Below are 57,671 nucleotides of genomic sequence, written 5' to 3'. Positions count from 1 at the left end.
GCTCAACCTCCCGCTGGTCAAGGGCGCATCGATCGTGGGCGTCTTCTGGGGCGATTTTGTCGCCCGCACGCCCGATCTCCATCGGGCGAATATGGACGAACTCTATCACTGGCATTCAGAGGGCAAACTCGCCCCCCTCATCAGCGCCCGCTTCCCGCTCGAGCGTGGAGGCGAGGCGATACGCTGGATGATGGAGCGCAAGGCAGTGGGCAAGGTCGTGGTTACCGTCGGCGGTGCGGGCTGAAGCTGGTAGGCGGGACAAGTGCAAGGAACAAATATGGCATATGAGTTCATCACCTTCGACATTCGGGCCAATGTCGCGGAGATCGTCTTGAATCGGCCGAATCGGCTTAACGCCATCACGCCGAGGATGCTGGCGGAGATCGGTGCGGCACTGGACGGCGCGGTGGCACAGGGCGCGCGCGCGATCCTGATGACCGGGGCCGGCCGCGCTTTCTGCTCCGGGGCGGACATCATCGGCGGCGACGAAAGCCTGCCGGAGGATCTGGGCGACCTGCTCGCCACCCATTATAATCCGTTGGTGCGCAAATTCGCCGCGCTGCCGGTGCCGGTCGTGACGGCGGTGAACGGCCTGGCGGCGGGCGCGGGCTGTTCGCTGGCACTGCTGGGGGATTTCGTGCTGGCCGCGCGTCCCGCTTATTTCCTGCTCGCCTTCGTCAATATCGGCCTGGTGCCTGACGTCGGCGCTACATGGCTGGTGGCAAAGGCGGTCGGCCGCGCCCGCGCGCTCGAAATGATGCTGCTAGGAGAGCGTATTCCAGCTCACCAGGCGGAAAGCTGGGGCCTGATTCACAAGGCGCTGGACGAGGCGGTGTTGCTGGACGAGGCGCGCGCATTGGCTGTGCGACTTGCAAACGGGCCAACGCAGGCGATCGCGATGATGCGTCAGGCGGTGACCGCCGCCCTGTCGAGCGATCTGGATGCGGCGCTCGATCTCGAAGCCCAACACCAGCGAAAGGCTGGGCGGACCGCCGACTTCGCGGAAGGCGTGTGTGCATTTCAGGAGAAGCGCCAGGCGCGTTTTACAGGAGGCTGAGCCAAAGCGAGGCCGCGTTCAGCCCAATGTCGCCGTTTCCGAATGGAGGCGGCCTTCGCGAATAGCGAGTTCGAGCAGCCTGGCCTGGGCGAACAGCACATCTTCCAGATAATCTTTGGGCATTTCCGCTGTCGGCGTGACACCTGCCGAATGAATCGTCATGACACGATCCACGCCGGTGATGAGCACCGCCGCCATGGCGCGATGATTGAACGGCAACCGATCCTGCGCGCCTCCCATCTGACCGACGGTCAGCGCGATCAGTGGCGTCGATGCAGCGATCCGGTTCTCCTTCATGCGCTCGTCACCGGCATCGGCCAACTGGTTGCGCAGCAGCAGCAGGCCCGCATGAGCCTCCCAATAGCGATGATAGGCCTGGATGAAGCGGTGGCAGCGCCCCGTCAGTTGATCATCGCTCCAATGTTCGCGCATGTCGGCGATATGCGACTCTTCGGCTTCTTCGGCCACTGGCACCAGCAAGGCGAGCAGCAGTTCGGTAAGGTCCGCGAAATAAAGGTAGATGGCGGTCATGCTGAGCGACGCTTCGCGCGCAACAGCGCTCAATGATATGGGCGTGTCCCGATTATCGAGCAGATGACGCGCAGCAGTGAGGATGCGCTGGCGCGTAACCAAACCTTTTCGGCCCAGACGTTGGCCCAGAAGATTGTGACTGACCGGCGCCTCTTCGCTAAGGGCCGCAGAGGATTTTCGGTTCAAAGATCGTCCTTTCTGCTGTGCGACCCGATTGGGTCGTGACCCCCGACGTGACGAAGCATTTGCATCAAATTCCATAGACGGACAAGTCGCCAGCATAAGCGATCCCGCCGGGCCAGGCTGTATCACCGCTGATCCGGGTGAAATAATGGACCGTTCGTGCCGTGGATGCCGCCCTGGAACGCGGCTGGAAAGCAATGCCGCTCGGACTGGCGCCGCGCGCACGCGCGCTGAAGTCGCGGACGGTGAACCACAGGTCGTCAGTCTGCTGCGCGCAAAGCACCACTTCGCCACCGGGGCAGTGGCGTTGTGGCGCCAGTTGGAGCGCCGACAACTTGCCGCGCTTCATTGCAACCTTGCCCGGCACATTCGACACTTCGGGGCCATGCACCTCATCATACCATCTCTGATATTCCGCCTCGCGGCCTGGAATGTAATTGGCCAATATGATGCTGACGCCTGAAAAGGGGTGTTCCTTTTGATGGTTGGGGCTGGAAATCCAGTCCGAAAACATCTCATAGCTGTAGAGCCGCTCGCTTTGAGCCGCGTCATCGATCAGCCCAGCGTCGCGCGCCTCGGCAATAAGCGGTCCGAGCGCCGGCAGGTCGATCGCGACGTCAGGCAGGTCGAAATCATAGATGCTGAGATAGCGCCAGGGTTGCACGATATCCGGCATGATCTGTGCGGTCGCGACCTCGAACCGGTCGGCCGATTGGAAGCCCCGAAGCGCGCCAAGCGCCTTGCGGTGCGGCCCGTCGAACCAGCGCGCATAATCGACCACCCGATCGTCGGGAACATTGTGCAGGTGGATTGTCGTGTAGAGCGCCATAACGCTTATGTCTCCCCAATGCCGGGTCAAGCCGGCGCCGGCGCGGCTGTCAGATGAGCGGCGCGACGGTGACTTTCAGTCCGTCCAGCGCTTCGGTAAGAAAAATCTGGCAGGACAGGCGACTATTATCCTTCTGCACCTCGCCCGTCATGTCGAGCATGTCGGTCTCGATCTCGTCTGCGGCGCCCACGGCATCAACCCAGTCGGGATCAATATAGACGTGGCAGGTCGCGCAGGCACAGGCGCCGCCGCAATCGGCGAGAATGCCCGCGACGCTATTGGATCGTCCGACCTCCATCAGTGACTGACCGGTCTGCGCGTTATCGACAACCCGCTCCGTCCCATCATCCTCGATGAACGTCACCTTGATCTGCGACACGTCGTTGCTCCTTCCCGTTCGGCCTGCTTGGGCCTCGTTTCAGCTGCCAGATATACGGTGCAGGCGGACGAAGTCATCCCGCACACGACCGGTTGAGCCTCGGGCGCCATGCTTATCGGGCCGGCGATACCGCGCGGATATCCCTGAACGGTCCCGCGCGGCGCGCTTCGGGCGCTGCTATGGCTGTCTTTGGAGAGAAAACGGGAGCCAAAGCATGTCAATCGATCCGAAACTGGAAGAAAAGCTGCGGGCCATGGTGGATCGCGACGACATCCGGCAGGTCATCCTGCGCTATTGCCGCGGCATGGACCGGCTCGATCTCGATCTGATCCGATCCTGCTATTTCGATGATGCGATCGACGATCATGGCCGCTTTGTCGGCAAGGCCGAGGATTTTATCCAGTGGGCTACGACAGCGACCGCGCATTTTCCCATGCAGCAACATGCCGTCCTCAATCATATTTGCGATCTGGACGGCGACGATGCTTATACCGAAACCTATTATATATGTAGCAACATCAACAGCGCTCCACCGCATATCCTGTCGCTCGGCCGTTACATCGACCATTTTCAGCGTCGGGAAGGCGAATGGCGCATCGCCAACCGGGTCGCCCTGATCGAGCGCAATCTGGAAATGTCCGACAGTCCGGTCGCCCCTGCGGCAGTCAGCGGCTATTCCGTGGCGCGGGACAGGACCGACATCAGCTATCAGAAACCCGTCCGTCCGCGCACGCCTGGCCAGTAGGACGCTGCCCTGCCGGCGGACCGCTAAGATCCGCCGGCAGGGCGCCACGTCACCCCCCGATGCCGATGAGCTTGGTTTCGAGAAATTCCTCCATGCCTTCCATGCCCCATTCGCGACCGATGCCGCTTGCCTTATAGCCGCCAAAGGGAATGTCGCCGGCAATGCACATGCCGTTGTTGATGCCGATCGTGCCGGTGCGGACCCGACGGGCGACCTTCAGCGCGCGATCGACATCGGCGCTGTAGACGCCGCCCGACAGGCCATATTCGCTGTCATTGGCGATACGGATGGCATCCTCATCGTCCTCGAAGGGGATGACGACCAACACGGGGCCGAAAATCTCCTCACGCGCGATGCGCATGTCGTTCGTGACATCGACGAAGCAGGTCGGCTCGACGAAAAAGCCCGCGCCTTTATAGGGGGCGGCATTGCCGCCCGCGATCAGGCGTGCGCCTTCCTGTTTGCCGATCTCGACATAGCTCAGCACACGCTCCTGCTGGCGCTTGGAGATAAGCGGACCCATCATATGATCGGGGGCGTCGGGGTCGCCCCAGGCATCGAATGCGGCATAGGCCTTTGTCAGGATCGCGACCGCTTCGTCATAGCGGCTGCGCGGCACCAACAGGCGCGACATCACTGCGCAGCCCTGGCCGGCATGGAAGATGAGCATGGAATGCGCAACTTCCTGGGCGAAATTGGCGGCATCGTCGAGGATGATCTTGGCCGACTTGCCGCCAAGTTCCAGGAACACGCGTTTCAGCGTGGGTGCGCCGTTCGCCATGATGCGCTTGCCGACCGCGGTCGAGCCGGTAAAGCTGATGAGATCGACGCGCGGATCAGTCGTCAGCATCTCGCCGGCCATGGCGGGGTCACTGCTGGTGATGACATTCAGGACGCCGGCCGGGAAACCGGCTGCGTCTGCCAGTTCGCCGAAAACGGCGGCGAGGCCCGGCGTATCCGGCGCAGCCTTCAAAACGACGGTGCAGCCGGTCAGCAGCGCTGACACGACCTTCGCGACGTTGATATAGAGTGGCACATTCCAGGGCGTGATCGCGCCAACGACGCCGATCGGCTCCTTGACGGCGATGCGTTTATGAGTCGTCGGGCCATAGACGCGGTCTTCATAAGGCTGTTCCCATGCCATCTTGGGGAACAGGCCCATCAAATCGTCCCAGGCGCCCAGCGCCATGCCCACATGCGCGCGGTTGACAGCGCCCTGCGCCGCACCTGCCTCATTCAGCGCGATCAGGCCCAATCGCGCCCGGTTCTCCTCGAACAGCGTCCGCAGTTTCTGGACCAGAGCGAAGCGCCGATCCTTGTCCAGCGACCAGTCGGTCCCGTCGAATGCGCGGCGTGCGGCCGCGATCGCGGCTTCGACATCCTCGGCGCTTGCGTCGGCGGCATAACCTACAACCTCGCCCGTCCAGGGACTGATGTTCGGATAGGTCTTGCCGCCCATAGCCGGCCGCAATTCGCCGTCGATATAAAGCTTGGTCTCTCCCAGCACCAACTTGGTATCCGCGCCCGCCATGGTCGCCATCTGACACTCTCCCGAATATTGCAGGCCGCGTGCGTGATGCCGGCGGTGCCGCAGAAAATTAAACCGTCTCACATATAGGCTCAGGCGGGCGGGGCGCTCCAGTGCCACCCCTTGCTATTTCGTGCAGGCGATATGTGGCCTGTCCATGGCTTGCCAGTCGGTCCGCACCCGTCCACGCCGCTGTCATGAATGCTGACCAATCCGATCAACGTGATTCTGCCTGGCCCGTCGGAGAGATTACCGGCAGGCCGATCGCTTCACATGCGGCGGCGCTGTTAGAGGGCGGCCCGTCCTACCTCACCCGGGCCTTCCATGCCGCCGGGACATTGCCCGCTGACAACGCGGTGAGCAGCATCACCGATGCCAGGGAATGGGCCGTGGGAGGAACGGGCAGCAAACTCATTCTGTCGGTCGCCTATGCCAAGCCCACCACGCTGCCCACCGACCTGTTCGTCAAATTTTCCCGCAATCCGCACGATGCGGGGCGTGATTCGCTACGCTTCCACATGGGGCCGGAAATCCGCTTTGCCGCCATTTCCAATCAGCCGGGTTTTCCGATCGCGGTGCCGCTTTGTCTGTTCGCCGATTTTGACAGCGAAAGCGGCACCGGCATCCTGATCACAGACCGGATCGGTTATGGCGAGGGGGACGTAGAGCCGCATCACCATAAATGCATGGACTATGATCTGGACGCGCCGCTCGACCATTATCGGGCGCTGGTCAGGGCGCTTGCCCGGCTGGCTGGCGCACATAAGGCCGGCACGCTGCCCGATGCTGCTTACGCATACTTCCCCTTCGACCTGGAGCGAGCGATCGCTGGTGATCCGATGCCGCAACCACGGGCAAAGCTGGTGCGCAAATTGGAGAAGCTGGAAGAATTTACGCGCAGCTTTCCGCAACTCTTCCCTCGACCGCTCATCGCGCCTCCGTTTCTCCAACGAGTGGCGCGCGAGGCGTTGCGGATGGCGGATCAGGAACGGGCAATCCGGGAATTTCTGCACGCCGACCCGGACATGATCGCGCTATGTCACTGGAACGGAAATATCGACAATGCGTGGTTCTGGCCCGATGCCGACGGCACGCTTCAGTGCGGCCTCATGGATTGGGGCAGCGTTGGTCAGATGCACCTTGCCATGACGTTGCTGGGTTCGTTGAGCGGGATGGAGCATCATCTTTGGGCCGCGCATATCGAGGAACTGGTCGCCTTATTTACCGCTGAATATCGGGCGGCGGGCGGACCGGACGTTAGTCCCGGCCGGCTGATGCTGCATCTGCGGGTCTATACGGCGTTGATGGGGCTGGCCTATCTGCTCGACGCGCCTGCTCGCATCGCGGCGGAATTTGACGATCTGACGATGATCGAAGGCCGGCGTGATCCACGCTTTGCGGAAAAGGAAAATCCGCGAATCATGCTGCACATCCTGACCAGCCTTTTGACCATGTGGCACGGCACCGATTTTGACGAAATTCTGGATCGGCTGCCCATCGCCGATGCGTAGGAGAAACCAATATGCAATATTCGACCCTTGGCAGCAGCGGCCTCATCGTGTCGCGCCTCGCCTTCGGCGCTTTTACCTTCACCCAGGGTAATACCTCTCTCAAGTCGGTCTACAAGGTCGGCGCCGAACTGGCCGATGAACTGGTGGGCCATGCTGTGGACGCCGGCGTCAATCTGTTCGACACCTCGGATGTCTATGCCGACGGCGAATCCGAGACATTGCTTGGCGCCGCCCTCAAACCTTATCGCGACAAGGTCATCGTCACGACCAAGGTCGGCAATCGCGGCGGCGCGCGCGATCCGCTGCATAGCGGCCTCTCGCGCCGGCATATCCTGTGGTCGGTCGACCAAAGTCTGGCGCGGCTGGGCACCGACTGGATCGACCTCTATGTCGCGCATCGCGACGATCATCTCACCCCGCTGGAAGAGACGTTGGAAGCCTTCGATACGGTCGTGCGCTCTGGCAAGGTGCGCTATATCGGCTTTTCCAACTGGTCGCCCTGGATGGCTGCCGCCGCGATCGCGTTCCAGAAGGCCAATGGTCTCGCCCGCTTCACGCACGGCCAATATTATTATTCGCTGCTGGGCCGCGATGTGGAGCGCGACGTCCTGCCGATGATGCAGCATTTCGACCTGGGCATGACCGCGTGGAGCCCGCTCGCCTATGGCTTTCTCAGTGGCGCCTACAGCCGGGAAGACCTGTCAAAGCCGGGGAACCGCTTTTCCGATTTTGATCTGCTGGGTTTCGACAAGGACAAGGGGTTCGCGCTGCTCGATATCATGCGCGACATCGCGGCAGCACATGATATCACCGTCGCGAAGGTCGCGGTGGCGTGGCTGCTCGCCCGGCGCGGGGTCAGCAGCGTGTTGCTGGGCGCGACGAAGCTTTATCAACTGGAGGATACGCTCGGCGCGGCAGACGTAAAACTGGGTGACGACGATATTGCCCGGCTGGACGCGGCCACGGAAAACCGGCCGTTATATCCAAGCTCCAACTGGATTCAGCCTGATCGCCGGGTCAGCAAGCTGCTTGCAGCGCGGCCCTGAATCAGGCGGTCAGCGTCGTTTTGTCGACCGCCGTCACGTTGATCGGGACGGCGGAGAAGCGCGGCATATAGTTGATAGGCTGTAGATCCTGCGTCAGCGATGTCAGTTCGCCGACATTCGCGCCCCCATCGGCGACGGGATCGCCCGAACCCACCAATCGGCCGAACATATGCGTCATAGACACAACGCCGGGCCGCAGCCGGCTCTCGGCCCTGGCCAGGGTGCGGATCACACCATAAGGCGACGCGATCTCCACCAGATCCCCGTCACCGATGCCGGCCGCCGCCATGTCGTCCGGGTTCATATGGGCATAGTTGACCGGAAAGCGGCGGCGCACCTCGCGCGTTTCCACAAACGCGCCGTTGAGGGCGTGGAGGATGCGTCGACAGATGAGGCGGTAGCCATAGCCGACCTCCTCCGGCTCGGCTGCCAGATCCGCCAGTTCGCGAGCGACGTCGGGCGGACAAAGATGCAGCCGCCCGGTCGAACCTGGCGGTGCCGGCAATATGCTGCGCGGCGGCAGGTCGGGGCGGACGCCGGACGGACTGGCCTTGATTGTCTCGAAGGGCACGAGGCTTTCGCTCGCCAGAAAGCGGCAAAGCGCCTCCGGGTCTGGGCGCTGCTCGGGGTCGAGCGGCAGGCCCAGGGCGATATCCTCGAACCGCGCGCCATAGGTCCAATATTTGAACGTCAGCGACAGGTTCATCCGCGCTGCCACGGCCCAGAAAAACGCCCAGTCGTCGATTACGCCCTTCGGTCGCTCCACCACCGGAGTCGTATATTGAACGAAGGGTTCGGGAAAAAGCGCGTCGCCAGGAACGCTGATCTCATGCCGCTCGAAGGGCTGGGACGTCGCGATCACATAGTCCGCCCGCTCGCCCGTGGCATTCATCCGGCTGTCGAGGCAGACAAGCAGATCAAGCTTGTCGAAACCCGCGGTGGCAAAGCCGGGATCGCCCATGCCCTTGAGCGGATCACCGCCGAAGCAGATCAGCGCGCGAATGCGGTCCGGCGAATCTGCTGCAATCTCGCGCGGCAGCAGCGCCGTTGGCAATTCGCCCAGCAGCGGTCCCACATCCGCGCTGACGCATTTGGGGGCGTGCTCGAAACTGCGGGAAGGCGACACCGCCATTTCCACCCCATCCTTGGGCTTGAGCGTGCCAGGATTGCGGATGATGTCACCAGCGCGGCGATAGCCGCCCGCCAGCGCGTTCACCACCTCGATCATATGATCGGCCAGGTTGGAATGAGTAGCCATGGACGGGCCCGTGCCACTCCCGGCATAGGGTCGTTTCGCCTCGCCCAGCCAACGCGCTGCCTGCTCGATCTGCTCGACCGGCACCTGCGCGCGCGAAGCGGCCATTTCAGGGGTGAACGGCGCCAGTGCGATGCGCAGCGCGTCCAATTGAATGGCCCAACGTAACAAGAAATCCCCATCATGGCGGCCGTCGCGCAGCAGGATGTGGGCGATGGCGGCGAACAACGCCGCGTCATGGCCGGGCAGGGGCTGGATCAGCAAATCAGCAAAGCGCGCCGTTTCGGTACGACGCGGATCGACGATGATGATCTTGCATCCGCGGTCCCGCGCCGCCTGAAAGCTTTTTGCGGGCGCGCCGCTTTCGGCCAGCGCAAAAGGTGCGCCCTGATGCGTCACGACCGGATTTCCACCGGCCAGCAAGGCGACATCGGTATCGCGCAAGCTGTGCTTGCCGCTGGCCATGACGCCCATCCGCGCCATCGTTACCATCTTTGCCGACTGGTCTATGGTCATGGAGGAGAAGAAATTGGGCGTGCCCACCGCCGCCAGAAAAGCTCGCTCCATCTGCGCGCCGAGCACGGATCTGTAGGCGCCGGTGCCATGATAGACGGCGATCGCGCGCGGGCCATGTGCGGCGAGCAGGTGAGCGAGTTTCGCGCCTATCTCGTCGAGTGCCTGCGTGGCGTCGATCGGTAGGAAAGCCCCGTCGGGCCGCTTTTTCAGGCTTTGGAGCAGCCGGTTTTCCGCCCCATTATGAAAATCGATGCTCGCCAGGCCCTTGGGGCATAGATAAGCGCCATAGGGCGACTGGCTGCCGTCCGGACGGACGCGGACCATCCGGCCGTCTTCGACATCGATTTCCATCGAGCAAAGCGCGCTACAGTTGCGGCAAAAGGATTTTCTGGTTTCAATCATGCCGGGACGCAGGAGGAGCCGGGGCGGAATCCACCCCGGCCGCGCCTGCCTCAGGCGGGGCTGAGTTCGTAATCGCCCGCATCGTCCATCACGGCCTTCCAGCCGGGATAAACCACAATGGTGGTAAAGCTTTCCTCGATGATTGCCGGTGCGGCGATCTCACAACCGGGCGTCAGGTCGGCGCCGCGATAGATGCTGACATCCTGAAAGCCCTTGCCCAGATTGGCGCGGCGCTGGCTGGCCGCTTCCGGCTTGGACCGCGCGGCGGTGAAGCCGCTCCCCGCCATGGGCGAGGGCGTTTCGACATAGGACACCAGGCGCACGCCAGTCATTTCAGGCATTTCGCCTTCGCGGATATGACCATATTCGTGCATGTGGCGCGCGTTGAAAAGCTCGAGCGCCTTGTCACGGATCGATCCGTCCAGGAAGGACGTATCGAACGCCCCTTCGACCAGGTTTACCTCAAAAGTCAGGGGCCAATTCTGTCCCGGATAGCGGATATTCACCTGATATTTGGCGGTGACCTGCGCCGCCGGGAAATTGCCGCGTGTGAAATAATCGCGTGCCCGCTCTTCGAGCGCTTGCCACAATGTCTTGAGGCGATCTTCGTCGATCTGGTCGACCGGAACGATATAGGACCGCTCCTCCTCGATCGTCGGGTTGGCCACCAGGGTGCCGAGCGCGGAAAAGGTCGGCGAAGCCTTTGGCACCAGCACGCGGCGGATGCCCAGATCTTCGGCCTGGATCGCCGCGAACACCGGGCCGTTGCCGCCATAGGCGAGCATCACCAGTTCGTTGGGATCGACGCCCTTGCCGGCAGTGATACGACGCACGCCCTGCGACATCGTCGCGTTGACTACGCGCCAGCTGTCGAACGCCACTTCCTCCGGGCTGGCGCCAAGCTCATCGCCAATCTCCTTGAACGCCTCCGGCACGCCCTTCGAAGACAGCGAGAAGCTGCCGCCAGCAAATTCGGCATCGGCGGACAGGATGCCCAGCATCACCAGCGCATCGGTGATGGTCGGCTTCGTGCCGCCCCGGCCATAGCAGATCGGGCCGGGTTCGGAGCCGGCCGAAGAAGGACCGACCTGCAACATGCCGTTGTGGACGTGGCAGATGGACCCGCCGCCTGCGCCCAGGGTCTCGACCTTCACCATCGGAATGCCGACGACATAGCGGTGATGCAGGTTCCAGCGTGACTCGGCCGGCGCGACGCCGTCCAGCACGAGCGAGATGTCGTAGGAGGTGCCGCCCATGTCGATGCAGAGCAAGTTGGGATAGCCCTTTGCGCTGCCGACATGCGCGGAGCCGATGACGCCACCGGCGGGACCGGAGGCAAGTACGCGGATCGGAGCGTTTTCGATATATTCCTTGGTCATGACGCCGCCACTGGCCTGCATCACCATCAGCGAGTTGGCGTAGCCGCCATCCTTCAGCCGTTCGACCAGCTTTTCCAGATAGGAAAATACGCGCGGCGCGACATAGGCGTTCACGACGGTCGTGCTGGTGCGATCATATTCCGGCGCGCGCGGCAGCACTTCGTGCGACATGGAAATCTCGACGCCCGGCAGCTCCTCCGCCACGATTTCGGCAACACGCTTTTCGTGGGCGGGATTGACGAAGGAAAAGAGGAGCGAGATTGCGACCGATTCAACGCCCTGCTTGGCGAAGCGGTGACAGGCAGCGCGCACCGCCTCCTCGTCAAGCTCCTGATAGATGGAACCGTCGAACAGGATGCGTTCGGGCACCGTGAGGCGGCGGCGGCGCGGTGTTATTTCCGGCGGCGGGGGCGTGCGCACGTCCCAGATGCTCTCCTTGAACCCGCGGCGGATCGCGATTTCGTCGCGAAAGCCTTCGGTGGTGAGCAGCCCGGTCACCGCGCCGTTCATTTCGATCAGCGTGTTGTCGGCGACGGTGGTGCCATGGACGATCGCTTCACAGCGCGCGAGGAAATCGCCCGATGAAAGTCCTTCCATTTCGGCAAGCTTGGCAAGGCCATTCATGACCCCGATCGAACGATCCTGCGGCGTACTTAAATTCTTGAAGAGAATAACCTCATCATTTTTCAGAAGTGCGAAATCGGTGAATGTACCGCCGATGTCGATGCCGACGCGATAGCTCAAACTAACATCCCCCCTTCAAGCATTCTCTAATTGGCGCGCCATATCCTTGCGGAGCGCTTCAGTCGCTGCGACATCGACCGCAAGGTCATAGTCTTCCACCGTGCCGGTGAAGACCACGCCATAATGGTCACGCGCGGCTTCGATGCTGACGAGCTCGTCGAGCACGTCCTCGCGAACCGCCTGCGGATCGCGCTGGGTGGCAGGGCCGAACCCTGAGCCACCGCCATTCTGATAGGCCATGACCGCCCCTGCGGGCAGTTGCACCAGTGCGGAGCGTTCCACTTCGAACTCGTCTTCGGTGCCGACGAGGTAGCGGTTCTCGTAGCGGCAGGCATCCTCACCGCCGCGCAGGCCGGTCAGCGGATGCTCGCGCGACACCATCCAGGTCATGGCGGTGCAGGGCTTGAGCACTTTCTTGACGTTCAGCGTGCCGGGCATACCGCGCCATTGACCAGCGCCACCCTTGTCCGTCACCATCTGGCGTTGCAGGTTGATGACCGGGAAGCGGCTTTCCGCGTCCTCCGCCTGGCTCAGCAACAGGTTGCCCAGCGCGGCGCACATGCCGCCCCAGCCATCGATATCCTGAACGGCGGATGCATCCATGACCCGCACATCGACGCCCTGGTCCATCCACATCTGGCCATTTTCGAAGCCGATGACGGCGTTGGGCATCCCCATCTTATAACCCTGGAAGGTCGAGCGTTCCGGCACGACCTGCGACAACGCGACGCAGACCGCCTCGGTGACTTCGCAGGCCGGATGGAAGGAACCGAGGGCCGCCGGCTTGTTCGGCGGCGGCTGCACGATGGAGCCTTCGGGAATGATCATCTCGACCGCGTTGAACAGGCCTTCATTCTTGTCGATGACCGGATCGATCGACGAGGCGACCTGCGTCATGATGTAGCTGCGCGTATTGCCGAAAGTGTTCCAGACGCCGATCAACTCGGGTCGATCGTCAGTGCCGGTCAGGTCGACCGTCAACTGGTCGCCCTTGATCGTGCAGGTGACGTGAACCAGGATGTCCTTGGTGCCTTGCGTGTCATGGTCGATATAGACGTCGGCTTCGTAGCTGCCATCTTTCCAACGGCTGACTTCCTGGCGGAACAGGCGCTCGGTCTGGTCGATATTGGTGTTGATCGCAGCCTTGACCTTGTCCGGTCCCCATTTCTTGAGCAGATCGCCCATCAGGCGCTGTGCCAGTTGCACGCCGCCGATCATCGCGGCCAGATCGCCGTGGAAGCTGGGGAAACGGTTGTTGCGCTCCAGCAGGCGGATGCTGTCCATCCGCTTTTGGCCGCGATGGACGAGCTTGAGGCAGGGGATGGCGAGGCCTTCGGTGAAGATATCCGTCGCCTCCAGGGTAAAGCCGCCCGGGTCCTTGCCACCCGTATCCCCCTGGTGCGCCTGAAGCGCGGAAATGTAGATCAGCTCGCCGGACTCATCGAACACCGGGCCGTAAACGACATAGTCGGGCAGATGTCCGCCACCATGATCGGGGTCGTTGCCGACGAACACGTCGCCCGGTCCCCATTCGAACTCCTTGTACATCTCCAGCCCATATCGAACCGGCATCTGCGATACGAAGGTCAGATGCGGGGTGCCGATGGAACAGGCGGCGAGGCGGCCATGCGCGTCGACGATGCTGGCATTGCGCTCGTTCGACTGGTTGATGATCGCAGAGGAAGCAGCGCGGGCCAGATATTCGCACGATTCGAAGCAAATCGTCTCCATGGCGCCGCGGATGATGCCGGCAGTCACCGGATCGACATTGGCGGACGTGGGGAGCGGCGCGCGCTTGGCGGCAAGCTTCCGGTTCATCTCATAGGACATAATGCGGGTCCTCTCTCATCTCTGATCTGCCGGCTGGTTGTGCCGAAGGGCAGATCGCTCACGCATCGACAGTGCCCCGGCGATATCCGCATCTGGCATTCGCCAAACCGGCATCGGGAGTGTCACGATCTGGGGAGAGCCTATATAGCCATATCCTCCAAGGGCATATGGCAGAGCGGCCAACGCCGCCGCAGAGCCCGCCATATCGGGGGAGCGATCATGTTGAAAGTCGGCATTGTCAGTGCAAATTGGGGCGTCGTCGCGCATCTTCCTGCGTGGCGGTCAATCCATGGCGTGGAGGTCGTGGCCATCTGCACTTCGCGGCGGGAAACCGCCGAGGCAGCGGCAGAACGGCATGGAATTGCCCGGGCATATTGGAATGTCGGGGATATGATTGCCGAACCGGACATCGACATCATCGATTGCGGCGCGCGGCCCAGTATCCGGCAGACCATGGTCGTGGACGCGCTGCACGCGGGCAAGCATGTCTATAACGGCATCCCTTTCGCCGCCGACATCGGCCATGCGCGCGCCATTCACGCCGCCTGGTGCGCCAGCGGTCGGATCGGCGTGACCGATGCCTTCTCGCAATGGGTGCCCGCGCTTACCGAGGCGAAAGCCATGATCGAGCAGGGCTATCTCGGCGCGCCGCTGGGCGGCCATGCGCTGTTCAACCTCTCTCTTTTCAACCGGCCCCATCCCAATTTTCCTTATAACTGGTTCGCCGATGGCAGCGCCGGTGTTTCGGCCATGCGCAATCTGGGCAGCCATATGCTGAACGTTCTGGTGAATTTCTTCGGAGATGCGGTCGAGGTCGTGGCGGATGACCGGCAATTGCTGGCCGAATGGCGCTATCCAGACGGCAGCGTCACGCGGCCCGAAACCAATGATTATGCCAATCTGATCCTGCGTTTCGCCAACGGCATGACATTGCCGGTCCAGCTGTCCTGGAGCGCGTCGGTGGGGCTGGGCTTCAGGCTCGACATGTTCGGCACGGATGGCCGCATCCTGGTTACCGATCCCAGTTTTCCCACCACGCTGAACGCCCGGATCGAAGCCGGCAAGGTGGGTGGCAGGACGCTCGAGCCGGTCGAAATTCACGCCGATCGACTTCGCCCCCACGGCATCAATGTCGATCCGGCGGTGCAACCCCAGGCTGTGCACGGCATGGCAATTGGTATGCAGCGCATGGTTCGGGCGATCCGGGGCGACGGCCAAGCCGCGCCGGATTTCGCACAGGCGTGGCATGTCGAACAGATTTTGGAGGCAGCGCGCCGATCTTCGCTCGAACGACGCCCGGTCGCGATCGCGGAGATCGCTTGAATCCAAGCTGCGCTACCGTGCAGGGGCGGCGGTTCGCGCCGTTCCTGCCCTATTTCACGGCTTGTCCTTGCTCCCGACCGTCTCAAGGTGACGCCTGAACAGCGTCTCATGATCCGGGTTCATTATCAGCGCGCTGTTGGCCAGTCGCTCGACATTGCGCGCCTGGGCGAGGTTGACGTCGCGGGCCAATTCGATGGCGAGCTTGGCGGTGCCCATCTGTTCGCCATTTTGCGCAGTGAGATGGCGGCAGAACGCCATGACTTCCTCTTCGAAGCTTTCGTCCGGGAAGACTTCATGGACCAGCCCCATCACATAGGCGCGGTCGGCATCGACCAGCTTGTTCGCCATGATGAAATAGCGCGCCCAATGCGTCCCCACGATGCGCGTGAGCCTGCTGACGCCATTGGAAGCGGGGATCACGCCCTGCTTGCCCTCCGGGAAGGAGTAATGCGCGCTCTTCGCTGCGAGCCTGAAATCGCAGGAAAGCGAAAGCTCCAGGCCGCCGCCGACACACGGCGCATGGTGGGCGACGACGATCGGCTTCTCGATCGCTTCCATTTCGTCATACATGCGATGCATGCCATTGAGGCCGGTGCGATGGCGTTCGCGCACCTGGCTGGCGGTCTTGGGCGGCGCGGGCCTCGTGCCCGATTTAAGATCGACCCCGGCGCAGAAATAGCGGCCGGTCGCGCGCACCAGCATCACCTTGAGATCCGGGTCGTCGCGAAAGCGCAGCAGGGCCTCGTTGAACAGCCTGAGGGCTTCCCCGCTGAGCGCGTTGAGCTTGGCGGGCCGGTTGAGCGTGGCGATCAGAATCGCATCGTCCACATGCGTCAGCAGATGAGGCTCTTCGGCGACGGGTGCTTGTGTCATGCTACTCTCCTTGGCCCGCATTTTAGGGCTATGCAGTCGCTTTCCGCCAAGCCATGGGGCGGCGTCAAGCGGGCGGGGGTGCAGGTATCGCCCCACCGACGCTTGGCGCGCGCCTTCATGAAAAGAAGGAGCGGTCGTTGCCGACCGCTCCTTCTTGCCAGCCCACCTGGTCAGGCGCTTTGGGCATTCCTGTTTTAGAAGCGCACCCGCACGCGACCGCCATACATGCGCGGCTGGCCCGGACCGACCGATTCAAAGCCTGCGCTGTTATAGCTGCCGCCCACGATCGCCAGATATTTCTCGTTGGTCACGTTTGTCGCGAACAGTGCGAAATCGAGCGGCCCCCCGGCGACGGAGTTCCAGTTCAGGTTGAGGTTGAGCAGGTCGGTAGCAGGCAATACGCCGATTGGCGTTGCCGCAGGCGCGGCTGCAATCTGGCTGTCCGTATGGGTGAAGGTCGCACCGAAGGAGATCTTTCCGATCGAGCTATCGATTGGCAGCGTATAAGTGCCGGTCACGGTGACGCGATTCTTTGGCGACAGAGTGAGCGGACCGCCAACGGTCGCGGTCGGGATCAGCGCCGTGAACCGGGTCGGGTCGAATGCCGGCGGGTTGAAGGACTGCAGCTTGGTGTCGAGATAGGCGTAACCTACGTCGAACGTCAGGCCCTGCACCGGGGTTAGCGAAGCCTCGACTTCGACCCCGCGGATGCGCGACTTGCCCGCGTTGATCAGCGCGGTTGCGGGCGAATTGCCGGGCGTTGGCACGCCGTTGGCCTGCAGGATCTGGTTGCTGAAGTCGTTATAGAAAGCGGCAATGTTGAAATAGCCGCGCACAGCGCCACTGAAGCTGGCCTTGGCACCCAGTTCGTAGGTGTCCACCTTCTCTGGCTGCCAAGTTGAGCCCAGGCCCACGTTTGAGGCGTTCACGCCGCCCTGGCGGTATCCGCGCGCATATTTGGCATAGAGCAGAACGTCATCGACGGGCTTATAGTCGATATCGATCAGCCACGTCGGCTTGCTCGATTTCTGGACTGTCGTCACCGCACATGCGCTCGCGTCGACAGCGCTGATTGTCGGATTGTTGGCGCATACGAATACAGGCACATTGGGGGTCGGGAAGAGGATGCGACGCACCTGGCCCAGACCTTCGACCCGGTCCTTGGAATAGCGGATACCGCCGGTGACGCTGAACTGATCGGTCAGCTTGTAAGTGGCCTGTGCATACAGACCAAGACTCTCGAACTTGTAGGCGCTCTGCGAATTCTGGATATTACCCGTTGCTCGACCGATCGAGGCACCGACCGGGTCGGAACATTGAAAGGCATAGATGTCGGTGCAGGCCAGAAGAATGGGCGAAAGCGTACTCTGAATGCCGAGCGTATCGCTGTTCTCATAGAAGAAACCGGCCTGCCAGATCAGCGCGTCGTTGGCGCTGCGCCCTTGAAGCTGCACTTCTTCCGAGAAAGTATATTGCGCGGCATTATAGCTGTCCTTGTCGGCATAAACGCCGACATAGGTAAACGGTGCCCCCGCAAAGGTGAAATTGTCGCCGAACAGGTTGGTGTTGTTCCTCGTTCTGAATTCACCATAGCTGGCGATATTCTTGACAGTGAAGGTGTCGCTGGCCAGCCAAGTGGTGGTGTTGATCGCCTGCCACTGTTCGATCTTCTGCATGGCAAGGGGGTTGCCATTCTCGATCTGGTAGAAGCCGGGCGTGCGGTCAAGCTGGGCACATGCGCGCGGCGCCAGGATGCCGGTGCTGAAGCCGGTCGGGGCGGTATTGCAGGTTGCGATTTTCGGGATGTAGCCGTTCGTGTCCGACTTGCTGTAGCTGGCAATCGTGTAATTTTCGAGGTCCGGCGTCAGGTCGAGCACCAGGCTGGCGCGCAGCGCGATGTAATCGACATTGTTAAAGTCCTTGGGGCCGATGCCGGACGTGTTCTCCAAAAAGCCGTCGCGGGTCTGTCGGTCCATGCCCAGACGCAAGCGCGCAGTGTCGGCGAGCGGCACGTTGATGACGGCCTGCAGGCGGCGGAGCGCATAATTGCCGACTGACCCTTCGACATAACCTTCCAGTTCGCTGGTCGGCTTCTGCGGCACCAGCAGGATTGCGCCGCCCGTCGTGTTGCGCCCGAACAGCGTGCCCTGCGGCCCTTTCAGCACCTGAATATTCTGTAGGTCGAACAACGAACCTGGACCGGCGCCATTGCCCGACTGGGTGCCGCCTTGCGAACGTAGCGCGCTGACGTCAGCGAAATAGACAGCCACGGAAGGCGCCGTCTGCGCTTCCTGCGTGAAGCCGCGGATCGCGAAGCTGGTATTTTCAGGGCCGAAGCGGCTGTTGCTGGTCAGTGAGGGCACATAGGTGCCGATGTCGCCGGCATTGACGATGTTCCGGTTCGCGATCTGCTGCGAACTCAGCACGGTAATGGAGATTGGCACGTCTTGCAGGCGTTCTTCAACGCGGCGGGCAGTGACGACGATGTCGTCGTTGGTGGCCTGCGCGAAGGCCGGTGTGCTGACGATCGTTGCTAGGGCGGCGGATGCGAGCAGCTCCACTTTCAAGATACTTCCCTTCGGCATTGTCTTCTCCCTCACTCGGGCTTCCTCTTGTGAGGCGCCCATGATTATTTGCGTGTCTAGAATTTAGCGCGTTTCGCTCGATTTATTGCTACTATGTTCTTTATATTATCTTCCAACCAGGCCTGCGCTCTGTCGCCCGGAAGATGAACGCCGTCCGCGCATGGGGTTACTGATCCTCTTCGATGAAAATGATTCGCTCCGGGCAGGCCCGCGCGCCGCGACGGGCCAGACTTGCCGATTCGGCCGGCACATCGAATCCATCGGTTGCGATATAACCATCGTCATCAAGGGGATAGAGCGCTTCCGCTACGGCATTGCACCGGGCGTTTCCGACGCATTGCGCTCTTTCGATCCTTATCCGCATCCCCCACCTATCTCTGCATTTTGCAGGCCAACTGCATTGGAGCAGCCAAGACCGGCGAAAACCTGTACCCCCTCTATTACTGGGTAAAGGAGCTCAACAGAACTACCGATAACGCAGCATCGCGGGGGCGTTATCGCGCGCTTTAGGAAGGCTGATCTTGTGTCCGGCCAGTAGCGCGATGAGTTTATATGATGAATACTAACCATGCTTAGTCACGGGACAGAAGACGCTGAATGGACGGAGATGGATATTCCATCCCAAGCGACCTCTTCCGGTAACGTTCGGAGGTTTGCCATGATCGACACTATCCTCGCGCGCCCGGTTGCCGCGTTGCAAACAGCGCGGGATGGACCGTCCGATCGTCTGATGGAGCGGCAAGTGTTTACAGGGGGAAACCGACCCCCATGCCGAGTTGCGTCTTGAGGAGGGACGACCCACTTTACACGGCGACCATGTGACCGGACCTGAAATTCTCTATCTGCTGGAAGGCCTGACCGATGCCCCGACCTTTGCCCCAACTGGACGAACTCAATCGCGCTTTCTGGACCGGCGGCAGCGCAGGCCGCCTGATGATCATGCGATGCCAGTCCTGCGCCGCCTACATCCATCCGCCGCGCCCGGTGTGCCGGACCTGCCTGTCGGAAGATGTCTCGCCCGAAGCGGTGTCGGGCACTGGCGTGATCGACACTTTCACCATCAATCACCAGTCCTGGTATCCCGGCCTGGAAGCGCCCTATGTCATCGCCAGGGTCGCGCTTGACGACGCGCCGGGGGTCATTCTCACCAGCAATATCGTCAATGCCCCGGTCGAGGCGGTCGAGTTTGGCGACAAGGTCAAGGTGACGTTCGAACAGCAGGACCATATTTTCATTCCGTTGTTCGAGAAAATCGCGGATTGAGCAGGCGGTCAGCGCATTTGCAGGAGAACTGACGGCGATGGATGTCAGGATCGAGGATCAGCCCGGTTTCCGCCGCCGCATCGTCATAACGCCCAACTCTGATCGCTCCACCTGCGAGGTTGAGGATGACTATCACCACATGAAGGTGAGCCTGATCCACGATGGCGAACGAGCGACGCAGGTCGAGGCGTTGATGATCCGGGTGCCGTGGACGACCTGCCCGGGCGCGCGAGCGGTGGCGGAAGCGACATTTACCGATATACGGCTCGATGCCTTTGCCCGGCGCGGCGAGAAAAAGGCCAATTGCACCCATCTCCATGACCTGGCCATCTGGGCAGCTGCGCACGCGCTCGATGCAGCGTCGACCTGCTACGATGTATTCGTCTCCGACCCCGTCGATGGCCTGTCGGCAGCGGAACTGCGGCGCAACGGCACAGCTCTGTTGCGCTGGAACGTGAGCGGGTTCACCATTGTCGATCCACCGGTCCTTGCCGGACTGCCGCTGACCGGCATTAACGAGTGGATCGCGACACGCGACCCGGCGGGGCAGGAAGCGGCGCGCATCCTGCGTTGGGCGTGCCTGCTTGCCCATGGGCGGCAGCGTGCGCGCAGGAAACTGTCCTATGAACAGGCGGACCTGCCGGCCGGGCAGTGCTTCACCTTCCAGCCCGAGCGAATGGCGACGGCGGCCCGCACCTTCGACACTTTTGTCGATTTCAGCGAGACTGGCACGATGCCGCTCAGCCATTGATTCGTTCTTCCATATAAGAAGGGGCGCCTGTTGGCGCCCCTTCTTATTCACCTGTTTACCGCAACGGAGATCAGGCTGCGTGAAGCAGCGGCTCGCAAGGTTCGGACGCATCCCGCAGGGGCGTTTCGGCATTCCGGCTCATGGCGGACCGCAGCGAGGCGATCAGCATCGAAGGATCGATATCCTCGCTCGGTTCGTAGACGAAACCAAGCGCGATAGGCCGGCTGCTGTCGTCGCTGGGCAGAAGAATGGCGGCGACATGCGCACTGCTGTCGAAGGCGACGGGGCCTGTGACAAAGCCGCGCATGGCCGCTTCCTGAACCTGCTGGTTCATCTGCGACGGCACGAACTTCTTTTCCTCGGGCGCCTCTGCATTCAGCCGGCGAAGCATCCCCGCACGGCGGTTCTGCTCGATCGTGGAAAGCAGCAGCAGGCCGACCGTGCTGTCGCACAGGCGTTCCTGCGCTCCGTTGCACAATTGCCCGGCATCGCGCGGTTCCTGCCTGGAGCCGAGCGACCAGCGGAAAATCTGGGTATTGAGGCCCACGAGACCGAACAGGGCCATGCTGAGGCCATGCTGCGCAATCAGCGAATCGACGACGACCGACAAGGTGCCGTGCCGCACGAAGGCTGGCTGCGCTATCGAGCCCAAAATGGCGGCACGCGGGGTCAGCGTGTAAAGGCGCGATCGGTTGTCCTTGTAGAGCATCCCCAACTCGACCAACGTCGCGAGAAGTTCGGACGTGCTCGACTGAGGGCGGTTATAGCGGCGGACGATGTCCATCACCGTCGCTTCACGATGTTGCTCATCAAAATATTCTAGGACTTCAATGATGCGCCGAGCCGTCTTGGCCTTGTTCCCATCACAATGCGCTGCCAGCATACACCTCTCTCCTTTCATTTTCTCAATGCTGCACTTGGAAAGTTCCCAAGTCAAGAAAAATTAGAGCATGTCGGTTCTTCTAGAATATCAGTTAAGGTTATAATGGCCCACATCGGCCCAAACTGGGGGAAAAATGACGATCCAAGCATGTGAGATCGGCTATGAGGCGCTGCAAAACCGGGATTGGGGCGATCAGGCGATTGCGCTGGTCGATCTGGCTACCCTGCCGGAAAATGCTGCGCCGCCGCCGCTGCCGCCTTTCCCGGTGGTCGCCCGGGGCGATCCCGCGCATCCGGCCGCGACCTGGTTCGACGCCGTACTGGAACCGCCGTTTTCCGCGGAAATGCTGCTTACAGGTGCGTCTCGTCACCCGCAGGCGGCGGCCGCCCTGGTGCAGTTGCTGCGCGCGATCGAACCGCTGCCGACCGCACTTGCGCTACCGACCGAGTCGATGGCCTATGGTCTATTGCTGGGCGGTGGGGAGTGCGCCCGATGGCTTGCGGATCGAATTCCGGCATCCATGCCTGCAGCACCGGGCTGCGTCCATGTCCAACGCGAGGATGCGTGCCTGACACTGACGCTGGACCGACCCTTAGCGCAGAATGCGATCGATGTCGGTATGCGGGACAGGCTCTACGAAGCGCTCATGGTTGCGCTGCTCGACCCGAGCATCACGCGAGTCGCTCTGCGCGGCAAGGGGCGGGCCTTTTCCGTGGGGGCCGATCTGGATGAGTTCGGCACGACGCGCGACCCGGCGCTCGGCCACTGGATCCGCAGTCGCACGCTTCCCGCGCTGTTGCTCGCCCAATGCAGCGACCGCCTTGACGTGCACATTCAGGGAGCCTGCGTCGGATCGGGCCTGGAAATGGCCGCTTTCGCGCGCATCGTCACCGCCGCCCCACAAGCCTGGTTTCAATTGCCCGAGGTGGGCATGGGCCTGCTGCCCGGCGCCGGCGGCTGCGTTTCCGTGTCGCGTCGGATCGGGCGGGGCCGGGCCTTGCTGCTGATGCTTTCAGGCCGACGCATTAACGCGCAAACGGCGCTCCGTTGGGGCCTGGTCGATCGCATCGAAAATCATGACGCCCTGCACGAAGGTGGCAAGGGCATTGACCCCGGCTAGGTTGCGCCGTGCCGCCGCCCAGTCCCGGTCGATCAGGCACAGGTCGGCGACCGCACCGGGCGATACGCATCGTCGCGCCCGCAGATCGACCGGATCGCGCAGATACAGGTCGAGCGCTTCTTCGGCGCTCAGTGCTTCTTCCGCGCCGATGATTTGGCCATCCCTGGTCCGTCGCGACACGGCGGCCGCCATCGATGCCCAGGGATCGGGTCGTCCAAAAGGCGCATCGCTGCCCGCTGCCAGCGCGACGCCCGCAGCGCGAAAGGCGCGCAGGCGATAGAGAAGGGGGTGTTGGCGCGGTTCGGTATCGGCCAGATAGGCGTCGCCCCGTTCGCTGATGAAGTGCGGCTGGCTGACGACCGCCAGGCCGAGCCGCGCGATTTCGTCGACCGACTCGTCCGGCGCTACGCCGGCATGTTCAATCCGGTCGCCCGGATGCGCGCCCGCCGTCCCGATGGCGGCCAGGGTGAAAACCAGTTCCACCTCCGTCACGCAATGCACCGCAACCCCGCGTCCCTCCTCGTGCGCGGCCCCGATCTGGGCGACGAGATCATCAAAGGTCGGCAGGGCCGCTTCATGCAAATGCAGCTTCACCGGCCCGCGGCGCATGTGCACGCCCATGTCCGATTCACGCAGACTCGGTCGACCCGCCACCAGCAGCCCTTGCGGCAGCGCCCCGCGCGCCTGCTCCGCGGCATAAAAGGCCGCCATCGCACCATCATTGCGGGGCGTCATTTCGGTCAGGCCGGTGACGCCGCGCCTTGCCAGCAGCGCCCCGACCGCAGCGAGCGAGGGCGGCGCAGAGGCCAATGCCTCGGTCAGCCAGGCGTCATCGTCGAACAGCCGGCCGGTGAAACGCCCCCCCACTTGCTCCAGTCCCGGCGGCGCTGCCCTGCGCGCCAGCAGATGGTCGAGCGCCATCGAGTTCAGAAACCACATACGCCCGCCACGATGCTGGATGCGGACGGGCCGGTCGGGCGCCATCCGGTCGAGCATCGCCGCGTCGAGCATTCCGGCCACGCTTTCATGATAGCCGATGCCCCGCACCCAGCCGTCCCCCGCGATCGCGAGCGCGCTGACAAGATCCACATCATTCGTCACTATGGGCGGGCCGCAGGGTATGGAGGCATGGGACGCGGCCAGCGCGGGCAGATGAATATGATGATCGTGCAGGCCGGGCAGCAGCAGCCGGCCGCCCGCAGCGATGCAGCACTCTCCCGGCTCCGGCCTCAACTGCCCTATCGCCGATATCCGCGCCCCGGCGATCCGGACATCAGCCCGCTGTCCGCCCTCCAATTCGGCGTTGCGGATCAGCATGGCATGGGTTCGGCAGCCAGGAGGGGCGCTGTCGAAGCGTCGCGCGCCGGCACGGCGGGAAACGGACTGCCCGCCGCCGCGCGCCAGCAACGCAACTGCGCCTTGAAATCCGACGCGTCACGCGCCTGTGCCTGTGCGATCGCCCGTGCCACAACGCCGCGCATCGACAATATGAACGCCCCGCCGCGTCCCTCGCGCCATGCGGCGCTGAGCGCACGCGCGGCATATAAGCCTGAAAGGGGGTCGCCCAATGCATCGCCGATGAAGCCTGGTTCGCCGGTCGCCCCGCGCATCGCCGCGCTCGCCCCGCCGGCCACTGCGCTATCGTCGCCATAACCGATCCATGTCGCACGGTCGCCGTCCGCGCCATGGCCGGTGATGGTCAGCCAGAGCCGGCCTGGCTTCCCGGCAACGAAACCCATTGGGTCAAGGCCCAGTTGCGCCAGTGCGCGGGGCCGGGCGGCCGCGACCACCATGTCCGCCGCATCGATCAGATCGAACAGGGCACTGCGCCCCTGTGCCGAGCGCAAGTCCAGCTGCCGCTCGACCTTGCCTTGGTTCAGCAGGGAGAACAGCCGCGAATCGCGGCCATCCCGCATCCGGTCCGGACGCGTCACGCTTTCGATCCTGGTGACCTGCGCGTCGGCAAGATGCAGCAGATGGGTGCAGAGCGGCCCGGCCCACAGCGCGGACAAGTCGACTATGCGGGGCATGTCGCCCGGCGGCGCGGCGCGCGGCGCGTCGCCAAGCTGGACCAGAGCCGGCGAAGCGGACTCGATCTCATCCTCGGCAGCGATTGCGAGGCCCAAGGCGCGGCCTTGTGCGACCAGCGCCTGCGCATCCTGACGGGCAAAGGCGGTGGCGAGCGCCTCATCGTCCGCGTCGGCAACATCCTGTGTGCGGAGCAGGGCGGGGAGGAGCGTCCGGTCGTCATCGCGGGCCAGCGTGAGCGCAATCCATCCGCTGGCGGTAGGATAGAGCCGGCACCCACCGCCGGCCGAGCGCAGGCCGGGGACGGGGAGGTCGGCAAACAAGGCGCGTTCGCCCAGCAATGTGGCGCCGGCAATCTGCGCCAGCGCCTGGATTTCGGTCGCGCGGGCCAAATCGCCGATCCATGCATCGGCAACGTCGGCGAGCGGGATCGACAAGGACATGTCAGCCCTGGAAATGCGCTTTGACCTGCCGCCGCAACAGCTTACCCATTTCATTATAGGGCAGCACTTCCAGGTAGCTGATCCGTTCCGGCACGCGCGACGAACGCAGGCGACTGCGGATCAACTCGCACAATTCCGCTTCGCTCGCGGGGTTGTGACCGGGTCGGACGACGATGGCCACGCCAACCGCTTCGCCCCATTCCAGCGAGGGCACGGCCACGGCGCAGGCATCGGCGACGCACGGATGCGTCATCAGCACATCCTCAATCTCTCCGGGCGAGATATTCTCACCGCCGCGCACAATCACATCGTCGGCGCGACCGGCCAGGAACAGATAGCCTTCCGCGTCCAGCCAGCCCGCGTCACGGGTGGGGAACCATCCCTCTGCATCCAGTGCGCTGCGTTCCCGATATTCTCCCGACACCTGATCGCCGCGAACATAGATTTCGCCGCGCTCGCCGACCGGCAGTTTGCGGCCTTCCTCGTCGCGAATCTCCAGTTCGATGGTGGGCAGCGGCCGACCAACGGAACCCAGCCGCGCCCGCACCGTCGGGTCGTCCGACCGGTGGGCAGCGCGATGCTCCTCGGGGCCGAGCAGCGCTATGGTGGAGCTGGTCTCGGTAAGCCCATAGGCGTTGGTGAAGGCCGCTTCCGGAAACAGATCGAGTGCGCGATCGATCAGCTCCGTCGGCATACGTCCGCCGCCATAGGCGATGGCGCGGAGCGAGGTGAGTTCATGTCCACCGCGCGCTTCCATCGCGGCGATGACGCGCGCCAACATTGTCGGCACGACGAAGGCGTGCGTCGCCCCTTCGTCCGATGCGAGGTCAAGCCAGGCGTCCGGCTCGAACGCCGGCAACAGCAACAGGCGGCGCATCGCATAGGTGGAGCTGAGCAACGCGGCGATGCCGGCAATATGATAGGGCGGCACACTGACCAGTGCGGCCTCGCCCTCTTCCGCGCTCATGAACTCGACCGTGCCCAGAATATAGGACAGCAGGTTCGCGTGGCGCAGTACCGCAGCCTTCGGCACGCCGGTCGTGCCGCTGGTGAACAACTGGACCGCGACCGGCTCATCGCTCTCTTCCAGCTCCGGGCCATCGGCCCGCGCTTCGGCCTGTTCGATCAGGGTCTGGCGGGTCCAAAACAGATGTCCACCATCGGGGTTCAACCGCTCTGCGCGCGCCGTATCGCCCACCAGTGCGGCCGGCGCGATGCGTGCGAGCAACGCGCTCAAGTCGACATCGGCCAAACGATAGTTCAGCGGCACATAGGGTATGCCGGCGATCGCCGCACCGAACAGGGTGATCGCGGCAGCGGCGCTGTTTTCATCGAGCAGCGCGACATGGCTCGCGCCGCTCTCCCGGAACAGCCGCGCGGCGCCTGTGGCGGCGCGGTGCAACTCCCCATAGGACCAGCGGCGGCCTTCGCACACGATCGCGATACGGTCAGGGTCGGCGTCGGCCGCCATCTGGAGAATGAGCGAGATGTTCATGCTGGTGCGATCAGTCCGAAGAAGGGAGAGGCTTGGCGTCTTTGGCGCGCAGCGCCGTGCCGCTGAGCGCCAGCGAGCCGGTCCCGGCCTTCACGCACAGCAATTCGATCGTGCCCGCTTCGTCGACATAGCGCTTTCCGATCTTGGTGCCTTCCGCAAAGGCGGCGTCCACGGTGCCGCGCTCGGCGGGTCGTTCCTCCGCCATCGGCGCACCGCCACATTCGATGTCGCCTTCGCCCACGCGGATCACCATGACTTCGGTGTCGCAGACAGAACTTTTGAGTTTCGTACCAGGTTTCATCATCTCTCTCTGTTCAATTAGGCGATAGCCGCCGCAGCTTTCAGCGCTTCGATCCGGTCCCAGTCCAGGCCCGCTTCCATCAGAACGATCTCGGTATGCTCGGATGCGGTCGGGGCGCGGGTCGTTTCGACCGGTTGATGGTTGAACTGGATCGGGCCGCGGACCAGCTTGAGTGGCGCGCCGCCTTCCGCCGCCTCCACTTCGAACAGCATGTCGTTGGCCAGCGCCTGTTCGTCGGTCGCCATATGGAGCAGGCTCTGCACCGGCGCCCACTGGCCGCGATAGGTTTTGAGATGCTGGCGCCAATAATCGAACGGCTTGCTGCCGATGGCCTTGACGATGATTGCGCTGGCGTCGGCCCAATTCTGCATCAGCGCATGGACATCGGCAAAGCGCGGATCGTCCGCCGCCTCGGGATGTCCCAAATGGGTGAAGAGGTCGCGGATATAGGGGCCTGGCGTCAGGGTGCACAGGTTGATCGTCTCGCCATCGGACGTGGTGTAATTGCCCATGAAGGGGTTAACGCCCGAAGCGCCGGACCGGGGCATGTGCTGACGCGGCGCGATGCCGGTTTCGATCGCCTGATCGATCGCCGCCCCCGACGCCCACCATGCGGTGCTCAGCAGCGAAACATCGACCTCCAGCGCCTCGCCGGTCCGTGCCCGATGGAACAGGGCCGCCGAAATGCCGCCCGCAATGTTCATCCCGCCGATCGAGTCGCCAAAGGCCGGCATCGGCTGCGTAAACACGCCCTCAATCTCTTCAGGCGTCATGGTATAGGCGATCCCGCTGCGCGACCACCAGGCCGTCCCGTCGAAGCCGCCCACTTCACGCTCTGGTCCCTTGTCGCCATAGGCGCTGCCGCGCGCATAGATGATGTCGGGATTGGCGGCACGGATCTGATCGATGTCGATGCCCAGCTTCCGCCGCGCGCTCGGCAGATAGTTGGTCAGGAACACATCGGCCGTCTTGGCGAGTTCATAGATGACCTCGCGGCCGCCCTCGGTGGAAATGTCGACGCCCACGCTACGCTTGCCGCGATTGGGATGCTCGATCAGCGTGTTGCGGTTGGGATCGACCTTGACCCCGCCCAGGTTGATGAAGCCGCGTTGCGTATCGCCACGGACGGGATGCTCGATCTTGATGACATCCGCACCCCAGTCGGCCAGGATCGCGCCGGCTGCCGGGACGAAGGTGAACTGGGCCACCTCCAATATGCGTATGCCCTTCATAACCTGTGTCATGGGATCCCCAAATCATGCCTGCCCGGAAGCGGTGACTTTCCGGCCCTCTTTAAACATATGGTCTTATTGTCACCGTCGCGCAGGGCAAGTGTTGCGGGCCTTGGCAAATCAGGCATCGCGCGCCCGATGAAATTGCGTCCATCGACAGCATCCGGTGGGACAGTCCGGTCATCTTGCGTAAGGCCATGATTGCGCCGGCCCGTCCTGCGCCGGAGGGGATGTGCGGCCCGCGATCATGGCGCCGATGTCCGTGTCCGAACATTGTCAGGGAGAGCATCATGAAGATCGACAGTTCGCTCGCAGCAATCGTCACCGGCGGCGCGTCCGGGCTTGGCCTTGCAACCGTCAAGGCGCTGCGCGCTGCCGGGGTTTCGGTTGCGATCTTCGATCTGCGCGAAGAGCCGGGCGAGCAGGCCGCGGCCGAAACCGGCGCACTTTTCTGCCAGTGCGACGTCCTGTCGGAAGAAAGCGTCGATGCAGCCTTTGCCAAGGCGCGCGCGGCGCATGGTCAGGAACGGGCGCTGATTTCCTGCGCCGGCGGCGGCGATTCCGGCAAGGCGGTGAGCCGCGACAAGGAAACCGGAGAGATTAAGCGCTTTCCCACCGATCGGTTCGAATGGGTGTTGGCAGTGAATGCGGTCGGCTCTTTTCGCTGTCTCACGCGCGCGGCCGCCGGCATGATGACGCTCGATCCCATCGACGGTGAACGCGGCGTCATCGTCAACACCGCTTCCACCGCGGCGACCGACGGCATGTCCGGCCAGGCCGCCTACGCCGCGGCGAAAGCGGCGATCATCGGCATGAGCCTGCCGATCGCCCGCGACCTGGCGCGCGATGGCATCCGCGTGAATGTGATCCAGCCCGGCTTTTTCGCGACGCCGCCGATGTTGCGGATGCCGCCCCAGCATCTTGAGAAACTCGCGACCCAGGTTCAGGCGCCCGGTCGTCTGGGCCAGCCCGAAGAATTTGCCAGCCTGGCGCTGGAGATGATCCGCAACGCCTATCTGAACGCGGCGACCATTCGGCTTGATGCCGGTATGCGGATGCCGCCGCGCTGACCCCGCAGGGCCGCGCGCGCCGATGCCGGAGCGCGGCCCGCCATGCATCGCCGGGAAGATAGCCGGCCACCGCTTCGCCAAATTCTTTGCTGCAACACAGCATCGCTCTTGACTCGATTCAGCGCGAACGCTAACGGGGCTTAGTTTCGATTGCGGGCTTGCCGCTATCATGAGTCTGAGGAGTTTCTAAGGTGAAGAATTTCGGTCTCTTCCTGCTTGCCACCGCAGCTGCCATGTCGCCTGCCATGGCCCAGGACCAGGCGCCGGCGGATCAGTCCGCCACGGCGAGCATCGCTTCGCGCGGCAAGATGCTGGTGGATGTGAAGGGTGCGCGGCTGGCGCCTGTTTATCGCGTGAACGACGATGGCTCGGTCGCGATCATCTTCGAAGGCAGCATGATCAGCGTTCCGGGCGACACCCTCTCGGTTGTCGGCGGCAAGCTGACGACCAGCCTCAAGAAGACGGACGTCATCGCGCTGCGCTGAGCGGTGGTGACCGGCGCGCGCGCATCATGCTGCGCCGCAGTGTAGCGAAATGCAAAAAAAGGGGCGCAGCACGGCTGCGTCCCTTTTTTATGGCTCCATCCCAGCAGACGCAGATGAAGGCCTATAAGGTCTAATCAATCGGTATCGCGTCAGCCTCGACTTTTGGCGAGACGACGGGACATTCCGCAGACACGCGCCCACCGATCGCGATATTGGCCGAAATTCGCGCCAGAAATTGCTCGAGCTGATCCAGTTCGTCGGTACTGAAACCGCGGAAGGTCTGTTTTTCCTGCGCGGCCGCGACCACCGACAGCTCGTCGAGCAGCGGCTGCGCCGCCGCGGTCAAATGCACGAAATAGGTCCGGCGGTTGTTGGGGTTGCCGCGCCGCTCCAGAAATCCATCGGCACAGAGCCGTTCAACCAGCCGCCCCGCCGTGACCTCGGTCACTTGCAGCCGTTCGGCGATCGCGCGCTGAGACACGCCCGGCTTGCGCGAAACCAGTGCAATCACGGCGAATTTCGCGCGCGAAACGCCCATCTGCTCAACGCTCTGGTCGAACCGCTGAACGATCTGGCGCGCCGTGACGGTCAGCTTGCGCGCGATGGCGCGTGTACGCGGTTCTCCGGTCGTGTCGCCCATTATCCCAACAATGCTCCTGCGGGCACCCTCACGGCGCGACGCGCTCGATGATGATGGCCGGCGCCATGCCGCCGGCGGCGCACATGGTGATGAGCCCGCGCTTCAGCCCCTGTCGTTCCAACTCGTCTAGCACCGTGCCGATCAGGATTGCACCTGTCGCGCCGATGGGATGGCCCAACGCGATCGCCCCGCCATTGACGTTGATGCGGTCCCGATCGATACCCAGATTGCGGATGAACTTTTCCACGACGACGGCGAAGGCCTCATTCACTTCCCAAAGATCGATATCTTGCACGCTAAGTCCGGCCCGTTCCAGCACTTTGCGCGCAGCGGGCACCGGACCGTTCAGCATCAGCGTGGGATCATCGCCCATGTTGGCGGTGGCGACGATGCGGGCGCGGGGCCTCAGCCCGTGGGTGCGGGCATATTCACCCGACGCGATCAGGAGCGCAGCGGCGCCGTCGACCACGCCTGAAGAGCTGCCGGCATGATGCACCGGCACGATGTCCAGGTCGGGATAGCGCCGATTGATGAGCTGGCGGTAGGTGGTGCCGTCGCGCTCGGCCGGCATGTCGGCGATCTGCTCGAATGCGGGCTTGAGCGCGGCCAGCGCCTCGGCCGTGGTATCCGGCCGGGGATATTCCTCATGGTCCAGGATCACGGCGCCGTCATCGGCCAGGACCGGGACGATCGATCGGTCGAAACGTCCCTCGGCGATCGCGCGCGCGGCACGCTTCTGGCTTTCAAGCGCAAAGGCGTCGAGCGCCTCCCGGCCGATGCCTTCCATCGCGGCGATTGCGTCGGCGGCCAGCCCCTGATTGGATTGGGGATGACGCGCCTGCAACCGGGCGTTGTCGGACCCCAGCGTCGCCGAATGCAGCAGGCCGGCCGCGCGCATGTCACGGGAAAATTGCGTGACATAGGACAGCATCTCGGAGCCGCCGGCGATCACCAGATCCTCCATCCCCGCCATGATCTGGGCCGCCCCCAGCGACGTGGCGGTCAGGCCGCTGCCACAGAAGCGGTCGAGCGTCACGCCGCTCACCTTGACGTCGAAGCCGGCATCCAGCGCCGCCATGCGGGCCAGGTCGCCCCCTTGCAGGCCGTTCTGCGCACTCACGCCCCAGATGACGTCGTCAATGTCGGCGGTGTCCAGATGATTGCGCGCCACGAGCGCCTTCATGACCACGGCCGCCAGATGTTGCGGGTGCATACCGGCCAACGCGCCCTTGCCCGCCTTGCCGATTCCCCGGGGCGTGCGCACCGCGTCGATGATATAAGCCTCAGCCATTGCTATCCCACATCTGCCCGCCGCCCGGATGTGGCGGCCCGTCATCTACATAAGGGCGATAATCCAAAGCGGAAGCCGATGTGCGGAGGCAGGTGGGGTCGGTGCAGGCAAACATCGCCGCGTCGATCAGTGAAATGCGCGCCTTTCCTCCCGTCACGGCTGGGATAGAAACATTGTGCAGTAGCTGTCGCGCAGCCGTGCTCACGGCCGGTCGCGGCGCACAGCGCCCCCAATCGCCGCCGACGGGTTTTTTCGACGCGCGGCTCCGGCCCGATCGAGAAGATAATGACAGCACCGGCGCCCGCTCCATCCTCTGCCCGCCCCAGTCCCTTCGGTCCTCTGCGAGAGCCTGATTTCCGCCGCATCTGGGCAGCCAGCCTGCTGTCCAATTTCGGCTATCTGATCCTGGGCGTCGGCGCGGCGTGGCACATGACGCGCACGACCGGATCACCGACGCTGGTCGCGCTCGTTCAATCGGCGTTGATGCTTCCATTGATGCTGGTGTCGGTGCCCGCGGGGGCGATTGCCGACATGTTCGATCGGCGCAAGGTAGCGCTGACGGGCCTGGGCTTCGCCTGCATCTGCGCGACCACGCTGACATTGCTGACCATGTCCGGGCTGGAAAACGCGTTCATGCTCTTGGGCTTTTGCGTTCTGATCGGCGTTGGCGGCGCGCTTTACAGCCCTGCCTGGCAGGCATCGGTGCGCGAGCAGGTCAGCCCGGAGCATCTGCCTGCGGCGATCGGCCTGGCCTCGATCAGCTATAATATCGCGCGCAGCTTCGGCCCGGCGGTGGGCGGGCTGGTTGTCGCTGTTGCTGGGGCCGGCGCTGCCTTCGCCACCAATGCCCTGGGCTATCTGCCCCTGATCCTCGCCTTTTTCCTCTGGCGGCGTAAACCGGTGCCCTCGCGCCTGCCGCCTGAACGGCTGGACCGGGCGATCGCGGCTGGCGCGCGCTATGTCTTCAACGCGCCTTCGGTTCGTACGGTCATGCTCTGGGCGCTCTCCACTGGCGTTGGCACGGCATCGATCGCGGCCTTGTTGCCGATCATCGCGCGCGACATGGTCGGGGGCGGGGCGGGCACCTATGGCCTGCTGCTGGGTTGCCAGGGCGCCGGCGCGGTAGTCGGCGCACTCCTGCTGCCGGGCGCGCGTGAAAGATTTGGCGACCGGATGACGATCAGCCTCTGCGCGTTCGGCACGGGGGTTACGATCCTGACATTCGGGTTCAGCCATATGCTGTTGCTGGCGGCCGCTGCCATCGCCATTTTCGGCGCGGCGCAGATGGTCATGGTCTCCATCCTCAACCTCAGCGTCCAGATGTCGGTCCCGCGCTGGGTTACGGCGCGGGCTCTGTCCTGGTATCAGTCTGCACTGACAGGGGGCATCGCCGTCGGCGCCTGGCTTTGGGGCGATCTGGCGGGTTCATACGGCATCTCGGCGGCTATGACGATATCGGGCTGCGCCATGCTCGCGCTGCCGCTGCTGCATCTGCTCCTGCCGCTGCCGCGGATCGAACCGAACGAGATCGAACTGGTCGAACTGGCGCACACGCCTGAGGTCGCGCTGGCGCTGACGCCGCGCAGCGGGCCGATCGTCATAGAAGTCGATCATCATGTCGATCCGGCCACCGCACGCGAATTCTACATGGTGATGATGGACCTGCATCGCGCCAGGCGGCGCAACGGGGCGCGCAACCTGTCGCTCGCGCGCAACATCGCCGACCCGACGCTGTGGACCGAACGCTATCATTTCGCGACCTGGAACGATTATTTCCTGCATCGCGAGCGGCAGACCAAGTCCGACCTCGCGCTCCAGCAGCACGCCCGCAGCCTCACACTGGCAGGATCGGAAGCGGTGGTGCGCCGGATGCTGGAGCGGCCGTTCGGCTCTGTGCGCTGGCGTTCGGAAACGCCTGATCCGGGGGATGAGCCGATCCCCATATATGCGCCCTGATCGACCTCAGGCCGGGTCGGCGGAAAAGGGGCTTCAGGCCGCCGTGCTGGCGTCAAGCCGGCCGATAAAGTCGAACACCGCCGCGTTGAAGGCATCATTGTCGTCGCCCGCGACCATATGATCGGCATCGGCGACGTTGAAGAATTCGGCGTGCGGCACGAGTTCGAGAAATTCGCGCGCCCCTTTTTCCGTGACGATCCTGCTCTTTCCCCCACGCACCAGCAATGTGGGAATGGTAAGGGACTGCGCCGCTGCCTGGATCCGCGTCTGGTAGGATTCCTGTTCGCCCGACCTGCGGCCCATGGACAGGAAAGCCGGATCCCAGTGCCAATAATAGCGTCCATCGCGAAAGCGCAGATTCTTGGCCAGACCGTCTGTATTTTTGGGCCTGGGCCGATGGGGCAGATAGGCCGACACCGCATCGGCCGCTTCGTCCAGCGAAGCGAAACCCTGCTGGGCGCTCCCCATGAACGCCATCACTTCCTGCGATGCTTCCGGCTCGACCCGCGCGGTGATGTCGACCAGCACGAGCGCCCGCAGCGGGCTGTCCTGATCGGCCGCCAGCATGATGCCGGTCGATCCGCCCATCGAGGCCCCTACGAAAATCGGCTTGCTGCCGACCTGTTCGACCACGCGGCGCGCATCCTCGGCATAGCGGTCCAGACCATATTGTCCGTCGGGCGACCAGCCGCTGTCGCCATGACCGCGCGAATCGATGGCGATGGCGCGAAAGCCACGGCGGGCCGCCTCATCAATGGCCTTGCCCCAACTGTGCCGGGTCTGGCCCGCGCCGTGCAGGAACAGGATCGGCGGGCCGTCCGCCGGCCCCGATGCGCTGCCCACGATTTCGACGCCGGCGCCCTGAAAGACGATCCGTTCCTGTGTGCTCATTAAGCCTTCCTCGGGTGATCTCATTCCCATGCCTCTAGTGGATAAGATGGCGGCTGGGGCCGCATGCGGTAAAGCATCGGTCGCGCGATGGATGCCCGCATCGGGCCGCGGGCACAATGGTCGATGTTGCGATCTGCGTGCCCTCCGGCGCAAGGGACGAACAATGAATAGAGATTGAAGGAGAGGCGGACCATGTCCAAAAGGATCGTGATAACCGGCGCGGGCGCAGGGCTGGGGCGGGCGCTCGCCAGGGGTTTTGCCGCCGATGGGCATGATGTGGTGCTGCTCGGCCGCACGCTTTCAAAGGTGGAGGCGGTCGCAGCGGAGATTGGCGACCGCGCGCTGGCGCTGGGCTGCGATGTCGCTTCGCCAGACTCGATACGCGCGGCGTTCGCGAAGATCGCGGCCCGACATCAGGCGATCGACGTGCTCATCAACAACGCCGCCATCTATGCGCCCTTCACGATCGCCAGTGCGACCGATGAGCAGATCTTCGGCGGCATCACCACCAATCTCATCGGTCCGATGCTCTGTTCGCGCTCGGCCATCCCGATGATGACCAATGGCGGCCAGATCATCAACGTCAGCAGCGAATCGGTCGCGCTGCCTTTCCCGCATCTTTCCGTCTACCGCGCAGGCAAGGCGGGGCTCGAAATGTTTTCCGATGCGCTCCAGCTTGAAGTGGAAGGCGCTGGCATCAGTGTTACCTGCGTGCGCGCGGGGTCGATGCATGAGGAAGGCAAGCAGTGGGACATCGACCGCGATGCGGCCATGGCCTTCCATAGCGCGTCGGTCGAGGCAGGCCTTGACCTGCGCAACCGACCGATGAGCCATACCCAGTCGCCGGTCGATATCTTCCGGGCGATCATTGGCTTGCCGGCCGATCTTCGCATTGGCACGATCGCGCTTCATGCGCGAAAACAGGTCTGAAGACGCTTCTGCCGCTCTGGCGGCTGGGCAACGATATTGGCTGCCTCGACGACGACCGGTCGACAGCGAGGTGCGGGCGAGGCGGGATGATCATTCTTCTCCCTCGTCCGGGGCAACACGCAGATAGGGAAAGCAAGTCATGGAATCGACGCAGCTCAAATCGGCAGGGGCGGATCGTTGCCCCTTCCTCACCGAGGACGGCCATCTGAAGCCCGATGCGACCATGGCCGACCTCAACGTCCGCGCCAATCCCTGGCCCTTCTACGAAGCGATCCGCCGTGACAGCCCGGTCTATCACGATCCCAACATCGACATGTATCTTGTGTCGCGTTTCGAGGATTTGCAGAAGGTTCTGGCCGATCCGCTGACCTTCTCCGTCAAGCATGGCTATGCCGAGCAGAATGCGAAAGGTTTCCAGGCGGAGTTCCAGGAAATCCTGCGCACCCAGGGCGGTGGCTTCTTCCACGACGGCATCATGACCGACCCGCCGGAACATACCCGCATCCGCCGCCTGCTCGAAAAGGCCTTCACCGCTCACCGCGTCAAGCAACTGGAGCCCGACATCCGCGAAATCGCGGTGAACGTGATCGAAAAGGTCGCCGATCAAGGTCATGCCGACGGCGCTCAGGACATTTCCAACCCCTTCACGATCCGCGTGATCGCCAAGCAGCTGGGTTTCCACGACCTTGATCCCGACAAGATCGCGCAATGGTCGCTTGCCGCCGTCGCCCAGATCGGCCGGATGCAGGATCGCGAGCAGATGCTCGAAAATGCGCGGCTCTATTGCGAAATGCAGAACTATATCATCGACCGCATCAAGGAGCGTCAGGAGACGCCGGCCGAGGACATGATCTCGGACCTCGTGCACGCCCGTCTGGACGATGATCAGAATCCGACCCTCGAATTTGGCGAGATCGTCGCACTCGGCCGCGCCCTGCTGGTCGGCGGCAATGACACCACTTCGACGGGCCTGACCAATGTGTTGCGCGCCGTGGCGACGCGCCCCGAAGTCGCCGAGTTCCTCTATGCCAATTATGAGGACGACAAGGCGATGAACCGCTTCGTCGAAGAGATGCTGCGGCTGGAACCGCCGGTCCATGGCCTCTCGCGCATGACCACCCGCGAAGTCGAACTGGGCGGCACCGTCCTGCCCAAGGGTGCGCATATGCTGCTGCTCTATGCATCGGGAAATGACGATCCGGCCCAATTCCCTTGCCCGCGTGATTTCAACCCGGGCCGTGGCAATATCACCCGGCATGTCACATTCGGCAACGGCACCCACCGTTGCGTCGGCCTTGCCCTGGCGCGGATGGAGATCAAGGTCGCGGCGCAGGAAATCGGTCGCCGTCTCGTCGACATCAAGATGGCGGTGCCGATTGAGGAACTGACCTATTTCCCCACCGTCGCCACCCGGATGGTCGAAAATCTGCCGATCACCTTCAAGCGTCGCGCATAAACAGGAAGCGCGACGCGCGGCACGAAGGGGATTGAGCATGGATCAGCTGTTGAATGGGAAAGTCGCCGTCATCACCGGCGGCGCAAACGGACTCGGCCAGGCGACAGCGGAGCTGTTTGCGAAGGCCGGCGCCAAAGTGGTGATCGGCGACCTCGACGCCGCAGCGGGCGAGGCGGTGGCCAAGGGCATCGGCGAAACCTGCCGCTTCCAGCGGACCGACGTATCGAAGCCCGAGGAGTTGCAGGCGCTCTGCGATCTGGCGGTCAGTGCATTCGGCGGCCTCGACATCATGTGCAACAATGCCGCCGTGCCCAATCGCATGGTGCGCCTGCTCGACGATGATCTGGATGCCTTTGATCGGGTGTTCGACGTCAATGTCCGGGCGGTTATCCGGGGCACCCAGATCGCCGGCCGGTATATGCGCGACCATGGGGGCGGGGTGATCCTCAACACCTCCTCGATCGCGGGCATCGTCGCCAGCTTCGGCGTGACCTCCTATCGGGCGTCGAAGGCGGCGGTGATCCATGCATCGAAAAATGCCGCGATCGAACTGGCCGGCTACGGCATCCGCGTCAACTGTCTGGTCCCCGGCCAGATCGAGACCAAGCTGATCAAGGATGCGCTGGCCGCGAATACCGATCCGGTGCTGCTCGACAAGCTTGAAATGGCCATCCGCGAAGTGATGGATTCCTACCAGCCGCTGCGCCGACGCGGGATGCCAGAGGACGTCGCGCAGGCCGCCCTGTTCCTGGCCAGCGACAATGCGCGCTACATCACTGGCGTCGTTCTGCCCATCGACGGCGGCATCACGGCGGGCGACGCGCATAATTATATCGAAAAATTCGACGAAGCCCGACGGCGAGTCATGGCCGAAGCGGGCGTGTCCGAATGACCGGTGCCATGGCACCTCGGCTGGTCTGCTGCTGCGGGAGGCACTGACATGGGTTTGCACACATGTTTCACCGAAATGTTCGGCATCGAACATCCGGTCGTCCAGGGGGGTATGCAATGGGTCGGCCGGGCTGAACTGGCCTCTGCGGTCTCCAATGCCGGGGGGCTGGGCATATTGACGGCCCTCACGCAACCGACGCCCGACGACCTGCGGCGGGAAATCGACCGCTGCCGCGCGATGACTGACAAGCCCTTCGGTGTGAACCTGACGATCCTGCCGTCGGTCTCGCCGCCGCCCTATGCCGAATATCGCAAGGCGATTATCGACGGCGGCGTCAAGATTGTCGAGACGGCGGGCTACAAGCCGCAGGAGCATGTCGACGAATTCAAGGCCCACGGTATCAAGGTCATCCATAAATGCACGGCCGTCCGGCACGCGCTGTCGGCCGAGCGCATGGGCGTCGATGCGGTTTCGATCGACGGATTCGAAGCGGCGGGCCATCCCGGCGAGGATGATGTGCCGGCATTGGTGCTTGTGCCCGCCGCGGCGGACAAGCTGTCGATCCCGATGCTGGCAAGCGGCGGCTATGGCGATGCGCGCGGGCTGGTCGCGGCCCTGGCGTTGGGCGCTGACGGGATCAACATGGGCACCCGCTTTTGCGCCACGCGCGAAGCCCCGATCCACGATAGCATCAAACAGTTGCTGGTCGCCAATGACGAGCGCGCCACTAATCTGATCTTCCGGCAGTTTCGCAACACCGGGCGCGTCGCCAAGACGTCGGTGTCGGACCAGGTGGTTGAGATCGGCGCCCGGCCCGGTGCCGTTTTTGCCGATGTGCAGCCGCTCGTATCCGGTGCGCTCGGACGGCAGGCGCTGGAAACGGGCGACACGGAAGCCGGGCTGATCTGGGCAGGGCAGGTCCAGGGCCTCATCCATGACATTCCGACCTGCCGCGAATTGATCGACCGCATCATTTCGCAGGCTGAAGTCCTCATCCGCCAGCGCCTCGCCGGCTTCGTGAACTGACACGGCGATTTATTGGAGAGCAACGGCATGACCGACTGGAACGAAAGCTATGATTTCGTAGTCGTGGGCAGTGGCGGCGGCGGACTGTGCGCGGCGCTGGTGATGCGGCAGGCCGGCAAGTCGGTGCTGGTGCTCGAAAAGACCGATCAGCTTGGCGGCACAACCGCACGATCGGGCGGCGTCATGTGGATTCCAAACAATCCGCTGATGGCGCGCGCGGGGGAGCAGGACAGCCCCGAACTGGCGATGGCCTATCTCGACGCGCTGAACGAAGGCGTGGACGATGCGCCTGGCGCGAGCCGGCTGCGCCGACAAACCTATGTCAACGAAGCACCGCAGATGCTCGCCTTTCTCATGCGCAAGGGCATGAAATTCGGGCGCGCGCCATTCTGGCCGGATTATCATGACGAACTGCCCGGCGGGTCGAAATCCTCCCGCTCGGTAACTCCGGCCTTGTTCAACGCCAAGGAACTGGGCGCTTATTGTTCCAAGCTGCGACGGGGCCGTTTTGGCGGCATCCCCGCCACCAACGAAGAATTGATGAAGCTGCCCCAGCTCAAGCAAAGCTGGCGCGCCAAGCTGCTGCTGGCACGGATCGGCTGGCGCAAGGTCAGGGCGCGGCTCACCGGGCAGGACATCGTGGCCGCCGGTACCGCGCTTCAGGGACGGCTGTTGCAGATCGCGCTCAAGGCGGGCGTTCAGTTCCGTACCGACGCAGGCGTTGATCAATTGGTGGAGGACAAGGGCGCGATCATCGGCGTGGTGACGCAGAAGGACGGGCAGCCCTGGCGCATCGGTGCGCGGCTCGGTGTGCTGGTCGCAGCCGGCGGCTTCGCCCGCAACCAGGCGATGCGCGACCAGTATATTCCAGGCACGTCGGTTGCATGGACCATGGCCGGGCCTGGCGACACCGGCGAGATGATCGTCGAAATGCAGCGTCATGGCGCCGCAATCGCGCAGATGAACGAAATGGTCGGCCACCAGATCACCTTGCCCCCCGGCGAGGAACAGTCCGAGTTCAAGCCATCGGCCCAGCGGCTGACCGCAGCCCCTCACGCCATATTGGTCGATCAGTCGGGGCAGCGCTACATGAACGAGGGGGGGTCTTACCTCACCTATTGCCGGACGATGCTGGAGCGTAATCAGAGCGTCCCGGCCGTGCCGAGCTACGCCATTTTTGATGATCATGTCATGCGCAGCTACATGATCGGCAATGCTTTCCCCAGCGTGCCCAAGCCTGCATCCTGGACGAAGCAGGGCTATCTGGCCAAGGCTGACACGATCGAACAATTGGCGCGGACGCTCGGCATAGACCCCGCTGCGCTCAAGGCCACGGTCGCGCGTTTCAACGAACATGCCGCGCAGGGCCGCGACCCCGACTTCCATCGCGGCGAACGCGCCTATGACAATTTTCTGGGCGATCCCTTCTATCCCGGCAACGCCAGTCTTGGCCCGCTCGACACCGCGCCCTTCTATGCCGTGCCGGTCCTGCCGGGGGATGTCGGCACCTATGGCGGTGTGGTGACCGATGAATATGGGCGGGTTTTGCGCGCAGATGGCAGTGCTATTGTCGGGCTATACGCCACCGGCACGTCCACCGCGTCGGTCATGGGCCGCTCCTATGCGGGCGCGGGCAGCAGCGTCGGCCCATCCTTCGTCTTTGGCTATGTGGCGGCGAAACATGCCGCCAATATTGGCAATCAGGCGCTTTGAGCGACCCGCTCAGGGAAGAAGAACCGACGGCTTAAGCGGACGAGAAAGCCCGCAACCGATGCGCCGACCCTCATCGCGCCGGCCAGGGACGTTGGCAGCAAGCGCCCGACCGCGCCGGCGTTCGGAGCGCCTCATATTCTCATTGGATAGGTTATCGATCGACAAGACGGCGGCGACCCTGGCGCGGGGCCAGGGTCATCGCCGTCTGAATGTGGCCCGTCGCGCCGACGGGCCATACTTGTTGCTCAGGGCTTCTTGCGGTTGCCGCGCGACAGTCGCCATTCCGGCGGATATTGCATGTCGACATCCTTGACGCTGTTGTTGATACCGGCCTTAACGTCGTCGATCCCCAGATTGAGGTCGCCTTCGCGATCCGGCGTCATGTAACGCGTGACGCCTTCGACCAGGCCGGTCAGCACGCTGCCCATATATTCGCCGCGATACTGATTATACATTTCGAAGAAGACCTTCTGGACATGCACCGTGTCCGTTGGGCGGGTCACCGAACAGGCCTTGGCATATTTCTCGGCCTCGGCGGCGAGCTGGTCGCGCGGCACGACGCTGTTGAGAAAGCCGATCCGCTCCATCTCGTCCGCCGTGAAGGGGCGACCGGTAAACAGCATTTCCTTGAACTTGCGCACGCCCATCATCTCGGCCCAGGTCCACATGCGCGGACCCCAGCCGGCGTAGCGGAACGCGGCATGACCAAAGAGCGCATCGTCGGACGCTACCACCAGGTCGGCATCGGCCGCCTGATAAAAATGCCAGCCATAACAATAGCCCTGCACCTGCAGGATGCTGATCTTCTTGAATTCCTGCAACGGACGGTTGCCTGACCCGGCGCGCGCGAAGAAGTCGGTCATCGCGCCCAGATAGCGGAAGCTCTCCTGGGGCGGATAGGTGACCCGGCCATCGTCGGTGGTCAGTTCGTAGTTCAGGTCCACATCATCGCCCAGGCCGAACTGGTTCTGCATTTCCTCGATATCGGCGCCGGTGCCGAAATCCTTGCCGTTGGCGCGGACGACCAGCACCTTCACATCATCGTCAACGCCCGCTTCGAACACATAACGCGCATAGAGGCGGCGCATCCCGGAACCGGGCGCGTTCAGCTTGCCGGGACGATCGAGGGTCAGATAAGCGATTTTGTTTTCGACATCCTTTTCATAGTGAATGAACTGCTTGGCTTCTTCCAACAGCTTGTCGCTCTGCTTTTGTTTTTCGCTCATCCGTATCTCCTATCATTCGGTCATGTGCAGAAGGCCGGCCAGACCGGGACATGGTCTCCGTCTTCGCCGCAGGGCACTGGGGCAAGGCAGCCGAAGGGCCGCAGCGGTGATGTGCATCGCGCTACCGGCATAGGCCCGGCAAGCCTCGGCTGTCTCGCCATATTGCACCATTTGGCGCTTGCGTAGCCGCCAGGAGGATAAATTCGTCGGAGCGATGAATGAGGGCAGTCGCTGGATTTTGCGGCTATATTTCATGCAAAGCCGCAAGGAGGCATCACTGCCGTGGCAAAGTGTGCGCGAGGCACTGCGGTGCGCGCGGGCGCTGCCTGAAATCTATAGGATGAACCGCCCCGCTGCGAGGAGAATTGGGACAATGACGGCGCTGTCGAATATCCGGATCGTGGAGCTGTCGGGCGGGGTTGCCGGCGAATATTGCGGCAAGTTGCTGTCGGATTTCGGGGCAGAGGTGATCAAGGTCGAGCCGCCGCAGGGCAGCCCCGTTCGTGCGCTGCCGCCTTTTGCGGGCAATGACCGCGGCCCGGACGCCAGTGCGCTGTTTGCCTACCTCAACACGAACAAGCGCTCGATCGTGCTGGATTTGGAAAGCGATGGGGGCCGCGATGCATTGGCGCGGCTGGTGGCGCGGGCGGATGTTGTCATCGACGATCATGCCCCCGGCTGGCTCGAAACGGTGGGCATCAACCCGGATATGGTTGGCGCGAGCCATCCCGGCCTGACCCTGTGCACCATCACCCCTTATGGCCGCACCAACGCCAAGGCCGATGTCCCGGCCGAGGATTTGACCCTCTTCCATGCGGGCGGCTGGGGCTATCACACGCCCGGTGGCGTCGACCCCGCCAAGCCTCCGCTCAAGGGCGCCGGACGCTTCATCGTCAGCTACGAAGCGGGCATGGAAGCGGCGCTGTGCGTGTCGGCCGCACTCTTCGATCAGCACCGGTCGGGGCATGGGCGGGTGATCGATATTTCCAAACAGCGGGTGATGGCGTCTCGGCTCGATTATGTCCTGGCGCAAATGCTGGTCGGCGATATGGATGTCACCGAAGCCCGCGGCGCTTTCGACCTGGGCGGCCCGGCCTCGATCATGCCCTGCGCCGACGGGTTCGTGTATCTCTGGCTGTCCGATACCCGCATGTGGTGGGCGATGCATGATTTGATGGGCAAGCCCGACTGGATGCTCGAATTCCCCGAGGACTGGCTGCAAAAGGGCTGCACGCCCGAGCGGGTTGCGCTTAGCCGCCAATATTTCACCCAATGGCTCAAGACGCAAAACAAGCATGAGGTGGCGGCCGAAGGCCAGAAGCGCGGCATCATGGTCGTACCCATTAATACCGCCCCCGATCTCATGGACTCGCCACAATATCAGTTCCGGCAATTTTTTACCGAGCTTGACCACCCCGTCGTCGGCTCTGCCAGCTATCCAACCGTTCCCTATAGATTCAGCGCCACACCGGCGGTCCTCGCCGCCCCCGCGCCGAGCCTGGGACAGCATAGCAAGGCCATATTGGACAGCGTGACACAGGGAGCCGCGCAATGAGCGATCGCTCGATACCCTCTTACGTCCCGCGCGGCGGCCCGTTGCAGGGCGTGCGCGTGCTTGAACTGACCAAGGTCTGGGCCGGCCCCTTCGCGGGCAAGCTGCTCGCCTTTCTGGGCGCGCAGGTCATTCGTGTTGAAAGCGTCGAATCGCTCGACACGACCCGATCGATGACCGGTAAGGACTGGGACAATGCGCCGGGCTGGCAGGCGGTGAACCCGGAAAAGCTCAGCGTCCAGATCGACATCAAGAAGCCCGACGGCCGCGACCTGTTCCTGAAACTGGTCAAGCAGGCCGACATCGTGATCGAAAATATGCGCCCCGGCGCGATGGAGCGGTTGGGACTCAGCTATGATGCGTTGCGCCAGGTCAAACCCGACATCATCTGCATATCGATGGGCATGTACGGCAATGAAGGTCCGCTTGCCTATCAGACCGGCTATGCCCCGCTGTTCGCGGCGCTGGGCGGGGTCAGCGCGCTGGTCGGCTATGAGGGCGAACCCCCCGTCGGCATGAACATCCGCTATGGCGACTCAACTTCCGGCACGGCGTCGGCGTTCGCCGCGACGGTGGCGCTCAACCATCGGCAACGAACGGGTGAGGGGCAGTTTGTGGACATATCCTTCGTCGAAGTGCTCAGCACGATGATCAGCGACACGATTATGGACTATAGCGTCAATGGCGCGATCCCTGCCTGCGACGGCAACCGGCACAGCAACATGGCGCCGCACGGCGCCTATCGCTGCCGCGACGACGCCTGGATCGCTATTGCGATCCCGAGCGATGCCGCCTGGTCCGCCCTGACCGTGGCAATGGGTGATCCGGCGCTCGGGGAAGACGCAACGCTTGCCACACTGGAAAGGCGCCAGGCGCGGTGCGCGGACCTGGATGCGCGGATCGGCGCGTGGACGGCGGACAAGGATGCGAACGAACTGGCGCTCGCCCTGCAGGCGCTGGGCGTGCCCGCGGCCAAGAGCTTCAACTCCATCGAACTGACGACCGACGCCGACCTCTGGGCCGACGATTTCTATCCAGCGGTCACGGATCTCAATGGGGAACCCCGCACGATCGTCGGCCCGTCCTGGAAAATGTCCTCACCTGCCGAACTGACGCGCGGATCGCCGGCGTTGGGGCATGATAATGACTATGTGTTGGGCGAGATACTGGGTTATTCAGTCGAAGAACGTACCGCGCTGACGGAGGCGGGCATTACCTGCTGAGCCCCCATCACGATTCCGCAAGACGCTCCGCGCTACGTCGAATGAAAGGGATTATCATGTCCGACCAGCCATCGCCTTTTCTCTCGCTCGCCGTGGAGGCTGGCATCGCGATCCTGAGCCTTGACGCGCCGGACGAGCTGAATGCCATCACCATGGACCGCCATCGGGAGCTGGAGGCTGTGTGGCACGGCCTTGGCGAGCGGGAGGATGTGCGCGCGATCGTGCTGACCGGTACGGGGCGCGCCTTCTCGGCCGGTGGCGATCTGCGGAAAATGGCCGATGATGCTGGCACGGTGCAGGGATTGCGCAACGCATTGCGGTTGCCACGCGACGGCATGCGGCTGATCCGCGAGATGCTGGCGGTGCCACAACCGGTGGTGGCAGCGATCAACGGTGACGCGATCGGCCTGGGGCTGACGCTTGCGCTGATCGCGGACATCGGCGTGGTCGCGGAAGATGCGAAGCTGGGTGACACCCATGTGAAGGTCGGCCTGGTCGCAGGCGACGGTGGCGCGGTGATCTGGCCCGCCCTCGTCGGTATGCAGCGGGCCAAGAACTTCCTGTTGCGCGGCAAGCTGATGAGCGGAGCCGAAGCTGTAGCCAACGGCCTCTTCGCCGAAGCCTTGCCGCGCGAGGCAGTGCTTGATCGCGCCAAGACCATTGCCGCGGAAATGGCGGCGTTGCCCATCTGGGCAGTTCAACTTACCAAGGCATCGCTCAACAAACAGATCGAGCAGCAGCTCAACCTGGTGCTCGACACCTCGCTCGCATTCGAGGCGATGACGATGGTCACCCAGGATTATGCAGAAGCGACACGCGCTTTCGCCGACCGCCGCAAACCAGTCTACAAGGGCTATTAAGCAGCATGAGGCGGGCGCATCAGCGCCCGGTGAAATGGGGCTTGCGCTTCTCGAAGAAAGCCCGGCGCTTCTCGGCGGTGTCTTCCGTGGTCTGGCTCATGAAGATGGCCCGGCTTTCCAGCTCGATGGCCGCCTCAAGGCTGACCGCGGACTGGTTGATCCATAATGTCCGCTTGGTCAGCGCGATGCCGATCGGGCTGTTTTCCAGGATGGATTCGGCCAATGCGATGGCCTCGGCAGCGAGCTGTTCATCATCGACGGCACGCAGAACCAGCCCGATAGAAGCGGCTTCATCCGCCTGCACACGGCGGCCCGTCAGCATCAGTTCGGCGGCGCGCTGCGATCCTACGGCGCGCGACAACAGATAGCTGAAGCCGATTTCATGGCCAGTGCCCGAATTGTGGAAGGCGTTGACGAACTTGGCGGATCTGCCAGCCAGGCACAGATCGGCGGCCAAAGCGATCGCATAGCCCACGCCGGCAGCGGAACCGTTGACCGCAGCAATGACGGGTTGGGGCAGGCTGCGCATCAGCGGTGCGATCCGCCCCAATTTGTTGAGGATCGCGAAGGTGGCCTGCGCCTTGCCCTGTTCAGGCGCGACCCAGGCGGCGCTCCCGCCGTCGCGCAGGTCATGGCCAGCGCAAAAGGCCTTGCCGGCACCAGTCAAAATGATCGCGCGCACATCGGGTCGGAAGCTCGTTTCTTCAAGCAGGTCGATCAATTCCTGGTACATCGCCCAGGTGAAGGCATTGAGCGAGTCCGGTCGGTTGAGCGTGATCCGCAAAACCCCCGCCACAGGATAATCGGTCTCCAGATTGGCCACGCCGTTTCCTTTATTGATGATGCGCACGCCCTGTTGGGGGCACTGCGCTATGTGTCCGTCAGGAGCCGGTGTCGGCTTCGGCCTCTTCCGTTGCCTGGACCCCGGCAGGCGCGAGCCGTTGCGCCAGACGGCGCGCCGTGCCCCGGATATGCGCTTCCATCATGGCCCGCGCCAGTTTCTCGTCACCCGCCGCAATCGCGTCGATCAGCCGCTCATGCTCGGCATGGGCATCGACAAGGCCGGTAGAAAAGACCGGTTCCGATGCACCGGCAATATAGAAGTCCGACCGATCCCCCAGCATCTCCACAAGTTCCGTCATCGCCGGCGAACGGGTGATGCGGCGCAATTCAGCGTGGAGCTGGCGGTTGAGTACCCGATAAAGCCGATTCTGTTCTTCCTCGTCGCTTGCCAGGCTGAACAATTCGCTGATCTGGCGCGACAGCAGCCGCAACCGGGTAATGTCGCTCGGCGTTGCGCGCGATGCGGCGAGTTCCGCCACCAAGCCCTCGCAACCCGCGAATAGCTGGTAGAAATCACCAATTTCGGATTGGTCATATTGGCGCACACGGCTGCCGACCTGGGGCACGATTTCGATGAAACCTTCGGACGACAAGCGCTTGATAGCGTCCATCACCGGCTGCCGACTCATACCCAGTTCGCTTGCTACCGTCTCGATCGGCAGCCAATCGCCACCGACATAGCGGCCCTCCATGAGCTGCGTCTTGAGGTAGAGATAGGCCCGTTCAGCCAGACCTGTTCCGCGCGGGACGAACCACGATGTCACCTAGTTGCCATTCCCTTAGGTCTTTAAACAGTCCCTTCCTTAAACCAGTCCTGCGCATTTCGTCAAAGAAAGTTGCTACCATGCCACGCAATACGCCGTGGCGATGATCCTGCGCGCCTGTCCGACATGCGCGTTGACAGTGTCACGGCGCGGTCTAGATGGTTAAATGGTAGTATGTTCAAATCCTGAGCCTGGGCATATGTTCATCCCCAGATATCTGCCTGGCCGATGTCTTCAAATGCCGGGCCAGTTCGAAATGTTGTGAGTCCAATGACCGCTGCCCATTTTCTTTCCTTGTCTGCAATCCGCACTGTCGGACTGGTCGGCGCAGGCTCAGTCGGCAAGGGCTGGGCGGCGTTGCTGCTCGCTCGGGGCTATGACATCGCGGTGCATGACCCGGCCGCTGATCCGGCGCAGATCGGCGCCTTCATCACCCAGGCCTGGCCTGCTCTGCGCCGCCTGCATATCGCGACGACCGAACAGCCTGATCTGTCCCGCCTCAGCTTTTTCCCCGACCTCACGACTGCGGTCGCGGGCGCAGACCTGGTGTTTGAGAATGGACCGGAGTTGGTCTCTGCCAAGACCGACCTGATCGCCCGGATCGACGCGGCGCTCCCCGCCGACCGGTTGATCCTGTCGAGCAGCGGCGGCATCCGCCCGAGCTTGCTTCAGGCAGAGGCCGCCCATCCCGAACGCATTCTCGTCGCGCATCCGTTCAACCCGCCGCATCTCGTTCCCCTGGTGGAGATCGTCGGCGGCGAGCGCACCGACGCAGCCGCCACCATCCTCGCGCGTGATTTCATCGCGGGCCTGGGTAAGCGGCCGATCATACTCAAGCGCGAGATGGTCGGCCATCTAACCAACCGCATTCAGGCGGCCGTCCTGCGCGAGACTTTCCATTGCGTGCTGGAGGATGTCGCATCGCCGCAGGATATTGACGACGCGCTCCGCTTCGGTCTCGGGGTCCGCTGGGCGTTGATGGGAGGCATCATGACCTTCAATCTGGCGGGCGGGCCGGGCGGCGCCGCCCACACGCTCGACATGGCGCGTCGCGCCTATGCCGACTGGTGGGCGGACCTTGGCGACGTGACCCTGACGCCAGAGGTTGAGGAAAGACTGATTGAGGCTGCGAAAGCTGTCGAGATGGACCGGTCCACGCAGGACTGGATCGCCTGGCGTGACGAGGGTCTGGTCGACGTCATCGCATTGCAGAATGAAAGGATCGACAAGGCGTGAACGCTTCCCAAGCCCTTCTCCTGGAAAAACGCGGGCGCATCCTGATCGCCACGCTCAACCGACCCGACAAGCGCAACGCGCTGAACGAGGATCTGGCGCGCGCTTTCGAGGCGATGGCGACCGATCTCGACAAGGATGTCCGAGCCATCGTGCTGCATGGCGCGGGGGCAGGTTTTTGCGCGGGCCTGGACCTTTCCGAACAAAAGGAACGTGATCCGTTTGAGGTAGTGCAGATTTCCCGCCGCTGGCACGCGATCAAGGAACGGCTGCAATTTGGCGGTCCGCCGATCATTGCGGCATTGCATGGTCCCGTGATCGGCGGCGGGTTTGAGCTTGCCGCCACCACCCATGTGCGCGTTGCCGACAGCACCACCTTTTTCCAGCTGCCCGAGGGCAAGCGCGGCATCTTCATCGGCGGCGGCGGTTCGGTACGCATCGCCCGGCTGATCGGCGTGAGCCGTCTCACCGAACTGATGCTGACCGGCCGCCGGCTCGACGCCGACAGCGCCGAGCGTGCGGGCCTGATCCATTATGTGACAGAACCCGGTCAGGCGCTCGCCAAGGCCATAGAACTGGCGGAAACCATCGCCGGCAATGCGCCCATGGTGAATTATCTCATCACCCAGGCGCTGCCGCGTATAGCCGACATGTCCGCATCGGACGGACTGTTCACCGAAAGCATGGCGGCAGGCCTGTCGCAGACCTCGCCCGAGGCGCAGGCCGGGATGCGGGAATTTCTCGAGCGCAAGAAGGGCGGCCAGCCATGACCCGCTTTGATCCGGCGACGGAGGACTTCGTCTGGCTGCTTCGCCATGTCGTATCCACGCAGGACATATTGACCAGTGATGTCGATCTCGACACGCTGGAGCAAGTCATCGACACTGCGGCCAGTTTCATCGGTGATCGCATCGCGCCCATCAATGCCGCTTCGGAGGAGGTCGGCGTCAGCATGGTGGACGGCCGCGTCGTTACGCCGCCGGGCTGGCGGGGGGCGTGGCGCGAATGGGGAGAAGGCGGCTGGGCCGGTCTTGCGATGCCGGCCGACCATGGCGGGCAGGCCATGCCCTTCCTGGCGCAGGCGGTGGTCGCGACGATGCTGGGCGCGGCCGATGTCGCCTTCGCCATGGTGTCGGCATCTGCCCGCGGCGCTGCGTCCGTGTTGGCCGCTCATGGCAGCGATGCGCAAAAGGGCACTTGCCTCCCCCGTCTGGCGTCGGGGGAATGGACGGCGACGATCGTCATCACCGAACCGCAGGCGGGTTCCGATGTGGGCCTCATCCGCACCAAGGCCGTGCCACAGGCTGACGGCAGCCATGCGCTCAGCGGCACCAAGATTTTCATTTCCGGCGGCGATCATGATCTGAGCGAGCAGATATTGCACATCGTGCTCGCTCGCGTCGAAGGCGCTGCGCCGGGCGTCAAGGGATTGACCCTGTTCCTGGTGCCGAGCCGGCATTTCGACGCCGACGGGACGCTGGGCGACCATAATGGCGTGCGCGCGTCGCGCATTGAGGAAAAGATGGGCCTGCATGGCTCGGCCACCTGCGTCCTGGACCTGGAGGCGGCACAGGGTTTCCAGATCGGTGCGGAGGGGCAGGGGCTAGGCGCGCTGTTCGTCATGATGAACGAATTGCGGCTCGAAGTGGCGCTGAGCGCAGTTGGACTATGCGCCGGGGCGACCCGCCATGCGGAGGCCTATGCGCAGGAACGGCTGCAGGGCCGTGATCTCAGCGGCAAGGGGCCGGCAGCGATTTCCGGCCATCCCGACGTGCGCCGTATGCTCGACATCATGGCTGCGCTGACAGAGGGCGGCCGGGCGCTGATCCTGGAAGCCGCGCGGCTGGTGGACCTCGACCAGCATGGCGAGACGCCCGACATTCGCCGGGACGCCGCAGACCGGCTCGCCTGGCTGCTGCCCATCTGCAAGGCAGCGCTTTCCGACAATGCGCTGGATGTGACGAACCATGGCATCCAGATTCGGGGCGGCCATGGCTATGTCCGCGAATCCGGGGCAGAACAATTTTATCGCGATGCGCGCGTGTTGCCGATCTACGAAGGCGCCAACGGTATTCACGCCGGCGCGCTGGCGACGCGCGGCCTGCAAAAGGACGGCGGAGCAAGCGCACGCGCTTTCATCGACCTCATGCAGGCGGATGTCGATGCGACCGCAGGGGAGGCGGCCGTCCAGGCCATTCGCGCGTGTCTGGAAGACGGCATAGCCGGCTTCCGCGCGACGACCGAAATGCTGCTGACGCGTGCCGAGCAGGCGGAGGCCGTGCTGCTGGTCTCCTATGATTATATCACGCTTGCCGGGCGACTGGCGCTCGCCTGGATGTGGCTGCGCATGGCGGCCGCGGATGTGCCGGCCGATGATGCGCTGATCGGCCACAAACGGCGGATCGCCGCCTTTTACGCTCTGCATTACGGGCCGGAGATGGCGATGCTCGTCGCCCGGATCGCGGCCAAGATGAACGATATGAATGCCGGGCGGGCGGCCACCGCCACGCAGCCGGCGCTGGTTTGATGAAGGAGACGCGAATATGGCGCGCAAGGTAATCGTGACCATCGCCCCCACCGGGGGCATGGCGAAGAAATCACAAAATCCCAATCTGCCCACTCAGCCGGTGGAAATCGCCGAGGACGTCAAGCGCTGTTATGACGCGGGCGCCAGCATCGTGGCCGTCCATGCACGCCGGCCGGACGACGGCGCGACCTGCGACGCGGCCATCTATGGCGAAATCAACAGCCAGATCCGGGCGCGTTGCGACATCATCATCAACAATTCGACCGGTGGCGGCGTCGATGGCGACATGGTGGAGCAGGGCTCCAACGGCTATTGGGAAATCATGTGGGAGCAGCGGCTCAAGGGGCTGGAGGCGGGCGCCGAGATGTGCACCTTCGATTCCCACACCATCATCGCCAGCTTCGGCGGCAAGGAACTGCTGGTCCATACGTCGCCCAACCGCTGCCGCCAATTGGCCGAACTGATGCAGGAAAAGGGTATCAAGCCCGAATGGGAAGTGTTCAGCCCGCCGCATATCATGCAGGACGCGACCACCCTGATCAACGAGGGCTTTGACCCCGCGCCGCACTATTTCAATATCGTGCTGAACGCGCACAAGGCATTTCAGGATGGCATGCCCTATACGCCCAAAATCCTGCAGATGATGGTCGACCTGCTGCCCAAGGACGCGGTCTGGTGCACCAGCGGTATCGGCCCGGCCCAACTGCCTCTTGCCGTCAATACGCTGCTGCTGGGCGGTCATGTCCGCGTTGGTCTGGAAGACAGCCTCTATTATTCGCATGGCGTACTCGCCTCCAACGTGCAACTGGTCGAGCGGATCGTGCGGATCATGCGCGAAATGGATATGGAGCCGGCGACGGCCGCGGAAGCGCGCGACATGATCGGCCTGCCGCAACTCACCGTCTCCGCGCCTGCCGCTGCCGGACAGGCCGCCTGATGAGCGACGCATCGCGCGCCGCCCAGCTTCGGCGGCTGCTGTTCCCACAATCGATCGCGGTTGTCGGCGCCTCCGCCGAATTTCAAAAGGCGGGCTCGCAGCTCGTCCATGCGCTGCGCGATTTCCCTGGGGCGCTCTATCCGATCAACCGGAAAACGACCGAGATTCAGGGTTTCAAAGCCTATCCGGACCTCGTCAGCCTGCCTGAAGCACCCGATCTGGTCGCGGTGGCGGTACCCGCCGGCGCGACGCCGATGGTGATCGAGGAAGCGGCCCGCGCCCGCGCGGGCGGCGCGTTGGTGGTGGGGGGCGGCTTTGCCGAATCCGGTGATGCCGGGGCAGCGCTCCAGTCGGCCTCGCTCGCGGCCGCGCTGGACGGGGGCGTCCGGCTGCTCGGCCCCAACACCTCGGGCTATTTCAGCCCTGCTGCGGGCCGCTATGTCACCTTCGCGCCGGGCACGGAGACCATTCGTGCCGGCTCGGTGGCGGTCGTCGCTCAATCGGGCGGCGTCAATCTGACCTTGTCCTTCATGCTCTCGCGCGCCGGATTGGGCGTCAGCCTGGCGGTAGGACTTGGCAATGCGTGCGACGTTGGCGCATCTGACATTCTGCCACTGCTGGCGGACGATCCCGACACCTCGGTCATCGCGCTGCACCTGGAAGGTGTGACCTTCGGACGGCAGCTTTACGATACGCTGCGCGCGGTGACCCCACGCAAGCCGGTTGTCGTGCTGACGGTGGGCCGCGCCGACAGCAGCGCTTTTGCCGAATCCCATACCGGCGCCCTGCTGGGCAGCTTCGACCTCAAGGTCGCGGCGTTGCGGCAGGCCGGCGCGGTGGTGGTCGATTCCACCGACAGCCTGGTCGCCGCTTGCGCCGGCCTCAGCCGACGTCGCCTGCCGGCCAAGGCCGATCCCGGCGTCGCGCTCATGACCGCGCAGGCCGGGCCGGGGCTCCTCATCGTCGACAATCTGCGCGCAGCCGGCGTCAGCGTACCGGACCTGACCGATGCGTCGGTCCAGCATATCGAAACGCTGCTTCCGCCCATCACCTATATGCGTAATCCGGTGGATACCGGCCGCCCGTCGCCCGCTTTCCCTGAGATTCTCGGCACAGTCGCAACCGACCCCAATGTCGATCTTCTGTGCGTATGGGCGCTCAACGAACCCGAAGTGCTTGATCCGGCACAGGCGCTCGCTGCCGCGGCGTCGGACAAGCCGCTGCTGTTCGGCGGCATCGGCGCGGCCGGTGCTTTCGATGAGGTGATCGAGCAGGTCAATGCCGCAGGCTTTGCCGCGCTCGCCTCGCCCGAACAGCTGGTGACAGCCGCACGCGCGATGGTGGAGGATGCGCGCGCGCAATATGCTGCGCAGCATGACGCGCGGCAGGAGGGTGACGCCGCGGCTCCCGTCGACCTCCCCGATACTATAGACGAAGCTGCTGCCAAGGCGATCCTCGGCGATCTTGGCATCCGCAGTCCCGCCCGCATCCTGTGCGCCACCCGTGCGGACGCGCACGCCGCACGCGCGCAGATCGGCGGCAGGATCGTGATCAAAGTGATCGACGCCGCGATCCTCCACAAAACCGAAGCGGGAGGTGTCCATGTCGGTGTCGCGGATGCTGACGCACTCGACCGCGCGCTCGATTGCATCGATGCGATTCCCGGACCGCAGCGCGCCTATCTGGTCGAGGAAATGGCGCCGCCGGGCCTTGAACTGATTGTCGGCGCGGTGCGCGATCCCAGCTTCGGCCCCGCGATCATCGTTGGTCTGGGCGGGGTCGCCGCAGAAGCGATGCAGGATGTCAGCCGTCGCCTCTCACCAATCACTGCGCAAGACGCCCATGCCATGTTGGACGAATTGCGGGGCAAGGCGCTGCTGGATGGCTGGCGCGGCGCACCGGCCATCGACAGGCAGGCGATCGTCGATGTGCTGGTGACCCTCGCTCGCTTCATCGCTGACAATCCAGCGGTCAGCGAAGTCGAGATCAACCCGCTACGGGCCTATCCAGACGGCTGCCTGGCGCTCGATGCCCTTTTGGTGTCGCGAAAGGTTTGATCGGTTCGAAGGCTGTTCGGGAACGAGGCAAGATCGCTTTGGTCCGGGACAGCCTTCAGGCCTGTCGCAATGACAAAGTTGCGGATTTCTATCGACCCTGCATCAACCTGGCGCGCAGCAGGTCCTTGCGGATTTTGCCTGAGCCGGTGCGGGGCAGGTCATCGGTGAAACTGACATGTTTGGGCAACTTGTAGCGTGCGATCCGTTCGCTCAGGAAGCTCAATATCACGGTCTTGTCGATCGCCTCGCCGATTATCACCATGTGACCGACCTCGCCCCATCGCTCATCGGGCACACCGACAACCGCTACATCGCCCACGCCGGGAAAATGCGACATCACATTCTCGATCTCGGCCGGATAGACATTCTCGCCGCCTGAAATGAACATGTCCTTTTTGCGGTCGACAATTTCATAATAGCCATTCCGCAGCACCGCGACGTCGCCGGTCCGCAACCAGCCATCCTCGGTAAACACGGCGGCCGTTTGTTCGGGCCGACGCCAATAGCCCGCAAAGACATTGTCGCCCTTCAACAGCACCTCGCCGGGCAATCCATCGGGACAGTCCCGGCCCTCGTCATCGACCAGCCGCGATCGTATGCTAGGCGTACCCAGCCCCACCGCGAGCGGATGCCGGCGGATCGTTTCGATGTCGATCGGCATCATGAACACCGATCCCGCTTCGCTCAATCCATAGGCGCTGATCACCGGCACGCCATCGTCGAGCCAGGCATTAAGTTCGGCCTGCGGATGTGGCGCTCCCCCACTGAACAATGCCGTCAGCCGGCGGAACGCAGCCGGGTTGAAATCCGGCTGGCGCCGCAGGATGGAGGACATTTGCGGCACGCAAAAATAATGAGTCACGGCCAGATCCGGGTCGGCGATGCGCCCCAGCGTGCGCTGTGCGTCGAAACCGTCGGAGATGATGACGGCACCGCCCGTCAGGAAAGGCGGCCGCACACTCGATGCGATGCCGATGATATGGAACATGGGCGAATCGACCAGATAGCGACTGTTGCGATCGACACGCTGGAAAAGGCTGGAATTGAGGCCCAGTTCGTTGAGATTGCGTTCGGTGATCATCGCGCCCTTGGGCTGGCCCGACGTTCCCGACGTATAAAGGATGAGCGAGACGCGATCTGGATCGAGCGAAACCGTCGCGAGAGGCGTTGCTGCAGCACAAGCCGCGACAAACACGTCCATCGCGACGCCGGGAAGGCCCGCCTTGGCAAGTTCACCATCACCCACCAGCAGGGCAGGCTCCACATCATCCACGATCTCGGTCAGCTCACGTGGCGAGAGGCGCCAGTTCAGCGGAACATAGATGGCGCCGACGCGGCTGCACGCAAAGTGCAGGATCAGCAGTTCGGCGCGGTTGGCAGCCAGCGCGGCGACCCGGTCTCCCGGCTTCACCTTCCACTCTTCCATCAGCGCGTGCGCGCACCGCCTGATCGCATCGTCCAACGCCGCATATGTCCAGCGGCGGTCGGAAAATATCTCGATCAAGGCAAGCCGTTGCGGATCGAACCGCGCATGAAACGCTACGGAATCGACAGGCTGCACGATATGTCCCCAGTTATCCTCAAAAACCCGTCATCGGCAGTTGCCGACCCTCCCCTGACGCCTGTGGCGCTAGGTTTCGCAAGCTATGCTCGCGGACCTCTATGGTCTCATTTGGCGGTGCCCGTGTCGCAAAGGCAAGCGATGACATGGCCGCCCTCTTCGTATCGCCACGACGATGATCTGGAAGGCGATTGCGGCTATGCCGCATTACGCCCTATCACGGCTGGAGCAAGGGCGGGGCGGGCGCGTTCCGTCCTGCCACGAGCGCGGTGAACAAGGGGAAGTCCCGTTTTCTCCGGGGGCCGCGCACCGCTAATATGGCAGATTATGAGGCTGGAGCCGTCATGCAGAACAGCTATGTGCCCTCGGGCGAAACCTTGCTGGAAATGTACCGCAAGGTAGTGCTCATCAACAAGAATGACGAACATTCGCATCGCGTGATCAAGGCGGGGCGGATCGCCGCACCTTATTATTCCCCGCGGGGGCAGGAGATCATCCCGGCGGCCATGTCGGTAAATCTGACTACGCAGGATTATATCTGCACCATCTATCGCGGCACCCACGACATGATAGCCAAGGGCGTGCCGCTCAAGGCGCTTTGGGCGGAGGTTGCCGGCCGCATCACCGGCACCAGCAAGGGCAAGGGCGGGCCGATGCACATCACCCATCCCGAATCCGGCTGCATGGTGACGACGGGCGTGGTCGGTTCATCCATGCCGATCGCCAATGGCTTGGCCTGGGCGGCGCAGCTCAGCGGCGATGGCCGTGTCGCGGTCGCCAATTTCGGGGATGGCGCTTCGAATATCGGGGCTTTCCACGAATCGCTCAACATGGCCTCGCTCTGGAAGTTGCCCGTCATCTTCCTCTGCCAGAACAACCAATATGCTGAGCATACCCGCTACGAAAAGTCGACGTCCGTCGCCCGCATCTCCGATCGCGCGGCCGCTTATGCGATGCACGGCATCCATGTCGACGGGAACGACCCGGTTGCGATGTACGCCGCCGCGCGCGAGGCAGTGGAGCGCGCCCGGAGCGGGCAGGGGCCGACATTGATCGAAGCCGTCACCTTCCGGTTCAAGGGCCATCTGCTGGGCGACAATGACGGCTACATGGACAAGGAGCAGAAAAAGGCGGCCATGGCGGTTGATCCGGTGCCCCGTTTCCGTGCGAAGCTGTTGGCGGACGGCATTGCAAGCGAGGAGCAGCTGGCGCAGATCGAAGCGGATGCGGATCGCGAGATCACCGAAGCCATCGATTATGCGCTGGATAGCGCGTGGCCCGAATTTGATGAGCTGCGCAAGGATGTCTATGCAGATGAGGTGCCGGCATGAGCGGAGATATTGCGGCCATGATGAACCTGGAAGCGATCAACAAGGCGCTGGCTGACGCCATGGAAGCCGATCCCAAGGTGCTGCTGCTGGGTGAGGATGTCGCCGATCCTGAGGAAGGCGGCGTCTGCGGGGTCACGCGCGGACTTTCGAGTCGGTTCGGCGATCACCGCGTGCGATCCACGCCGATCGCGGAGCAGGCGATCATCGGCGCGGCCATCGGCGCTTCGCTGGCAGGCTATCGTCCGGTCGCGGAGATCATGCTGATGAACTTCACGACCGTGGCGATGGACATGATCATCAATCATGCCGCAAAGCTGCGCTTCATGTCGGGCGGCCAGACCAATGTGCCGATCACCATCCGGATGATGACCGGCACCGGCTTTGCATCGGGCGGCCAGCATAGCGACTATCTGGAAGCCTGGTTCGCCCATACCCCCGGCCTCAAGGTCGTGGCTCCGGCCTTCCCGGAAGATTATTACGGTTTGCTGCGCGGCTGCATCGAAGATGATGATCCCTGTCTCTTCGTCGAAAACGGACCGAGTTACTGGACCAAGAATGCGGTTTCGGGCGAGCTCAAGACCATTCCGCTGGGCAAGGCTGCAATCCGGCGCGAAGGCAGCGACATCACCATAGTCAGCTATTCGCGCGTCCTGTTCGAGGCGCTGGCCGCCGCGGACAAGCTGGCCGAGGAGGGCATTTCGGCTGAGGTGATCGACCTTCGCACCATTTCCCCTTGGGACCGTGAGACGGTGCTGGCGTCCGCGCGCAAAACCGGGCGATTGCTGCTGGTGCATGAAGCGGTCAAGCAGTTCGGCGTTGGCGCGGAAATCGCCGCCGTTGCCCAGCAGGAACTATGGGGCGTTCTGAAGGCGCCGGTTGCGCGGCTGGGCGGCGCCTATGCGCCCGTGCCGTTCAGCAAGCCTTTGGAAGACGCCTATGCGCCGCGCACCGACGACATCGTCGCGGCGGCCCGCC

Annotated in this window: 50 protein-coding genes (1 of these 50 running past the window's edge); 27 read left to right on the top strand and 23 right to left on the bottom strand. The window is 63.3% G+C overall.

Annotated features, from left to right (window positions below; translation table 11 throughout):
* Window positions 1-244, top strand: partial view of an NADPH:quinone oxidoreductase family protein gene (locus C100_RS42140; protein ID WP_024021152.1) — the 3' end only. 758 nt of this gene lie to the left of the window's left edge; only the last 244 of its 1,002 coding nucleotides appear in the window; its start codon lies off the left edge, out of view; it ends in the stop codon at window positions 242-244.
* A 33-nt stretch (window positions 245-277) separates the two neighbouring features.
* Complete coding sequence (locus tag C100_RS42135) at window positions 278-1,057, top strand: enoyl-CoA hydratase-related protein (RefSeq protein WP_024021151.1); 780 nt, start codon at window positions 278-280, stop codon at window positions 1,055-1,057.
* An 18-nt stretch (window positions 1,058-1,075) separates the two neighbouring features.
* Here the strand turns inward: C100_RS42135 and C100_RS42130 are convergent, their stop codons facing one another.
* The 3 genes from C100_RS42130 to C100_RS42120 form a co-directional block, all read right to left on the bottom strand.
* Window positions 1,076-1,588 carry a hypothetical protein gene (locus C100_RS42130; protein WP_235219125.1) on the bottom strand — a complete coding sequence of 171 codons (513 nt, stop codon included), beginning with the start codon at window positions 1,586-1,588 and terminating at the stop codon, window positions 1,076-1,078.
* A 250-nt stretch (window positions 1,589-1,838) separates the two neighbouring features.
* The gene (locus tag C100_RS42125; RefSeq protein WP_024021149.1) at window positions 1,839-2,600 is read right to left on the bottom strand and encodes a hypothetical protein; all 762 of its coding nucleotides are present in this window, start codon (window positions 2,598-2,600) and stop codon (window positions 1,839-1,841) included.
* A 49-nt stretch (window positions 2,601-2,649) separates the two neighbouring features.
* Window positions 2,650-2,979, bottom strand: coding sequence for a 2Fe-2S iron-sulfur cluster-binding protein (locus tag C100_RS42120; protein ID WP_024021148.1), 330 nt, complete (start codon window positions 2,977-2,979; stop codon window positions 2,650-2,652).
* Window positions 2,980-3,193: 214 nt separating this feature from the next.
* On the opposite strand from C100_RS42120, the gene C100_RS42115 reads away from it, so the two are divergent.
* Window positions 3,194-3,724, top strand: coding sequence for a nuclear transport factor 2 family protein (locus C100_RS42115; RefSeq protein WP_024021147.1), 531 nt, complete (start codon window positions 3,194-3,196; stop codon window positions 3,722-3,724).
* Between the two features lie 49 nt (window positions 3,725-3,773).
* On the opposite strand, the gene C100_RS42110 is transcribed toward C100_RS42115, so the two are convergent.
* Window positions 3,774-5,264 carry an aldehyde dehydrogenase family protein gene (locus C100_RS42110; protein ID WP_024021146.1) on the bottom strand — a complete coding sequence of 497 codons (1,491 nt, stop codon included), beginning with the start codon at window positions 5,262-5,264 and terminating at the stop codon, window positions 3,774-3,776.
* 185 nt (window positions 5,265-5,449) lie between these two features.
* Between C100_RS42110 and C100_RS42105 the strand changes: the two genes are divergently transcribed.
* Window positions 5,450-6,763 carry a hypothetical protein gene (locus C100_RS42105; protein WP_024021145.1) on the top strand — a complete coding sequence of 438 codons (1,314 nt, stop codon included), beginning with the start codon at window positions 5,450-5,452 and terminating at the stop codon, window positions 6,761-6,763.
* A gap of 11 nt (window positions 6,764-6,774) precedes the next feature.
* The gene (locus C100_RS42100; protein WP_024021144.1) at window positions 6,775-7,809 is read left to right on the top strand and encodes an aldo/keto reductase; all 1,035 of its coding nucleotides are present in this window, start codon (window positions 6,775-6,777) and stop codon (window positions 7,807-7,809) included.
* A gap of 1 nt (window position 7,810) precedes the next feature.
* On the opposite strand, the gene C100_RS42095 is transcribed toward C100_RS42100, so the two are convergent.
* Genes C100_RS42095 through C100_RS42085 form a run of 3 tightly spaced genes read right to left on the bottom strand, consistent with a single transcriptional unit; the run spans window position 7,811 to window position 13,935 of the window.
* Window positions 7,811-9,982 (bottom strand): molybdopterin-containing oxidoreductase family protein, encoded by a 2,172-nt coding sequence (locus tag C100_RS42095; RefSeq protein ID WP_084625475.1) that lies wholly within the window; start codon window positions 9,980-9,982, stop codon window positions 7,811-7,813.
* A 50-nt stretch (window positions 9,983-10,032) separates the two neighbouring features.
* A complete protein-coding gene (locus C100_RS42090; protein ID WP_024021142.1) occupies window positions 10,033-12,105 on the bottom strand; it encodes a hydantoinase/oxoprolinase family protein in 2,073 nt (690 codons plus the stop codon).
* A gap of 15 nt (window positions 12,106-12,120) precedes the next feature.
* On the bottom strand, window positions 12,121-13,935 hold the full coding sequence (locus C100_RS42085; protein WP_024021141.1) for a hydantoinase B/oxoprolinase family protein: 1,815 nt from the start codon (window positions 13,933-13,935) through the stop codon (window positions 12,121-12,123).
* 219 nt (window positions 13,936-14,154) lie between these two features.
* Here C100_RS42085 and C100_RS42080 point away from each other — a divergent pair, with 219 nt between their 5' ends.
* Window positions 14,155-15,258 carry a Gfo/Idh/MocA family protein gene (locus C100_RS42080; RefSeq protein WP_235219124.1) on the top strand — a complete coding sequence of 368 codons (1,104 nt, stop codon included), beginning with the start codon at window positions 14,155-14,157 and terminating at the stop codon, window positions 15,256-15,258.
* Window positions 15,259-15,312: 54 nt separating this feature from the next.
* On the opposite strand, the gene C100_RS42075 is transcribed toward C100_RS42080, so the two are convergent.
* The 3 genes from C100_RS42075 to C100_RS42065 all read right to left on the bottom strand — a co-directional run bounded on the left by C100_RS42075 (window position 15,313) and on the right by C100_RS42065 (window position 19,080).
* Window positions 15,313-16,131, bottom strand: coding sequence for an enoyl-CoA hydratase/isomerase family protein (locus C100_RS42075; RefSeq protein ID WP_024021139.1), 819 nt, complete (start codon window positions 16,129-16,131; stop codon window positions 15,313-15,315).
* 194 nt (window positions 16,132-16,325) lie between these two features.
* Window positions 16,326-18,716 carry a TonB-dependent receptor gene (locus C100_RS42070; RefSeq protein WP_031310000.1) on the bottom strand — a complete coding sequence of 797 codons (2,391 nt, stop codon included), beginning with the start codon at window positions 18,714-18,716 and terminating at the stop codon, window positions 16,326-16,328.
* A gap of 166 nt (window positions 18,717-18,882) precedes the next feature.
* A complete protein-coding gene (locus tag C100_RS42065) occupies window positions 18,883-19,080 on the bottom strand; it encodes a ferredoxin (RefSeq protein WP_024021137.1) in 198 nt (65 codons plus the stop codon).
* 497 nt (window positions 19,081-19,577) lie between these two features.
* On the opposite strand from C100_RS42065, the gene C100_RS42060 reads away from it, so the two are divergent.
* Together C100_RS42060 and C100_RS42055 are read left to right on the top strand one after the other, a co-directional pair.
* Window positions 19,578-19,979 carry a Zn-ribbon domain-containing OB-fold protein gene (locus C100_RS42060; RefSeq protein ID WP_024021136.1) on the top strand — a complete coding sequence of 134 codons (402 nt, stop codon included), beginning with the start codon at window positions 19,578-19,580 and terminating at the stop codon, window positions 19,977-19,979.
* A gap of 37 nt (window positions 19,980-20,016) precedes the next feature.
* Window positions 20,017-20,730, top strand: a complete 714-nt coding sequence (locus tag C100_RS42055) for a DUF2889 domain-containing protein (protein ID WP_024021135.1) — start codon at window positions 20,017-20,019, stop codon at window positions 20,728-20,730.
* A gap of 70 nt (window positions 20,731-20,800) precedes the next feature.
* On the opposite strand, the gene C100_RS42050 is transcribed toward C100_RS42055, so the two are convergent.
* Window positions 20,801-21,613, bottom strand: a complete 813-nt coding sequence (locus C100_RS42050) for a helix-turn-helix domain-containing protein (RefSeq protein WP_024021134.1) — start codon at window positions 21,611-21,613, stop codon at window positions 20,801-20,803.
* A gap of 133 nt (window positions 21,614-21,746) precedes the next feature.
* Here C100_RS42050 and C100_RS42045 point away from each other — a divergent pair, with 133 nt between their 5' ends.
* Window positions 21,747-22,733 (top strand): enoyl-CoA hydratase/isomerase family protein, encoded by a 987-nt coding sequence (locus C100_RS42045; protein WP_024021133.1) that lies wholly within the window; start codon window positions 21,747-21,749, stop codon window positions 22,731-22,733.
* Here C100_RS42045 and C100_RS42040 read toward each other — a convergent pair.
* From C100_RS42040 to C100_RS42020, 5 genes are read right to left on the bottom strand one after another with little or no spacing between them, the layout of a single operon-like run.
* Window positions 22,626-24,050: an amidohydrolase family protein gene (locus tag C100_RS42040; RefSeq protein ID WP_024021132.1), complete on the bottom strand. Its 1,425-nt coding sequence runs from the start codon at window positions 24,048-24,050 to the stop codon at window positions 22,626-22,628. The genes C100_RS42045 and C100_RS42040 overlap by 108 nt on opposite strands.
* A complete protein-coding gene (locus C100_RS42035; RefSeq protein ID WP_024021131.1) occupies window positions 24,044-25,204 on the bottom strand; it encodes a CoA transferase in 1,161 nt (386 codons plus the stop codon). Before C100_RS42035 ends, C100_RS42040 begins: the two co-directional genes overlap by 7 nt.
* A gap of 1 nt (window position 25,205) precedes the next feature.
* Window positions 25,206-26,699: a class I adenylate-forming enzyme family protein gene (locus C100_RS42030; protein ID WP_024021130.1), complete on the bottom strand. Its 1,494-nt coding sequence runs from the start codon at window positions 26,697-26,699 to the stop codon at window positions 25,206-25,208.
* A 10-nt stretch (window positions 26,700-26,709) separates the two neighbouring features.
* Window positions 26,710-27,003 (bottom strand): hypothetical protein, encoded by a 294-nt coding sequence (locus C100_RS42025; protein WP_024021129.1) that lies wholly within the window; start codon window positions 27,001-27,003, stop codon window positions 26,710-26,712.
* A gap of 14 nt (window positions 27,004-27,017) precedes the next feature.
* Entirely contained in the window at window positions 27,018-28,244 is a 1,227-nt protein-coding gene (locus C100_RS42020; RefSeq protein WP_162833678.1) for a CaiB/BaiF CoA transferase family protein, read from the bottom strand.
* 278 nt (window positions 28,245-28,522) lie between these two features.
* Between C100_RS42020 and C100_RS42015 the strand changes: the two genes are divergently transcribed.
* Together C100_RS42015 and C100_RS42010 are read left to right on the top strand one after the other, a co-directional pair.
* Window positions 28,523-29,302, top strand: coding sequence for an SDR family NAD(P)-dependent oxidoreductase (locus C100_RS42015; protein WP_024021127.1), 780 nt, complete (start codon window positions 28,523-28,525; stop codon window positions 29,300-29,302).
* Window positions 29,303-29,493: 191 nt separating this feature from the next.
* Window positions 29,494-29,787: a hypothetical protein gene (locus C100_RS42010; protein WP_024021126.1), complete on the top strand. Its 294-nt coding sequence runs from the start codon at window positions 29,494-29,496 to the stop codon at window positions 29,785-29,787.
* Between the two features lie 130 nt (window positions 29,788-29,917).
* Here C100_RS42010 and C100_RS0125165 read toward each other — a convergent pair whose 3' ends face one another.
* Window positions 29,918-30,427, bottom strand: coding sequence for a MarR family winged helix-turn-helix transcriptional regulator (locus tag C100_RS0125165; protein WP_024021125.1), 510 nt, complete (start codon window positions 30,425-30,427; stop codon window positions 29,918-29,920).
* 28 nt (window positions 30,428-30,455) lie between these two features.
* Window positions 30,456-31,718, bottom strand: coding sequence for an acetyl-CoA C-acetyltransferase (locus C100_RS42005; RefSeq protein ID WP_024021124.1), 1,263 nt, complete (start codon window positions 31,716-31,718; stop codon window positions 30,456-30,458).
* Window positions 31,719-32,003: 285 nt separating this feature from the next.
* On the opposite strand from C100_RS42005, the gene C100_RS42000 reads away from it, so the two are divergent.
* Window positions 32,004-33,674 carry an MFS transporter gene (locus tag C100_RS42000; protein WP_024021123.1) on the top strand — a complete coding sequence of 557 codons (1,671 nt, stop codon included), beginning with the start codon at window positions 32,004-32,006 and terminating at the stop codon, window positions 33,672-33,674.
* Between the two features lie 33 nt (window positions 33,675-33,707).
* On the opposite strand, the gene C100_RS41995 is transcribed toward C100_RS42000, so the two are convergent.
* Window positions 33,708-34,565: an alpha/beta fold hydrolase gene (locus C100_RS41995; RefSeq protein WP_024021122.1), complete on the bottom strand. Its 858-nt coding sequence runs from the start codon at window positions 34,563-34,565 to the stop codon at window positions 33,708-33,710.
* Between the two features lie 192 nt (window positions 34,566-34,757).
* Between C100_RS41995 and C100_RS41990 the strand changes: the two genes are divergently transcribed.
* The 5 genes from C100_RS41990 to C100_RS41970 all read left to right on the top strand — a co-directional run bounded on the left by C100_RS41990 (window position 34,758) and on the right by C100_RS41970 (window position 40,582).
* Entirely contained in the window at window positions 34,758-35,495 is a 738-nt protein-coding gene (locus C100_RS41990; protein ID WP_024021121.1) for an SDR family oxidoreductase, read from the top strand.
* A 139-nt stretch (window positions 35,496-35,634) separates the two neighbouring features.
* Window positions 35,635-36,951: a cytochrome P450 gene (locus C100_RS41985; RefSeq protein WP_024021120.1), complete on the top strand. Its 1,317-nt coding sequence runs from the start codon at window positions 35,635-35,637 to the stop codon at window positions 36,949-36,951.
* Between the two features lie 37 nt (window positions 36,952-36,988).
* Window positions 36,989-37,843 carry an SDR family NAD(P)-dependent oxidoreductase gene (locus C100_RS41980; RefSeq protein ID WP_024021119.1) on the top strand — a complete coding sequence of 285 codons (855 nt, stop codon included), beginning with the start codon at window positions 36,989-36,991 and terminating at the stop codon, window positions 37,841-37,843.
* Between the two features lie 48 nt (window positions 37,844-37,891).
* A complete protein-coding gene (locus C100_RS41975) occupies window positions 37,892-38,869 on the top strand; it encodes an NAD(P)H-dependent flavin oxidoreductase (protein WP_024021118.1) in 978 nt (325 codons plus the stop codon).
* A gap of 27 nt (window positions 38,870-38,896) precedes the next feature.
* A complete protein-coding gene (locus C100_RS41970; RefSeq protein WP_024021117.1) occupies window positions 38,897-40,582 on the top strand; it encodes an FAD-dependent oxidoreductase in 1,686 nt (561 codons plus the stop codon).
* 245 nt (window positions 40,583-40,827) lie between these two features.
* On the opposite strand, the gene C100_RS41965 is transcribed toward C100_RS41970, so the two are convergent.
* Entirely contained in the window at window positions 40,828-41,808 is a 981-nt protein-coding gene (locus C100_RS41965; RefSeq protein WP_024021116.1) for an enoyl-CoA hydratase/isomerase family protein, read from the bottom strand.
* Window positions 41,809-42,181: 373 nt separating this feature from the next.
* On the opposite strand from C100_RS41965, the gene C100_RS0125160 reads away from it, so the two are divergent.
* The 3 genes from C100_RS0125160 to C100_RS41960 are packed head-to-tail and all read left to right on the top strand — an operon-like array spanning window position 42,182 to window position 45,443.
* Window positions 42,182-43,363, top strand: a complete 1,182-nt coding sequence (locus tag C100_RS0125160; RefSeq protein WP_031309993.1) for a CaiB/BaiF CoA transferase family protein — start codon at window positions 42,182-42,184, stop codon at window positions 43,361-43,363.
* Window positions 43,360-44,583 (top strand): CaiB/BaiF CoA transferase family protein, encoded by a 1,224-nt coding sequence (locus C100_RS0125155; RefSeq protein WP_052028345.1) that lies wholly within the window; start codon window positions 43,360-43,362, stop codon window positions 44,581-44,583. Before C100_RS0125160 ends, C100_RS0125155 begins: the two co-directional genes overlap by 4 nt.
* 56 nt (window positions 44,584-44,639) lie before the next feature.
* On the top strand, window positions 44,640-45,443 hold the full coding sequence (locus C100_RS41960; protein WP_031309991.1) for an enoyl-CoA hydratase/isomerase family protein: 804 nt from the start codon (window positions 44,640-44,642) through the stop codon (window positions 45,441-45,443).
* Window positions 45,444-45,462: 19 nt separating this feature from the next.
* Here the strand turns inward: C100_RS41960 and C100_RS41955 are convergent, their stop codons facing one another.
* Both C100_RS41955 and C100_RS0125150 read right to left on the bottom strand, forming a co-directional pair.
* Complete coding sequence (locus C100_RS41955; protein WP_031309990.1) at window positions 45,463-46,266, bottom strand: enoyl-CoA hydratase/isomerase family protein; 804 nt, start codon at window positions 46,264-46,266, stop codon at window positions 45,463-45,465.
* A 58-nt stretch (window positions 46,267-46,324) separates the two neighbouring features.
* Window positions 46,325-47,050: a GntR family transcriptional regulator gene (locus C100_RS0125150; RefSeq protein ID WP_024021113.1), complete on the bottom strand. Its 726-nt coding sequence runs from the start codon at window positions 47,048-47,050 to the stop codon at window positions 46,325-46,327.
* 270 nt (window positions 47,051-47,320) lie between these two features.
* Between C100_RS0125150 and C100_RS41950 the strand changes: the two genes are divergently transcribed.
* The 5 genes from C100_RS41950 to C100_RS41930 are packed head-to-tail and all read left to right on the top strand — an operon-like array spanning window position 47,321 to window position 53,804.
* On the top strand, window positions 47,321-48,286 hold the full coding sequence (locus tag C100_RS41950) for a 3-hydroxyacyl-CoA dehydrogenase NAD-binding domain-containing protein (RefSeq protein ID WP_024021112.1): 966 nt from the start codon (window positions 47,321-47,323) through the stop codon (window positions 48,284-48,286).
* On the top strand, window positions 48,283-49,053 hold the full coding sequence (locus C100_RS41945; RefSeq protein ID WP_024021111.1) for a crotonase/enoyl-CoA hydratase family protein: 771 nt from the start codon (window positions 48,283-48,285) through the stop codon (window positions 49,051-49,053). Before C100_RS41950 ends, C100_RS41945 begins: the two co-directional genes overlap by 4 nt.
* A complete protein-coding gene (locus C100_RS41940; RefSeq protein ID WP_024021110.1) occupies window positions 49,050-50,810 on the top strand; it encodes an acyl-CoA dehydrogenase in 1,761 nt (586 codons plus the stop codon). The genes C100_RS41945 and C100_RS41940 overlap by 4 nt, the downstream gene beginning before the upstream one ends.
* 16 nt (window positions 50,811-50,826) lie before the next feature.
* On the top strand, window positions 50,827-51,747 hold the full coding sequence (locus C100_RS41935) for a 3-keto-5-aminohexanoate cleavage protein (protein WP_031309987.1): 921 nt from the start codon (window positions 50,827-50,829) through the stop codon (window positions 51,745-51,747).
* Complete coding sequence (locus C100_RS41930) at window positions 51,747-53,804, top strand: acetate--CoA ligase family protein (RefSeq protein WP_024021108.1); 2,058 nt, start codon at window positions 51,747-51,749, stop codon at window positions 53,802-53,804. Before C100_RS41935 ends, C100_RS41930 begins: the two co-directional genes overlap by 1 nt.
* Before the next feature lie 88 nt (window positions 53,805-53,892).
* On the opposite strand, the gene C100_RS41925 is transcribed toward C100_RS41930, so the two are convergent.
* Complete coding sequence (locus C100_RS41925; protein ID WP_024021107.1) at window positions 53,893-55,365, bottom strand: AMP-binding protein; 1,473 nt, start codon at window positions 55,363-55,365, stop codon at window positions 53,893-53,895.
* Between the two features lie 344 nt (window positions 55,366-55,709).
* Here C100_RS41925 and C100_RS41920 point away from each other — a divergent pair, with 344 nt between their 5' ends.
* Both C100_RS41920 and C100_RS41915 read left to right on the top strand, forming a co-directional pair.
* Window positions 55,710-56,696, top strand: a complete 987-nt coding sequence (locus tag C100_RS41920; protein ID WP_024021106.1) for a thiamine pyrophosphate-dependent dehydrogenase E1 component subunit alpha — start codon at window positions 55,710-55,712, stop codon at window positions 56,694-56,696.
* On the top strand, window positions 56,693-57,671 hold a 979-nt coding region (locus C100_RS41915), incomplete at its 3' end, for an alpha-ketoacid dehydrogenase subunit beta (RefSeq protein ID WP_031309984.1). The genes C100_RS41920 and C100_RS41915, both read left to right, overlap by 4 nt.

Origin of the sequence: Sphingobium sp. C100, from assembly GCF_000508185.1 — a bacterium.
Lineage (GTDB): Bacteria > Pseudomonadota > Alphaproteobacteria > Sphingomonadales > Sphingomonadaceae > Sphingobium.
The sequence above is the reverse complement of the archived record's forward strand: the minus strand, read 5'-3'. Positions and strand labels throughout refer to the sequence as shown.

Excerpts from the sequence above, each read along its gene's own strand:
- C100_RS0125165 (WP_024021125.1), bottom strand. The coding sequence starts at position 30,427 with ATGGGCGACACGACCGGAGAACCGCGTACACGCGCCATCGCGCGCAAG.
- C100_RS41940 (WP_024021110.1), top strand. The coding sequence starts at position 49,050 with ATGACCCGCTTTGATCCGGCGACGGAGGACTTCGTCTGGCTGCTTCGC.
- C100_RS42095 (WP_084625475.1), bottom strand. The coding sequence starts at position 9,982 with ATGATTGAAACCAGAAAATCCTTTTGCCGCAACTGTAGCGCGCTTTGC.
- C100_RS41920 (WP_024021106.1), top strand. The coding sequence starts at position 55,710 with ATGCAGAACAGCTATGTGCCCTCGGGCGAAACCTTGCTGGAAATGTAC.
- C100_RS42130 (WP_235219125.1), bottom strand. The coding sequence starts at position 1,588 with ATGACCGCCATCTACCTTTATTTCGCGGACCTTACCGAACTGCTGCTC.
- C100_RS42000 (WP_024021123.1), top strand. The coding sequence starts at position 32,004 with ATGACAGCACCGGCGCCCGCTCCATCCTCTGCCCGCCCCAGTCCCTTC.
- C100_RS41970 (WP_024021117.1), top strand. The coding sequence starts at position 38,897 with ATGACCGACTGGAACGAAAGCTATGATTTCGTAGTCGTGGGCAGTGGC.
- C100_RS41965 (WP_024021116.1), bottom strand. The coding sequence starts at position 41,808 with ATGAGCGAAAAACAAAAGCAGAGCGACAAGCTGTTGGAAGAAGCCAAG.
- C100_RS42025 (WP_024021129.1), bottom strand. The coding sequence starts at position 27,003 with ATGATGAAACCTGGTACGAAACTCAAAAGTTCTGTCTGCGACACCGAA.
- C100_RS42035 (WP_024021131.1), bottom strand. The coding sequence starts at position 25,204 with ATGTCCTTGTCGATCCCGCTCGCCGACGTTGCCGATGCATGGATCGGC.
- C100_RS42045 (WP_024021133.1), top strand. The coding sequence starts at position 21,747 with ATGACGATCCAAGCATGTGAGATCGGCTATGAGGCGCTGCAAAACCGG.
- C100_RS42030 (WP_024021130.1), bottom strand. The coding sequence starts at position 26,699 with ATGAACATCTCGCTCATTCTCCAGATGGCGGCCGACGCCGACCCTGAC.
- C100_RS41980 (WP_024021119.1), top strand. The coding sequence starts at position 36,989 with ATGGATCAGCTGTTGAATGGGAAAGTCGCCGTCATCACCGGCGGCGCA.
- C100_RS42020 (WP_162833678.1), bottom strand. The coding sequence starts at position 28,244 with ATGACACAGGTTATGAAGGGCATACGCATATTGGAGGTGGCCCAGTTC.
- C100_RS41995 (WP_024021122.1), bottom strand. The coding sequence starts at position 34,565 with ATGAGCACACAGGAACGGATCGTCTTTCAGGGCGCCGGCGTCGAAATC.
- C100_RS41930 (WP_024021108.1), top strand. The coding sequence starts at position 51,747 with ATGAGCGACGCATCGCGCGCCGCCCAGCTTCGGCGGCTGCTGTTCCCA.
- C100_RS42060 (WP_024021136.1), top strand. The coding sequence starts at position 19,578 with ATGCCCCGACCTTTGCCCCAACTGGACGAACTCAATCGCGCTTTCTGG.
- C100_RS42080 (WP_235219124.1), top strand. The coding sequence starts at position 14,155 with ATGTTGAAAGTCGGCATTGTCAGTGCAAATTGGGGCGTCGTCGCGCAT.
- C100_RS41975 (WP_024021118.1), top strand. The coding sequence starts at position 37,892 with ATGGGTTTGCACACATGTTTCACCGAAATGTTCGGCATCGAACATCCG.
- C100_RS42125 (WP_024021149.1), bottom strand. The coding sequence starts at position 2,600 with ATGGCGCTCTACACGACAATCCACCTGCACAATGTTCCCGACGATCGG.
- C100_RS41990 (WP_024021121.1), top strand. The coding sequence starts at position 34,758 with ATGTCCAAAAGGATCGTGATAACCGGCGCGGGCGCAGGGCTGGGGCGG.
- C100_RS42065 (WP_024021137.1), bottom strand. The coding sequence starts at position 19,080 with ATGCGGATAAGGATCGAAAGAGCGCAATGCGTCGGAAACGCCCGGTGC.
- C100_RS42055 (WP_024021135.1), top strand. The coding sequence starts at position 20,017 with ATGGATGTCAGGATCGAGGATCAGCCCGGTTTCCGCCGCCGCATCGTC.
- C100_RS41935 (WP_031309987.1), top strand. The coding sequence starts at position 50,827 with ATGGCGCGCAAGGTAATCGTGACCATCGCCCCCACCGGGGGCATGGCG.
- C100_RS41960 (WP_031309991.1), top strand. The coding sequence starts at position 44,640 with ATGTCCGACCAGCCATCGCCTTTTCTCTCGCTCGCCGTGGAGGCTGGC.
- C100_RS42110 (WP_024021146.1), bottom strand. The coding sequence starts at position 5,264 with ATGGCGACCATGGCGGGCGCGGATACCAAGTTGGTGCTGGGAGAGACC.
- C100_RS42115 (WP_024021147.1), top strand. The coding sequence starts at position 3,194 with ATGTCAATCGATCCGAAACTGGAAGAAAAGCTGCGGGCCATGGTGGAT.
- C100_RS41950 (WP_024021112.1), top strand. The coding sequence starts at position 47,321 with ATGACCGCTGCCCATTTTCTTTCCTTGTCTGCAATCCGCACTGTCGGA.
- C100_RS42040 (WP_024021132.1), bottom strand. The coding sequence starts at position 24,050 with ATGCTGATCCGCAACGCCGAATTGGAGGGCGGACAGCGGGCTGATGTC.
- C100_RS41985 (WP_024021120.1), top strand. The coding sequence starts at position 35,635 with ATGGAATCGACGCAGCTCAAATCGGCAGGGGCGGATCGTTGCCCCTTC.
- C100_RS42050 (WP_024021134.1), bottom strand. The coding sequence starts at position 21,613 with ATGCTGGCAGCGCATTGTGATGGGAACAAGGCCAAGACGGCTCGGCGC.
- C100_RS0125155 (WP_052028345.1), top strand. The coding sequence starts at position 43,360 with ATGAGCGATCGCTCGATACCCTCTTACGTCCCGCGCGGCGGCCCGTTG.
- C100_RS42135 (WP_024021151.1), top strand. The coding sequence starts at position 278 with ATGGCATATGAGTTCATCACCTTCGACATTCGGGCCAATGTCGCGGAG.
- C100_RS42100 (WP_024021144.1), top strand. The coding sequence starts at position 6,775 with ATGCAATATTCGACCCTTGGCAGCAGCGGCCTCATCGTGTCGCGCCTC.
- C100_RS42005 (WP_024021124.1), bottom strand. The coding sequence starts at position 31,718 with ATGGCTGAGGCTTATATCATCGACGCGGTGCGCACGCCCCGGGGAATC.
- C100_RS0125160 (WP_031309993.1), top strand. The coding sequence starts at position 42,182 with ATGACGGCGCTGTCGAATATCCGGATCGTGGAGCTGTCGGGCGGGGTT.
- C100_RS42015 (WP_024021127.1), top strand. The coding sequence starts at position 28,523 with ATGAAGATCGACAGTTCGCTCGCAGCAATCGTCACCGGCGGCGCGTCC.
- C100_RS42075 (WP_024021139.1), bottom strand. The coding sequence starts at position 16,131 with ATGACACAAGCACCCGTCGCCGAAGAGCCTCATCTGCTGACGCATGTG.
- C100_RS42070 (WP_031310000.1), bottom strand. The coding sequence starts at position 18,716 with ATGCCGAAGGGAAGTATCTTGAAAGTGGAGCTGCTCGCATCCGCCGCC.
- C100_RS42105 (WP_024021145.1), top strand. The coding sequence starts at position 5,450 with ATGAATGCTGACCAATCCGATCAACGTGATTCTGCCTGGCCCGTCGGA.
- C100_RS42085 (WP_024021141.1), bottom strand. The coding sequence starts at position 13,935 with ATGTCCTATGAGATGAACCGGAAGCTTGCCGCCAAGCGCGCGCCGCTC.